We start from the raw sequence: 57,135 nt of genomic DNA, 5'->3' as shown, positions 1-57,135 counted from the left end.
GATGAGCATATGCGACCCGGCACCACGCTGGAAAGCCTCGCCAAGCTCAAGCCCGCCTTCGAAGGGTTCGGCAAGGCCGGGTTCGAAGCGGTCGCGAAGGCCAAATATCCAGAAATCGAAGAGCTGAACTATGTCCATCATGGCGGCAATAGCTCCGGTATCGTCGATGGCGCCGGCCTGGTTCTTGTCGGGTCGAAGGAATTTGGGGAAAAGGCCGGCCTCAAGCCGCGCGGTCGCATCCGGTCCTATGCCAATATCGGGTCTGAGCCGACGATCATGCTGACGGCGCCGGCGGCGGTGTCGCGCAAGGCGCTCAAGGCGGCCGGCATGACCGAGAAGGACATTGATCTCTGGGAACTGAACGAAGCCTTCGCCAGCGTGGTGATGCGCTTCCAGCGGGAGCTGAACGTTCCCGACGACAAGATCAACGTCAATGGCGGGGCGATCGCGATGGGTCATCCGCTTGGCGCGACCGGCGCGATGATCCTGGGCACCGTGCTGGACGAACTGGAGCGGCGCAACGCGGAAACCGGCCTCATCACCTTGTGCGCGGCCAACGGCCTGGGCACGGCTGCCATCATCGAGCGCGTTTGAACGCGCCTACCGAACTATAGAGCGGGACATCCCATGAAGACTATGCGACTGGAAAAAGCCGAGGACGGCTTCGCGATCCTGACCCTCGATGCCGAAGGCTCGATGAACGTCGTCAACGATGCTTTCATCGCCGACATGGAAGCGGCGACGAAGCAGATTGTCGCGGACGAAAGCATCAAGGGCGTCATCCTGACGTCGGCCAAGAAGACGTTCATGGCCGGTGCGGACCTCAAGCAGTTGGTGAATGGGTTCGGCACGCTGACGCCGCAGGAAGCCTATGCTTTTTCGAAGCGCGCCACCGACATGCACCGCGCCATCGAACAATCCGGCAAGCCCTGGGTGGCGGCGATTAACGGCCTGGCGCTGGGCGGCGGTTTCGAGTTGGCGCTGGCTTGCCACCGGCGCATCCTGGTGGATGATGCCAAGGCGCAGGTCGGTTTGCCCGAAGTCAATGTCGGTCTGCTGCCCGGATCGGGCGGCACGGTGCGGTTGGGCATCATCGCGGGAATGAAGATCGCGCTAGACCTGCTGCTGTCGGGCCGCTCGGTGGGGCCGCAGGAAGCGCTCAAGCTCAAGATCGTGGACGAGGTCGTCCCGGCGGACAAGCTGATCGACGCGGCCAAGGCGTGGCTTGCGACCGTGCCTGACCCGGTCAAGCCCTGGGACGTCAAGGGTTGGACGCCGCCGCAGAAGAAGGGCCTAACCGTTCCTGAGGATTCGGCCGCCTACATGATGTATACGGGCGGTCTCGCCAAGGTGGGTTATAATCAACCCGCGCCGGCCGCGATTCTAAACTCGGTGTTCCACGGCTTGCAGTTGCCCTTTGACAAGGCGCTGGCGGTGGAGGGGAAATATTTCGCCAAGCTGCTGACCGATCCGGTCGCGCGCAACATCATCCGCACCACCTTCATTTCGAAGCAGGCGGCCGAAAAGGGCGCGCGTCGTCCCGAAGGCTTCCCGAAGTTTGAAGCGAAGAAAGTGGGTGTGCTGGGCGCGGGCATGATGGGCGCGGGCATTGCGTTCGTGTCCGCCAATGCGGGTATCGACGTCGTTCTCATCGACCGCGACACCGCGACCGCGCAGAAGGGCAAGGACTATTCGGCCAAGGTGCTGGGCAAGCTGGTCGAAAAGGGCAAGCTGACGCAGGACAAGGCGGACGCCGTGCTCGCCCGCATCACCCCGACCGACGACTTCGCGCTGCTCGATGGCTGCGACATGGTGGTCGAAGCGGTGTTCGAGGATACGGCGATCAAGGCCGAAACCACGAAGAAGGCCGAAGCGGTGCTGCCGGCACAGGCCATTTTCGCGTCCAACACCTCGACCCTGCCGATCTCGCAGCTCGCCCAGGCGTCGCGGAGCCCGGATCAGTTCATCGGCCTGCACTTCTTCTCGCCGGTCGACCGCATGGGGCTGGTCGAGGTCATCATGGGCAAGCAGACCAGCAAGGAGACGCTGGCCAAGGGCCTCGACTTCATCGCGCAGTTGCGCAAGACGCCGATCGTCGTCAACGACAGCCGTGGCTTCTACACCAGCCGCGTGTTCCAGATGCTGATCCACGAAGGCGCGGCGATGCTGGCGGAGGGCGTTCCCCCCGCGGTGATCGAAAACGCGGCCAAGGCCGTCGGCATGCCGGTCGGGCCGCTGGCGCTGCTGGACGAACTGACGCTCGACCTGCCGCTCAAGATTGTCGACCAGGCGATCGCCGAGGAAGGCGATAAATATACGCCACCCGCAGGCACTGCCGTCATGCGGCGGATGAAGGACGAGATCGGCCGGTCCGGCCGGAAGACCGGCGGGGCGTTCTATGATTATCCCGAAGGCGGCAAGAAGCATCTGTGGAAGGGCCTGGCCGATCATTTCCCGGTCAAGCAGGACTGGGATGTCGAGGAACTGAAGAAGCGCTATCTCTATGCGCAGGCGATGGAAACCGCCCGCTGCCTGGAGGAAAATGTGCTGGAAACTCCGCAGGACGCCGATCTGGGTGCGATCTACGGCTGGGGTTTCCCGGCCTGGACCGGCGGGACGATCAGCTACATTGACACGATCGGCATTAAGAAGTTCGTTGAGGAATCCGATAGGCTCGCCCAGCTTTATGGCCCGCGCTTCCTGCCGTCCGCATGGCTGCGCGACAAGGCGGCAAAGGGTGAGGATTTCTACACGCCCGCGAGCGAAACCAGGGTCAAGGAGCCAATGCCGGCATGAAGCGCCTGATTTTCGAGCAGGAGCATGAGCAGTTCCGCGACTCCGTCGTCAAGTTCATGACGACGGAGGTGGGCGCTCACGCCCAACGTTTTCGCGAGCAGGGCATGGTCGACCGTGAGCTGTTCCTGAAGGCGGGCGAGCAGGGCTTGCTGTGCACCTGGGCGGACGAGAAATATGGCGGGGCGGGGATCGACGATTTCCGCTTCGAGCAGATCATCATCGAGGAGAATATGCGCCACGGCGACATAGGCTTCTACATCAACCTGCATAATGATCTGGTCGCGCCCTATATCGCCAAGCTCGGCACCGACGAACAGAAGGACCGCTGGATGCCAGGCATCGTCAGCGGCGAGAAGATTCTGGCCGTCGCGATGACGGAACCGTCCACCGGCAGCGACCTGGCGGGTATGCGCACCAGCGCGGTGGACAAGGGCGACCATTGGCTGTTGAACGGCGCCAAGACCTATATTTCCAATGGCATTTTGGCCGATCTGGTCGTCGTGGCCGCGCGGACCGACCCCAATAGCCGCCACGGTCTGGGCCTTATGGTCGTCGAACGCGGCATGGAAGGGTTTGAACGCGGGCGCAAGCTGGCGAAGATGGGGCTCAAGGCGCAGGACACGGCCGAGCTCTTCTTCAACGATGTCAGGGTGCCCAAGGGGAATGTGCTGGGCGATCCGGCCCAAGGCTTCAAATATCTCGCCCGCTTCCTGGCGCAGGAGCGGCTGGTCGCGGCCATCGGCTTCATGGCGACGGCGCAGACCGCATTCGACATCACGCTCGACTATGTGAAGGAACGCCGGGCCTTCGGAAAGCCGATTGGCGCGTTCCAGAATACGCGGTTCAAGATGGCTTCGATGCGGGCCGAACTGGACGCGCTTCAGACCTATGTCGACCAGTGCGTGATGCTGCTCAACGCGGGCGAGTTGACCGCAGAAGACGCGTCGGCGGCCAAACTGCTGACCAGCGAACTGGAAGGCCGGGTGATGGACGAATGCGTCCAGCTTCATGGCGGGGCGGGCTATATGGAAGAATATCGCATCAGCCGCATGTATACTGACGCCCGCATCAGCCGCATCTTCGCCGGAACCTCGGAAATCATGCGCGAAATCATCGGTCGCGGACTGGGCCTGGACGAGCGTAAGCTGTCCTGACCGCAAAACCGGGGGTGGGTCGAATGCTTGATGTCGAACGATTGCGCGGCTTCCGGGTGCCGGAAGCACAGGATGTTTGCGATCCGCGATCCGCTATTCTCTACGCGCTGGGTGTCGGCGCCGGGCTGGGCGCGATCGATGAACGGCATCTGGTCTTCGAACGCGATCAGGCCGTTTTGCCGACCATGGCGCTGGTTCTGGGAACACCCGGCTTCTGGCCGATGGCGCCGGAACTGGGCTGGGATTGGCCGCGCATCCTGCATGGCGAGCAGACGCTGAAACTGGTTCGGCCGCTCGAACTGGGCCAGTTGGTCAACGGCCGGATCGAAATTATCGGTCTCGCGGACAAGGGTTTAGGCAAGTCCGCTCTCGTGCGGGCAAAACGTGTCATAACCACGCCGACGGACCGGCCGATCGCCGAAATGGAGGAAGTGTGGGTCTTGCGAGGCGCGGGCGGTTTTGGCGGGCCGTCGAATCTTGATGGGCCTGCGCCGATTGTCATGCCGGATGCGCCCGCAGGCGCCTGTCTCGACCTGCCGACGGCCGCCAATCAGTCGATGCTCTATCGCCTGACCGGCGACCGTAACCCCCTGCATATCGACCGGGGCACGGCGCAGGCGGCGGGTTTCGATCGGCCGATACTGCATGGCCTTGCCACCATGGGTCTGGTTGGGCGCGCGTTGATCCATCTGTGCTGCGGCGGCGATCCGGGTTTGTTGACCGACATGCGGGTGCGTTTCACCGCGCCGGTCTGGCCGGGTGAAACGGTTCGGACGGAAATCTGGCGCCGGGGCGACGCCGTATCGTTTCGGGCTAGCGTGCCTGACAGGAATAGCATCGTCATCGATGGCGGCGAGGCCCGCATCGGTGGTTTCAAGGAAGAACGGGACGTATTGAAGTGAATATATTGGATGGCAAGGTCGCACTGGTGTCCGGTTCCGGACGGGGCATTGGGAAGGCTATCGCGCTGAAACTGGCAAGCGCCGGCGCCCATGTCGTGGTGAACGACCTGGACGAGGATGTGGCAAAGGCGACGGCGAGTGAAATCGAAAGCCTTGGCGTCCGCGCCGTGGTGTGCGTGGGCGACGTGACGGATGCCGATTTCGGCGACAAATTTGTGGGAGCGGCGGTCGCGCATTTCGGCACGATCGACATCATCGTGAACAATGCGGGCTATGCTTGGGATTCGGTTCTTCAAAAGACGAGCGACGAGCAGTGGATGGCCATGCTCGATGTTCATCTCAATGCCCCTTTCCGTATATTGCGCGCCGCGCAACCGGTGATCGCCGCCGCGGCGAAGAAGGAGACCGCCGAACATGGTCGGGCCACACGCCGGACGGTCATCAATATATCGTCCGTGGCAGGTCTTGGCGGCAATGCCGGTCAGTCGGGCTATGCGGCGGGCAAGGCGGGGATCGTCGGTCTCACCAAGACGGTGATGAAGGAATGGGGGCGACATAATGTCACCGTCAACGCGGTGGCTTTCGGCGCCATCATGACGCGCATGACCGCGGGCGAGGCGGGCAGCACGACCATCAGCGTCAAGGGTCGGGACATCAAGGCCGGCGTCAGCGACGAAATATTGGAAGCCATGGAAAAGGGCATTCCACTGGGCCGCGCCGGCACGCCGGAAGAAGCCGCCGGCGCCGTCTACCTGCTATGCCTGCCCGAAGCCGATTATATCACCGGCGAGGTGATCGTCGCGGGCGGGGGCTGGAAACTCTGACGATATAATGGGCGGGCCTTGGCGCCCGCCCTCGGTCAGGCGGGCCAGCCAGGCGTGCGACCCTGCATGGCCAGAAAGATGGAACGCATGGGATCGGGTACGGATCCGGCGCCGATGCCAGTGCCGAAATTGATCCCCCGCCGCTCATATATCCGCCATCCCTCGGCCGTGCGCCGCAGCCTGTCCTCATAGCCGCCCACGGCGAGAAGGTCGGTGGGGCGCAGCGGATCGGCATCGGGGATATCGAACCACTGCCATGCCATGACGCGGCTGGCTGCGCGCGCTTCGTCGCCGTTCACCTCAATCACCACATTGGTGATGTTATGCGAACAGCCCATTAGAGCGCCCTGATAACCCATGCACTGGGCATGGATGGCCTCCCGCCCCACGGAACGCGCGCTGCCAAAGTCGATCGATCCATCCTCCGTGAACACTTCCTCCGCAATGCGGTGAAACTGCATCGAATCTACCAGATGGGCGTAACGATAGAGGCATTCCTCGATCGCGAGGCGGTCCGCCAGCATGGCGAGGTCGATCATCATGGCGGATATCTTTCTTTACCGGCCGCGAGGGTGGGGGGCTTATTTCAGCCGCAGCCAACGACCCCGCCGTCAACCGGAATCTGTGCGCCGGTGACATAAGCGCCCGCGCGCGAACACAGGAAAATGACGATGCCTGCAATATCGTCCGGCGAACCTAGACGTTGGAGCGGAATATGCGCCAGCAGGGCAGGATCGACCTGATCCTCATCCCGCATATGCGCCGTCATTTTGGTTGGGAAGAAGCCGGGAATGACCGCATTGACGGTGATGTTACGCGCCGCCAAATCGCCGGCCAGATCGCGCGTCATCATATGGACTGCAGCCTTGCTCGCGGCATAGCTGTACGCGCTGAGCCGCTCTGTCTTCATCCCCGCGACCGAACCGATGTTGATCACCCGCGCCGGATCGCCAGCCTTTCCGGACGCGCTGAGTTCGGGGAGGAGTTCCCGGACCATGGTGAACGGCGTCTGGACGTTCACGGCCATCACGCCCGGCCAAGCCTTGTCGGGGAAGCTGTCGATCGGCCCGCCCCAGGTCTTACCCGCGTTGTTGACCAATATATGGCATTCTCCGACCGCTTCGCGATAACGGGCGACGAGGTCGACCGCCGCCTCGGGCGTCGACAGGTCAGCGGGGAGGGGGATGCACGATCCCAGCGTGGCCATCTCCCGGGCGGCATCTTCGCAGATGTCGGCCTTGCGGGATGTGATCGCGACTGTCGCGCCAGCCCGCAGCAGACCTTCGGCGATCATGCGGCCCAGACCTTGCGCGCCGCCGGTGACCAGCGCCTTCTTGCCGGTCAGGCTGAACAGATCGCTCACATCGTCACCACGACTTTGCCGAACTTGTGCTGGTCGCGCAGATGCAGAAGCGCCTCTTTGGCCTGGGCAAGCGGATAGGTCGCCTCGATCACCGGCTTGATTGCATGTTGCTCGGCAAAAGCGAGCATTTCCTTGAAGTCCTGCGGATCGCCGACCTGGCTGCCGACGATGCTGGCGCTCTTGAGGAAGATGTCGGTGGCGTTGAACTTGATCTCGTTGCCGGCGGTAGACCCGTAGATGACGATCCGCGCGCCCGGATTGATGGCGCGGACATAATTGGCGAAGCTGGGCGATGGCGCGCCGTCCAGCACCACGTCGATGCCGCCGGTAAGTTTGCCGACCTGCTTGCGCCAGTCGGGATCGGTGTACAGCAGACCGCCCTTGGCCCCCATTGCCACGGCACGATCGATCACGTCCTGGTTTTCACCGGTGACATAGACATTGGCGCCCTTGGCCACGGCAAAGGCCAGGCCGAACGTGGCCACGCCGCCGCCTACGCCGCTGATGAGCAGCGTCTCTCCCGCTTCCAGCCGTCCCTTGAACATAAGCGCGCGCCACGAGGTCAGCGCCGTCAGCGGCATGGCCCCGGCTTCCTCGAAACTCATGAAGGCCGGCTTGGGCGCCAGATTGTCGACCGGCACGCAGATATATTCGGCGATCGTGCCGGCGAAGGGCATACCGAGCAGGCCGAAATCGGCGGCTGGCGCGTGGCGGTTCGACCCCCAGTTGCGTGCAGGATAGAGCACAACCTCATCGCCCTCGCGGACGCCGGTGACGCCCTCGCCGATCATGTCGACGACGCCCGCACCATCACAGCCCAGCGTGATCGGCACCGTCATGCCGGGATATTGCCCGTGGGTGATGAACAGTTCACGATGGTTTATGGATGCGGCCCGCAGCGCAACACGCACCTCTCCCGGACCGGGCACTGGCGTGTCGACTTCCGCCACCACGACGGATTCAGGGCCGTCGATCCGTTCGAGATAAAGGGCCTTCATGGTCAACCTTTCCTAATATCCTGCTCGCGCCGCGGTCTGTATGGCAACGCTGGCTGCATAACGACCTCGGCTTCCTAGGTGGAAAGCTGGACATTTTTCCATCTCATTGGGAACCTATCTGCCGATAGGAAAAAGGGATTGCGTTATAGATTCATCGCGCAGAATATATTTCGCATAACAAACGAATCGCGCCAACCGCGCTAGGAGAGAAGAGCATGACCGTTGTGCCCACAGCTATCTTGCCGCCGCGTTCGACTCATATGCCGATCCGGCGTGCTGCATTGGTGGCGCTGACGGAAAGAGTGGCGCAGTCGCGCATGACCGTGGTGTCTGCGCCGGCTGGGAGCGGAAAAACCACCGCAATGCTGTTCTGGGCGGATGAACTCAGGGCGCAGGGGCGCCCCGTTTTGTGGCTCGCGGCAAGGGCAGGCATAGAAAGTAAGCGGTCCTTTCTCCAAGCGCTCAAGGCCGCAGGTATTGCCGCGGGTATGCCGTGGGATGCACTGGACAGTGACGCTGCCGACGAAAGCTGGCTATCCGCCCTCGCGACGATGGGCAGCGTAAAGCCGGTTATCATTGTGGATGACGCGCAGTTTCTGGCAAAGCCGATTCTGGAGTTTCTGGCGCAACTATCGTCGAGCGCGCGCGACGCATTGACCATCATCATCGCCGCACGCGGTGCGGTCGGCCTGTCGCTGGCGCGTATGCGTGCGCTCGGATTTCTGGTCGAAGTGGGCGTCGCCGATCTGTCCTTCACCTTGGCGGAAGCGACGGAACTGGTCACGCGGTCTATCGGGACGCCGGTGGATTCGCGCGAACTTCAGGACATTGTGGGCGATACCCAAGGCTGGGTTTCCGGTATCGTTATTGCCTGCGATCTCTATCGCCGCACCAGCGACAGCGCGGCCAAGCTCCGGCTGACTGGCCTGCGCCCAGAATTTGCCGAGTATTTCCATGATGAAGTGTTAAGTTTGCAGCCGGACGACGTCCGCCGCTTCCTCGTCGACACCTCGATCCTCGATGAATTGACGCCCTCCGCTTGCGCTGCGGTAACCGGCGACGAAAATGCGCGCGCGATGCTGGACCATGTCTTTCGTGAAGGCCTGTTTCTGAACGCGATTGATCAGGAACATAGCCGCTATGCCTATCACCGGTTGTTCCGCGAAATGGTGTTGGGCCGGCTGATCGATCGGGCACCGGACCGCGCTGCTGTCATGCATCGACGGGCGAGCGAATATTTTGCCGAAGCCGGCCAGCTTGCCCTGGCGATCGAACATGCGCGGCTGAGCGGGGACAAGGCTTTTCTCGCCGACCAGTTGGATCGCTTGGCGGAGGGACTGACCTATTCGGGCTATCTCTACCGCATCGACGAACTCGGCGCGGAACTGCCCTGGCCGATCCTGGCCGAACGGCCTAATCTGCTCCTGGCGCTGGCCTGGAGACGCATCCGCCAACTGGCCTTTTCCTCGGCTGACAGGCTGATTTCCGCCGCGCGGCAGGCCTGTGAAGCGAAGCGCGAGGCCCAGTCCCTGCCCGCGCACGAAATCGAGCAACTCGACCTGCTGATCCGCCATCGCTTCGTCATGCTTGCGGCGGCGCGAGACGACATGGTCAGGGTCGAGGCCGATTCGGAGCCGCTGCTCGCCGAACTGGCCGACAGCCATGCCTATCTCAGCTGCACCTTGCTGGCGCAGCTCATGTCGGCGCGGCGCGAACTTTATCATTTTCAGGACATGCTCAAGCTGGAGGCGGAAACCAGCCGCGCGCTGTCGCGTCCCGGCTCGGCCTTCGCATCCATCGCCCTGAAGGCCTCGGTCGCGCCGACCATGATGGCGCAGGGCAAGATTCCCTTGGCGCGACGTTTTCTGGAAGAGGCCTTCGCGTTAGCTGTTGAAATCCATGGCGCAGGTTCCGGTCTGGCCGCGCTGCCCGCGTTGCCGTTGGCCGAACTGCTCTATGATGCAGGCGACCTTGAACAGGCGGCGGAACTGGCGGACCAGTATCTGCCAGTCGTGCGGCAATGGGGATTTTCCGATCAGATGGCGTCGGGCTATCTGGTCAGCGCGCGCCTGCGGGCGGCAAGGGGCGATCTGCCCAGCGCGCTGTCGACGCTTAACGATGCCCATCTCGTGGCGATCGAATGTGGGCTTGATCGTCTGCGCTCCTTCATCGTGGCTGAAGAGGTGCGGCTTTTGATCAAGGCGGGGCAGATCGACGAGGCGGAGCAGCATTTCCTGGCGGGCGATCCGCAACTGGACGGCGAACCCATTCCCACCCTGCACCCGACGCGGCGCAATGAGAATATCGCGATTGCCTGGCTCAGGATCGAGATGCAGCGCCATCGGCTGGGCCGAGCGCGCAAGGTCGCCTATCGGTGGCTGGAATTCGTCAAACGCGCGGGAGCGGTCCGGTCCGCCGTGATCTTCGAATTGCTGCTGGCGGAAATCGCGGTGCTTCAGGGCAACCGGTCCGAGGCGCGCAGGGCCGTTCGCGCTGCCGTAGAGATGGCCGAACCGGCCGCCTGGGTGCGGGTCTTCGTCGATGAGGGAGAAGTCATCGCGTCTCTCATCATCGAAGCCTATTCGCAGGGGCCGGAACTGGAAACGCCCGCTGATCGCTTCGCCGTCCGCCTTGTGTCGATGTTGAGGCGGGGACCACAGATCGAAGCGGACGAAGAAGAGGAGGATGATTTCGGCCTGACCGGGCGCCTCGCCAACCGGGAAGTCGACATTTTAACGATGGTGAGCGGAGGCCTGCGCAACCGGGAAATCGGCGACCGTCTCGGCCTGACCGAAGGCACCGTCAAATGGTATATGCAGCAAATCTACGACAAGCTGGGCGTGCGCCGTCGGCCGCAGGCGGTTCTGCGGGCGCGGCAGCTCGGCATCCTGCCCTGAAGCGCACGCCATATCCTATCGAAGGATAGATTGCACCGTTCGCGCAACCTGCGACCGGCGCAATGTGCGCGAAAGGAAATATCATGGCAAAACGCAAGGTCATCATCAGCTGCGCGATTACAGGCGCAATCCACACGCCCTCCATGTCGCCCTATCTGCCCGTGACGGCGGAGGAGATCGCGGCATCGGCGGTCGGCGCGGCGGAGGCGGGCGCCGCCATCATCCATCTCCATGCGCGCAATCCCGTCGATGGGCGGCCGGACCAGAATCCCGACCTGTTCGAACCCTTCCTTAAAGTCATTAAGCAGCGTACCGACGCCGTATTGAACCTGACAACGGGCGGGCACCCCTCCATGACGGTGCAGGAACGGATCCGTCCCGCCCAAACTTTCGCCCCGGAAGTGGCCAGCCTCAATATGGGGACTATGGGCTTTGGTCTGTTCCCGATGCTGGATCGCTACAAGTCGTTCCAGCATGACTGGGAACCCGCCGCGCTCGAAGCATCGCGCGACCTGGTGTTCAAGAACACCTATGCCGACATCGAACATCTACTGACCACATTGTCGCCGCTGGGCACGCGCTTCGAATTCGAATGCTATGACACCAGCCATCTCTATAACCTGAAATATTTTCTCGATCGCGGCCTCGTCAAGGCGCCGCTGTTCATCCAGACCTGCTTCGGCATATTGGGCGGCATCGGCAGCCACCCCGACGATATCATGCATATGAAGCGAACGGCCGACCGGCTGTTCGGCGACCAATATGAATGGTCCGTGCTGGGGGCCGGTGCGCGTCAGATGAGCATTGTCGCCATGGCGGCGTCCATGGGTGGCAATGTCCGTATCGGTCTGGAGGATTCGCTGTGGGGCGGCCCGGGCCGGCTCGCCGAGACCAATGCGGAGCAGGTGAAGACTGCGCGGCAGATCGTCGAAGGCATGGGTCTTGAAATCGCCACGCCCGATGAGGCGCGTGCCATGCTGGACCTCAAGGGCGCGGACCGGACGAATATCTGATGACGAAAAAAAACGGGCCCCTGGCCGGTATTCGCCTGCTGGAGATCGACGCGATCGGCCCCGTACCGCTCGCTGCGATGCTGTTGGCCGATATGGGCGCCGAGATCGTCCGCATCGCCCGGCCGCCATCGGTCGCGGCGGGGGACTGGGATGATGTCGGTGGGGACATCCTGCACCGCAGCCGGGTTGTGACCTATCTCGATCTCAAGCAGGACGCGGATCGGGAACGGTTGCTCGCATTGATCGAGCGGGCGGACGGGCTGATCGAGGGATACAGGCCCGGCGTCATGGAACGCCTCGGCGTTGGCCCCGATGTCTGCCTGGCGCGCAATCCGCGGTTCGTGTTCGGGCGGATGACGGGCTGGGGCCAGTCCGGGCCGCTTGCGCTGCGGGCCGGCCATGACATCAATTATCTGTCGATCACCGGCGCGCTCCACGCGATGGGAGAGCGACAGGGTACGCCGCCAGTACCGCTCAATCTGGTAGGCGATTATGGCGGCGGCGCCATGTTCCTGATCTTCGGACTGTTGAGCGCACTGCTGGCGGCGCAACGGACGGGCCGGGGGCAGGTCGTCGACGCCTGTATCACGGATGGCGTCGCGTCGTTGATGAGCTTATTTTACGCATGGCAGCCCAAGGGTTTGTGGGAAGATGCGCCCGGCTCCAATTTGCTGGATGGTGCGGCGCCCTTCTACCGCTGTTACGAATGCGCCGACGGACGGCACGTCGCGGTAGGATGTCTGGAGCCGAAATTCTTTGCCCAGATGGTGGACGGATTGGGTCTCTCCGACAGATGTTATGACCAGAACGACCGCGAAGGCTGGCCCGCGATGCAGGTTGAATTTGCCGCGGCATTTCTGGCCAAGAGCCGGGATGAGTGGGCCGCTCTATTTGCTGCGAGCGACGCTTGCGTGACGCCGGTTCTGTCAATGGAGGAAGCGCCCCGGCACGCGCATAATGAAGCGCGGGCGACTTTCGTACAGCGTCATGGAGTGGTCCAGCCATCGCCGGCGCCCCGCTTGTCTGTCGACGCGGGTGCCATTGGCGAGCCGTCCGTCGCGTCGGCGGCGGACCTGATCGCGGCTTGGTCTTAAGGCGCGGATCGCGCCAGGACAGCGGCATTCGCCTCCGTAGAAAACGTGCTCGGATCAGGGCGGGGCGTTCGCCGGGTCGCTGGCTATGTCGAACGGCAAGACCGGTGCGCGGCGGCTTGTCGCGCCACTGCGGTGCAAATACCACATCCAGATCAATTACATCCGATCCATAGAAATCCTGTCCAGCGATAGGTGGTAAATCGCGACTAATGTCGATTTTGCCACAGGCGACCAGACCTGCGCCGCACGCAGGTCGCACGGGAAAACTAATTGATTGGGAGGATTTTTATGCGATTGGCCGCACTGAAATTGGCATTGGTTGCGAGTGCCGCAGCGGTGGCATTTCCCTCATGGGCGCAGTCCGTCGCTTCGCCCGCGCCGCAGGCGGATAGTGCGAATGCCGGTGACATAGTTGTCACGGCTCGCCGCCGGGAAGAACGACTGCAGGACGTTTCGGTTTCCATTTCCGCTTTTTCATCAGAGGCGCTGGAGCGCAGCACCGTCCAGACGGTAAGCGACGTTAAAACGATCGCCCCCGGCTTCACCTTCTCCTCCGAAGGGGGCAAGGACAATGTCGCGCTGACCCTGCGCGGCATTGGCCAGTTGCCCCTGGGCGAGGTGACTCCCGGTGTTGTCATCTATCTCAACGACACCCCTTTGCCTTCGGTCGGCTCGAACGTCCCGACCTATGACATTGGCAGCATTCAGGTGCTCAAGGGGCCTCAGGGGACGCTGTTCGGCCGCAACACTTTGGGCGGCGCGGTCGTGATCGGCAGCCAGAAGCCGAGCTACGCCTTCGAAGGCTATGTCGAGGGCACCTATGGACGGTTCGATTATCGCGAACTCGAAGGCGCGGTGAATATCCCGATTATCGAGGATAAGGTCGCTTTCCGCGCTGCAGGCCAGATCCGTCGTCAAGACCCCCGGACGATCGCCTTCGACGGCGGCCCGGGATTCGACAATATCCATCAGGACGCCTACCGGTTCTCGCTGCTGGTCGAGCCGTTCGAGGGCCTCAAGAGCACCACCATCTATGAATATTTCAAAGGCGACGAACTCGCCGGCGGTCTCTATCTGCTGCGCGAGAATTTCCCCTTTGCCGCGCTGGGCCTGGGGGTTGTCGAGCCACAGGTGCAGGCAGCTTTGCAGGCACAGAAAGCCAATCGTCGCGGGTCGTTCGACGGCGGCATCAACGGCGGCGCGGCCTATCGCAAGACCAGGGCGATCACCAATGACACGTCCTTCAGCTTCGGCGATCTGACGCTACGCAACATTTTCGGTTATCGAAAGAACTACAGCTATCAGCTGATCAACACCGGCGGGCTGCCGCAACTGCAAATCCCCACGGGTCTGCCGTCTCCCGCGCCCTCGGCCGTGCCGTTTACCCTTTTCACGGCGTCTTCCGTGCTGGATCGGCAATATCTAACAAATGAAACCCAGTTGCTAGGCGATTTTGGCTCGTTCAACTTCATCGTCGGCGCCTTCTATAATAATGATAAGCCCGATGGTCCCAGTGGATCGCAGTTCACGGCATTTTCGGTGGGCGGCGTCCCGGCGCCTGCGGTGACGGCCCACGTCCGCAACAAGAACTGGGCGGTCTATGGCCAGATCGGGTATGAATTCACCGACAAGCTGAAGCTCAATCTCGGCGCTCGCTACAGCTGGGACAAGGTGTCGGCCTGCGGCGGCACCATCGGCACGACCTATGTCGACGAATCCACCTGCCTCAGCACGGCGGCCCTCAATCTGGCCGACGGCGTCGGCACCGTATCCAACAAGGGCGAGGAGCCGAGCTGGACCATCGGCCTCGACTATAAAGCGACCCCGGACTGGCTGCTCTATATCGTGTCGCGACGGGGCTATCGGGGCGTCAATGTGAACACGCCGCTGTTCGAAACACCCTTTACCACGGGCGGCACGGATCCGGCCTGCGTGGCGACCGGAGGCGTCTGCGCAGACCTTCGTCCCTTCCAGAAGACGGGTGAGGAAACAATCACCGACGTCGAGATCGGCTCCAAATATGACTATCAAGTCGGGTCCGCGCGTGGGCGCCTGAATCTGGCCGCCTATTACAGCAAATATAAGAATGCACTTCAGTTCCTGAACACGCAGACGACCGTTCCGAACGGCACGCCGGATTCGCCGACCAACGGCTCCCTGGCCGCGAATGTCGCCGATCTGCGGATCTGGGGTGTCGAACTGGAGGCGTCCATCAGCCCCGTGCGCAGCCTCACCGTCGGTTTTAATGCCGCCTATACCAATGTGAAGGTGGAAAGCCTGACCGTTCCTGCCGGACTGCCTTCGACCATCGCGCTGGGCGAGGGCCAGATCAACAAATATTCGCCCAGTTTCTCCGGCACGGCCAGCGTGAGTTGGACACTGCCGATCCGCCCGGCAGACGGCGATGTGGTGGTCAACGCCGACCTGTTCATGACCGACGATTTTGGCGGTCAGAATGGCGAAAAGCTGCCGGGTTACCAACTTGCCAACGCGCGTTTGGATTGGCGCGGGATAGGCGGTACGGGCCTTGATCTGGGCATTTATGTGAAGAACCTCTTCAACGAGAAATATGTCTCGGCTTCCAGCGTTCTTCTGCCGTCCTTCCCAACCAGTTCGGTCTATGCCGGCGATCCGCGGACGTGGGGCGTCACGGCTAAATACACGTTCTGACGCGCCCGTGAGAGGGGAGGGGTGAGCGACCTGCCCGCCTTTCCCCCTCTACAAGGACAGGTTTGCAGCGAGACGACAGGTCGTAGGGAGTTCTCGAGAGGATGACCATGAAGCTCGGCATATGCAGCATGTGGGGGGATCTGCTGGACGGATTTCGCGAAGAGGTCCGTCTTGCCTCCGATCTTGGTTTTGAGCTTATCAGCGTGGGCGATTCGCCGGCGGGTTGGCATGAACTCTACGTGTCGCTGACCCTCGCCGCGCTTGACGCGCCGAAAGCGACTTTGGCGCCACTGGTCACCTCGCCTTTCATGCGACATCCGCTGGTGACGGCCTCCGCCCTCAGCACCATCGACGATCTCTCCGGCGGGCGCGTGGCGCTGGGCCTGGCGACGGGCGGTAGCACGGTCATGGCGATCGGCCGCCCGCCCGCCACGCAGCGGGAAATCCGAACGGAACTGGCGGCGCTGCGGGATCTGTTCGCCGGACGGCCAACGCAGATGAACGGCATGCAGATCACACCGCTCCGTTTCGCTCGCCCGATTCCGATCTATTATTCCGCTTTCGGTCCCAAGGCGCTGGCGCTGGCGGGTGAGCAGGCCGACGGCGTCATATTGTTCGCGGGCGAACGCCATCTCGACGCGCTGAAGGACCGGATCGATACCGTCCGGGATGCCGCGCAGGCGGCGGGCCGCGATCCCCTGTCGATCGATATCTGGGTCGTATCCTTCGCCTCGATCCGCCCCACACGGGCCGAGGCCATAGACGATCTCAAGGCGTTCATCGTCGTCAACGGCATGGCCTTCCGAACGCCCGAAACCCTGGCGCGTGTCCCGACGCAGTTTCGCGGCAAGATCGACGCCTTGCACGCGCGTTATGATCCGACCGAGCATGTGGTCGTGGGCGGCAGGAATGTGGCCCTGATGGAGGAATTGGGTTTGACCGAGTTTCTGGCCGACTTCGATACGCTGGCGGGACCAATCGATGCGGCGGTGGACATGCTGCGGCGCATGGAGGCGATGGGTGTCTCGACCTTCATCGCGGCCTTGCCCGGGCACGCCGCGCCGCTAGAAACCATTCGCGGGCTTGCCCGAGCGCGGAGTATGATGTGACACTGGATCTACTGTATCTGAGCGAAGACGAAGCAGTGGGCATCGCGACGGTGCTGCGATCCCGGTCGCTCGGCGACATGATGGAGGCGGCGGAGGCGATGACGGTGGCGGCGCATGGCCGTCGCGTGACCTATTCCCGCAAGGTTTTCATTCCCCTCACCAAATTGTGCCGCGACGTGTGCCACTATTGCACCTTCGCCACCACGCCGGCCCGCGCGGGTGATGCCTATCTTGGCAGAGACGAGGTTCTGGCCATCGCCCGCGCTGGCGCGGCGGCCGGTTGCCGGGAAGCCCTCTTCACGCTCGGCGATCGGCCCGAGGCCCGCTATGCCGCCGCGCGAGAGGCTCTCAGCGGGCTCGGGCATGACTCGACCCTGTCCTATCTGGCCGAAATGGCGGAACTGGTGTTCCGCGAGACGGGCTTGCTGCCGCATCTCAATCCCGGCCTGATGATCGGCGAGGATTATGCGCAGTTGCGGCCTCATGCCGCCTCCATGGGTATCATGCTGGAGAGCAGCTCCGATCGCCTGTGCGCGCGCGGCGGCCCGCATTTCGGATCGCCCGACAAGACGCCTGCCCTGCGCTTGGCCGCCATCGAGCAAGCCGGGCGGGCGCGCGTGCCGTTCACGACCGGCCTGCTGATCGGTATCGGCGAAACGCGCGACGAACAGGTGGAGGCGCTCGTCGCCATTCGCGATCTGAATCGCCGCTACGGGCATATTCAGGAAGTCATCATCCAGAATTTCCGGGCAAAGCCGGGGACGCGCATGGCGGATCATGCCGAACCGTCGCTCGACGATCATCTCTGGTCCATCGCCGCCGCCCGGATCATCTTGGGGCCGCAGATGACGATCCAGGCGCCGCCCAATCTCCATGATCGCGTCGATCTGGCGCCGCTCATCCGGGCCGGCGTCAATGACTGGGGCGGGGTGTCGCCGGTCACTCCTGACCATGTGAACCCGGAGGCGCCCTGGCCGCATCTGGAGATATTGGAGGACGCCACAAAGGCCGCAGGCCGCATATTGATGCAGCGGCTCGCCATCGGCCCGCGTTATGCGCTTGCTGCGCGGGATTGGGCTGCGCCAGCCATTGCCACCCAGATCCTGCGCGCCATCGACGGGCGGGGCTTGCCCAAGGTGGACGAATGGTCCGCGGGGCATGGCGATCCCGCGCCCGACACCATGGTGATGGAGCCGGTTCTCGCTTCCCGATCGATCCTGTCCATCCTTGACGCTGCGGAGGAGGGTGAACGGCTGAGCGAAGCGGACATCGTGACCCTGTTCGATGCCGAGCAGGATGATTTTGCCGCCATCGTCGAGCGGGCCGACCGATTGCGGCGGCAGGCCGTGGGTGACATGCTGACCTATGCGGTCAACCGCAACATCAACTATACCAATATCTGCCTCTATAAATGCGGCTTCTGCGCTTTTTCCAAGGGCAGCACCAAGGCCATGCGCGGTCCGGCCTACAGGCTCGACATGGAAGAGGTCGGACGCCGCGCGGCCGAAGCCTGGGATCGCGGCGCGACCGAAGTCTGCCTGCAGGGCGGGATCCATCCCGATTATGACGGGCATACCTATCTCAATGTCCTTAAGACGGTGCGCGAGGCCGCGCCGGACATCCATATCCATGCCTTTTCGCCGCTCGAAGTGACGCATGGCGCCCGCACGCTTGCCCTGCCGCTGGAGGATTATCTGGCGCGGTTGAAGGAAGCGGGGCTGTCCACGCTGCCCGGTACGGCGGCGGAGATACTGGACCCCGAAGTTCGCGCCATCATCTGCTCGGACAAGGTGACAGCGGACGAATGGATCGAGGTGATGCGCGTGGCCCATGGGGTGGGCCTGCGCAGCACGGCCACGATCATGTTCGGCCATGTCGAGGAATATAAGCATTGGGCGCGCCATCTGCTGCGCATTCGCGGATTGCAGGAGGAGACGGGCGGCTTCACCGAATTCGTTCCGCTGCCCTTCGTCCATATGGAATCGCCGATATGGCGCAAAGGGCTGGCGCGATCGGGGCCCAGCTATCGCGAAGCGGTGTTGATGCACGCCGTGGCACGCATCGCGCTGCATCCGGTGATCCCCAATATCCAGGTGTCCTGGGTGAAGATGGGGCCGGAGGGCGCCGCTGCGATTCTGAAGGCGGGCGCCAATGACATGGGAGGCACGCTGATGGACGAATCGATCACCCGGGCCGCCGGTGGCGTCAATGGGCAGGAATTCGGTCCCAGGGAAATGCAGGCTCTGGCGGCATCCGTCGGGCGCCCGGTGCGCCAGCGCACAACGCTTTATGAGCCGGTGCTGCCGCGTCGCGCCGTATTGGCTGAACCATCGTGACCGACCTGCAACGTCGCTCGCCAGTTTCATTGAAGGAAAATATATGACTCTTCCCGCCATCGCCGTCGTGGGCGGCACCGGTAATCTGGGCGCTGCAATCGCCTGGCGGCTGGCGCGTGCCGGCTATCCTGTTACGATCGGATCGCGCAACGCCGAAAGTGCGGAAAAGGCCGCTGCGGAATTGGGGCATGGCCTGCGGGGCGGCGCCAATGTGGATGTCGTCGCGAATGCGGACATCATCATCGTGACGGTGCCCTTCGCCGCGCAGGAGGCGACACTTCGCGACATCGCACCGCATGTTGTTGGCAAGTTGGTCGTGGATACGACCGTTCCCCTCGTCCCGCCCAAGGTGATGCGGGTCCAGTTGCCCGACGAAGGCTCCGCCGCCCAAAAGGCGCAGGCGGTTTTGGGAGAGGGCGTGACGCTCGTGTCTGCGTTTCACAATGTCGCCGCGCACAAGCTGTCCAAGGACATCGATGTCGGTTGCGACGTGCTGGTCTTTGGCGACGACAAGAATGCCCGAGGTCGCGTCGTTGCCTTGGCAGACGCCATGGGATTGAGAGGGCTTCACGGCGGCGCGCTGGTAAACTCCGCCGCCGCCGAGGCGCTGACGTCGATCCTCATTTTCATGAACAAGACCTATAAGGTTGACGGCGCGGGCATTCGTATCACAGGAGATTTGATCCCGCCCGAAGCTTGAGGTTTAGTCGATGATCGAAATCGTACCTTTGACCGGGATTGGAGAGGTCAGACCGGGCGATGATCTGGCTGACATCCTTCATATGGCTTTGGGCCAGTGCGGTGTCGAACCTCGCGCGGGCGACATCTTGGTCGTGACGCAAAAAATCGTGTCGAAAGCAGAGGGGCGGTTTATATCCCTGGCTGACGTAAAGCCCGGTGAAGAGGCGCAGCGCCTCGCCGATATTACGCGCAAGGATGCTCGGCTCGTGCAACTGGTTCTGGATGAATCCAGCGCCGTCCTGCGCGCCGTACCTCATGTCCTGATTGCGCGCCACCGGCTGGGTCATGTCATGGCCAATGCTGGAATCGATCGTTCCAATATCGGGGCGGGGGAGGGAGATCGCGCCCTGCTCCTTCCAGTCGATCCCGATGGAACGGCTTCGCAATTGCACGCGCGCTTGGGCCTGCCCGTGGTCATCTCTGACAGTTTCGGTCGGCCTTGGCGGATGGGCGTGGTGGCGGTGGCCATCGGCGCCGCCGGATTGCCGGCGTTGCAGGATCGCAGGGGTGAACTGGATCGCGATGGCCGGACGCTGGAAGTTACCCAGGTTGCCTTGGCCGATATTGTCGCGACGGCCGCTTGCCTCGCTACCGGAGAAGGCGCGGAGGGCATACCGGCAGCTCTGGTGCGAGGTTACCCGCTGACCGGCACGGCTCGCCCTGCCGCCGATCTTGTGCGCCCCGTTCATGAAGACCTGTTTGCATGAAGCGCGTCGTTGTTTTGACCGGCGGCGTCGGCGGCGCAAAGCTGGTTCTGGGTCTGTCGCGCATCACGGCCAGTGATGCGTTGACGGCGATTGTAAATACTGGGGATGATTTCCAGCATCTGGGACTGCATATATCGCCCGATATCGACACCTTGCTCTATACCTTGTCAGGCAAGGCAAACAGTGCGCAGGGTTGGGGCAGAGAAGGCGAAAGCTGGAGTTTCATGGCGGCCCTTCGCGAATTGGGGGGAGAGGATTGGTTTCAACTGGGTGATGGCGACCTGGCCCTGCATGTGGCGCGGACCCATGCCCTGACGCAAGGGCAGAGCCTGTCGCAGATCACGGCGCGATTTGCCGCCCAGTGGGGCATCGCCACCCGGATACTGCCCATGAGCGACCAGGCGCTCGCGACGATATTGGTTACGGACCAGGGACGGCTTGAGTTTCAACGCTATTTCGTCGAACAGCGTTGCGCGCCGGCCGTGCGACACATCATGTTCGAGGGCGCCACGCACGCCGTTCCAGCCCCGGGCGTCATCGAGGCGATCCAGTCGGCCGACGCTGTATTGCTGGCCCCATCAAACCCATTTCTGAGTATCGATCCGTTACTGGCGGTGCCCGGCATAGGCTCCGCGATCAAACAGACCAAGGCGCCCGTCATCGCCGTGTCTCCACTTGTCGGCGGCACGGCGGTCAAGGGCCCGACCGCCAAGCTGATGCAGGAATTGAGCATGGCGGTCGATAATGACAGCATCGCCCGGCATTATGCCGGGCTGATCGACGCCATCTTGATCGATAACGGAGACCGTTGCGAGGCGCCGGACATTGTCGTTGGGCGTTGTGCGACCCTGATGACGACTCCGGATGACAAGATTCGCGTGGCGCAGGCGGCGCTCGATCTCGCGATCAGCTTTCGTTCGTGACGGACTGGGCTGCCCTCGTCCCCTTGAAACAGGGTGTGGAAAGTAAGTCGCGACTTCGGGAAGCGCTGGAACCGGCCGAACGCATGGCGCTGGCGTCGGCGATGGCCGCGCGGGTCATGACCTGTCTGTCCAATGTGAATGCGATCAATTCCCTATACCTTCTTGCGCCGACGGAAGTATCCGAATGGCCGTCGCATTGGTTGCCCGACAGCGGCAGAGGCCTCAATCCAGAGTTGGAGAGCGCGCGGGCGCAATTGGGCAATCGCCCCTTGCTCGTGATCCATGCCGATTTGCCGCATCTGACGGTGCAAGACGTCCAGGCCTTGCTGACTGCCGCTGACGATCGCGGCTGTGCCTTCGCGCCGGATCGGCACGGCCGCGGCACAAATGCGGTGGCACTCCGGGACGCCAACCCCTTCCGCTTCGCCTTCGGACGGGACAGCCTTACGCCCCACAGGCAGCAGCGTCCGGGGGCCGCGATCGTGGAACGGGCCGCTCTTGGCTTCGATATCGACACGCCCGCCGATTTGGCTGAACTGCATGATATGTGCGCGGCAAGACTGAAATCTTGACCGGCGCTATCCTTCCCAAGGGAAGGTGTGGTCGAACCGATCCCGGCCATTCTACCTGCCGATCTGGAAATCAGGGAGGATCGGTCGATGAAACTGAACGTGGGCGTGCCCAACAGCATGCATGTCGCGGCAATGACGCAAGCTTGGGAATACAGCCTGACCGGGGACGACATCGGACAGGCGATGGCGACGGCCGATCGACTGGGCTTCAACAAGTGCATGTTGGGCGAACATTTCATCATTCCGCAAGATCATATTGGCCTGTCAGGCGACCATTATGTCCATGGCACGGTTGCCCTCTCCTTCCTGGCCGGCCGCACCAAGACGATGAAATTAAGCTCCTCGGTGTCAATCCTGCCGCTGCAGAGTCCGATCGTTCAGGCCAAGGCCTGGTCGACCCTCGACTGGCTGAGCGGCGGGCGGGCCACGGCCCTGTTCGGCGTCGGCTGGCTGAAGGAAGAGTTCGACATGCTGAATGTCGATTTCCGCCAGCGCGGACGCATGGCCGACGAGTATATCGCCGCGATCATCGAATTGTGGACGTCGGAAAAGCCCGAATTTGAAGGCGAATTCGTTCGGTTCAGGAATGTCGGTTTCGCGCCCAAGCCGGTGCAGCAGCCGCGCTTGCCGATCTGGCTCGGGGGCGACGCCGAACCGGTGCTCAGGCGGGTGGCGAAATTCGGCGATGGCTGGTCGCCCTTCCGTACGCCACCGGAAAAATTCCCCGAATGCCTCGATTTCATCCGTTCGCAGCCGGAATATGACGGGCGGCCGATCGATCTGTTCTTTGCACTGGAAATGCTCAACGTCGGCGCCCATCACGAGATCATGGATGACCCGCGCGCGCCCGGAACGCGGGATGCGCAGAAGGTCATCGATCAGGTGGGCTGGTTGAAGGGATTGGGGGTCAATGAAACCATCGTTCCTCTGCCGCCGGGGATATCCGGGCTGACCGAATATCTCGATCGGCTCCAATGGGTGGCCGAGGAAATCATGCCCAAAATCTGAAAACCTGCCGGGGGAAAGGCGCGGAAGGCTGCGCTTTTCCCTCTTGGTTCTCGAAAGAAGGATCGGGAGGACTTGATGGCCGAATATGATGTTGTGGTGGTGGGATCGGGCGCGGCCGGCATGACGGCAGCGATCAGGGCCGCGTCTGCCGGGCTGTCGGTTCTGGTGTTGGAAAAGGCCGCACATTTCGGTGGCACGACTGCGGTTTCGGGCGGCGGCATCTGGATCCCCGACAGTCCGCAGGCCAGGGCGGCCGGTGTCGAGGACAGCCGCGCCGTGGCGCGCCAATATGTGCTGGACGTCATCGGACCGACGGCCGATCCCGCGCTGATCGACGCCTATCTCGATGCCGGTCCGGAAATGGTGGAATGGCTGGACCAGAACAGCCAGGTGCATTTCCTGCTCTCGCCGCCCAGTAGTGACTGGTATCCGGAAGTCCCCGGTGCGGCCGATCATGGCCGCCTGCTGTCGCCGCAGGAATATGACGGTAAGAAACTGGGCGATCATTTCGCCGATCTTCGTCCCGCGCGCGAGGAGTTCAATGCGCCGGGCGGCTTCATGATCGATCTGTTCGATCTACCCTATCTGGCGGGAATGCCCTCGCCCAAGTCGCTGTTCCATTTCGGCAAGCTGGCCGCGAAGTTCGGCCTGGATAAGGTTCGTCGCTATCCGCGCGGTACGCGGCTGACCATGGGCAACGCGCTGGCGGCGCGGCTGATCCGATCGGCGATCGATACCGGCGTCACGCTCCGCAAGGACGCCGCCGTCGATCGGTTGCTGGTGAAGGCCGGCCGCGTGACCGGTGTGCGCGTTAATGGCGAGGATATCGCGGCGCGGGTCGGCGTGCTTCTGGCGTCGGGCGGCTTTTCCGCCAGCGAGCAGTTGCGCAAGGCTTACATCCCTTATGCCGAGGAGCATGTCTCGATCCTCCCCTATGAAAATACCGGCGACGGGATGAATATGGGGCTGGATGCCGGCGCTTCGCTGGACGGCGACAATCTTGTCAATGCGGTTTGGGCCGTGGTGTCGAAGATGACGCGGCCGGACGGCTATGTCGCGCGCTATGCCCATCTGATCGACATGTCGAAGCCCGGCTGCATCGCGGTCGATGCCAAGGGCGAGCGGTTCGGGAACGAGGCTTCGGTCCATTTCGTGGAGGCCATGCACAAGAGCGGCACCGTGCCCGCCCACATCATCGGCGACGCCGCCTTCATCAAGAAATATGGCATGGGCATGGTCTATCCCGGCGGTGGCGGCCTGAAAAAGTTGATCGCGGCGGGCTATGTCACGGAAGCGCCCAGCCTGCGCGAACTGGCCGGCAAGATCGGGGTGGACGTCGATGGCCTGATGGCGACGGTCGCGAAGATGAACCGCTATGCCGAGACCGGCAAGGATCCGGATTTCGGCAAGGGCGACACGCAGATCGACATCGAGATCGGCGATCCCAAGCATAAGCCCAACCCGTGCCTGGGCCGGGTGGAAACCGCGCCCTTCTATGCCATCAAAATCCATCCGGGCGACGGGTCGACGACCGTGGGCCTCAAGATCGACGCGCAGTGCCGCGTGATCGGCACCGATGGCGCGCCGGTGGAGGGATTGTTCGCCGCAGGACTCGACGCCAATTCCATTTGGCGCGGCAAGTCGCCGGCCCATGGCTGCAATGTCGGCCCGGCCATGGTGACCGGCTTCATCGCGGGCAAAGCCATGGCCGAGACACTGGTGCTGGCATGATCCTTTTCGGGCGGGTTAACGGCAAAAGCCGGGATAAGGAATATCCCGATCCCGGCTTCTGCCGTTTCAACTTCTGAGAGGGCCGCAGGCTGCTACGCCGGTTCGGCAACCATGCCCGCGCGCGCTCGGGCGGTCGCCACCAGCTTGAACAGGCCCGCATTATAGTCGGTCAACTGCTCCATGGTCAGGTCCCGATAGGGCGTCATCGGGCAAAGCGAATCCACAACATCCCAGAACGGCTCGATCTTTTCGAGCACTTCGTCCACCGGCCCGCAGGTCACGAAGGCTTCGACCATATCGTCGGAAACATTGCCGATGACCTTGCCGATATCGCCATGCTCGCCCAGGCTGAGCTGGCAGGCGCGGGCCTGATCGCCGAAGCCGATCGCCTCGAAGAAGGGCTCATATTCCTTGTAGCCCGAATAGGCCGCAACGGTGGCGCGGCTGTCGTCGATCGCCCTCTGCTTGTCGTCATTGACCGCAATCCACGGCCAGGCGTTGATTTCGATATCCCCGCGCTTGCGGCCATATTGGGCCAGCGTGTCGGTGATGAAAGGCAGGCGGCTCTTGGTATAGGCTGCCGACCAGAGGGCATGGACCATCAGGCCGTCGCCGACCTCCAGCGCCAGCGCGGTCATCTTGTCCTGCAGTGCTGCGATCCAGATCGGGATTTCCTCCCGCACCGGCGGGGCGGTCAGCATCATTTCCTCGAAATCGGCGGAGAAATATTCCCCTGCGACCGGATCGAGCCCCTTATGCGCGTTGGCGATGACGTAGCGGATGACCTTGACGCTTTCGCGCAGGTGCGACAGCAGCTTGCGTTCCGGCTCCCCATACATGCCCGTGACGCAGCTCTTGATGCTGGAGCCCAGCCCCAGCACGAAACGGCCATTGGAAATGCGATCGACGTCCATCGCCGCATAAGCGGTCTCCACCGGACTGCGCGTTCCCGCGATGGCGACGCCCGTGCCGACCTTCAGGCTGTCGGTCAGCGCGGCGGTAGCGGCCATCGGCACGAAGGGCGGCCCGTAAATCTGCAGCGAAAAGCAGCCTTCGAAACCCGCCTGTTCCATTTGCTGGCCGATGCCCGCCATGGCGGGGGCGGGCAGGGTAGGCATGACGGCCCACCAGCGGCGTTGACCGCCGACGGCATTGACGAGCGTGGACATGGCGTCTCCGAAAAGAAAAAAGAGCGGACGCTGCCGTCCGCCCATGGGGAGAGATCAGATCAGAACTGGAACAGTTCCTTGCGCAGGCCAATGATGTCGCTGCAATCGGCGCTGACATTGTCACGATAGGCGAAATCGCCATTCGCCTGCCGGTCCGCAAGCTCCATCATCGCCATGCGATAGCGCTGCCCGGCCTGGTCGAACTTGCTGTGCAGGTCCTTGCGGTCGGTATGGCGCATGTAGCGCGGGCTTTGCGGGGACGTCATATAGCTGTCCTGCCGCGACACCTTGTAGCCTGCCTTGGGCATGACATGACGGAACATCAGTCCCGCGTTGGACGTGTTCATGACCATTTCCATCCGCGTGCGGTCCCGTGTTTCGGGCGTGCAAGGGTGGAACAGAGGCACATCGTCGCCGGGGCTAAAGCGGCCATAGGCAATCGCGCAGTGAGAGCGCAGATAGATGCGGATCACCTGCCGCACATTCTGGGTCGGCTGCTTGATGCCGCTGAAGAACTTCATCACCGGCGCGACCGACTTGTTGACGCAGGTGCGGACCATCGTGACGGTCTCGCTGTCGTAGAAGGTTTCCACTGTCTCGCTGTCCGACCGTTCGTCGCCGACGACATCGGCGTGCAGGAAGTCGGCATGGGTGAGGTCGATCAGGTTTTCCAGGCTGATCGGCGCTGAGCTTTCGAAACGGACGGTCGCGGTCATGTGGCGCGGCAGGCCCCCCTTGGGCGGGAGGAAGGGCAGGCTGGGCAAATGGCGGGGATCGGCGGCCAGCGGATTGCCGAACCATACCCAGACGACGCCATAATGCTCCATTACCGGATAGCGGCCCTGGGCGTTGGTGAACTCGCTCTTGTCGCGGGCGATCCGCTCATTGGGATGGAACTCGCTCGCCACGGCGACGCCATTGTCGCGCCACAGGAAGATGGGGTGTGAATAGACGGCGCGACGGACGGGCTTGCCGGTCACGGAATAATCATGCGCTACCGGAAACCAGCTGTCGCGCATCACCAGATTATGCGGCACCCAGCGGTTGATGGCATTCAGCGCGATCGGGCTGCCACCCGATGGCGCGGCGGAATTGTCGTCGTGCGAGACGGGACGATCGGCGGTTTCGAGCATCTTCAAATCCTCCTTCAGGCCGCTACGGTCTGATCATGGGTCGCTGGCGTGGTTTCCAGCATCACCTTGCGCAAATCCTCGCCATGCAGCGAGACGGTGGGCTTGGTGGCGCGCAATTTCGATCCGTCAACCGACGCGAGAACCGACAACGGATTGATCCCGCGCAGCACGGCGCCCCGCACACCTGGATGGCGCACGCCCAGTTCGGCGCGCCAGCGTACCGCCGTCACGCCCCGCGCCGAAGGCACGGGCGAGAGGACGGCATGGAGCAGATCGTTAAACTGGTCGTCACGCAGCGTCAGTTGCGTTTCGCCGGTCAGCGGATGGGTGCGCGTCAGCAGGGTGAGCGGAAATTCGGCCACGAAGTGCGACGGCCAATGCAGCGGATGCCACTGGCAGTTGCGCTCCATCACCAGCAGGCCGTTTTCCTCGTGCAGTTCCGACATCAGATAGGGGCTGAAGCGGACACCACGGATCGACAGGATCAGGCTGGGGTCATCATAGAGAGCGTTGAGATATTCCTGATGGCTGCAACTGACGTTGACGGTGCCGACATAGGTATATTTCGGGTCGGCGCTGAGCGGCGCCTGCGCCTTGGGGTTGAGGCAGACCCGCACGAAGCCGGCCTGTTCGGTCACCGCAAAGGCATTGGCCTTGTAGATCGGCGGGAATTTCTGCTGATCCTTCATGTTCGGGATTTCTTTGAGCCGCCCCGTCTCGCCGTCATAGCTCCAGCCATGATAGCCGCACTGGATCTGGCCATTGTCCCGGATGCAGCCGAGCGACAGAGGCGCGCGACGATGCGGGCAGCGATCCTCCAGCGCGCGGGCGATACCCTGATTGTCGCGCCACAACACGACCGGCTGATCGCCGATGTCGACGGACAGGGGCTTTTGAGAGGTCACTTCCTCGGACCGTGCGACAGCCCACCAAAGATCAGAATCGAGACTCATAGCGCTATCCACTCTCCTTTCGATTAAATTGACGGATGACAATTTATATGTCAACGTCTTTTCGCTATGGATTTGCTGATGCTCGATCGCCCCCAGCGCACACGCGGTCGCCCCGCGCTCAATGCCGCCCAGGCCGTGGACGAGGACAAGCTACTGGGTCTGGCCTTCGCGACCTTCGCGGAACGCGGCTATGAGGGCACGACGCTGCGTGATCTGTCGAAGCGGCTTGGGGTCAGTCACAATCTCCTGAATGTCCGATTTGGCCGGAAGGAAGATTTGTGGGTACGCGCGGTCGACTGGCGGATGGCGCAGGCCTCGCCCTTCGTCGAAGCCGCCTTTGATGAACCGGCCGATCCGGAGGTTCGGCTGCGCCATCTGATCCAGCGCTTCTGCCTTTGGGCGACGAACAATGGCGACATCGTTTCGCTGACCAATGTGGAAGGTTGCCGTTCGACTTGGCGGCTGGATCATATCGTCGAACATTTCGTGCTGCCGTTCCAGCGGCGGCTCGACGGCCTGCTTGACGCGGTACGGCTCCAGCGGCCGGTGCACGGTCTGTCGACTGCGGCGCTTATGGCGCTGCTGGTCCAGGGGGTCGGCTATTATTTCTGCGCCGTGCCGATGCAGCAGCGGCTGGGGGCGGGGCAGGAGGTCGATGACGTCCACGCGGTCGAACATGCCGACAGGCTGGCCACGTTCCTGCTCGCTGCCCTGCTGCCGCCGGTCGCCTAACCGAAGCGGAAGAAGGGCAGCGGCGCAGTCGCTTACTTGTAGGGATCGACCGGCTGGGGCACTTCCACCACGCCAATGTCCTTCAACATGGTCAACACGTCGGAAATGCTGAAGATGCTGACGATCTTGTCGTCCTTGAACTTGACGATGGAGAACCAGTTGACCTGAAACTCGTTGCCGGTCGGCTGTACGCCCATATAGGGTCCGCCGACATGCTTGCAGTAGTGGGTCGCGTAGATCCAGATTTCGTCGTCACCCTTACCGACCGCGTCGATGGTCTTGTAGGCGGCAGGGAAAAAGGTCTTATAGAGTGCGACCGGCGAGGTCTTCCACTGTTCATAGGTGCCCAGGTCGGGGCGGTTGGGGTTGCCATAGCGGAAATCGGGATGGAAAAACCGGTCCATGGCGTCAAAATCGCCGGCGTTCAGGGTTTCCTGAAGATCGGTCCAATGCTTGACCATCTTCTTCTGCTTGTCGGTCAGTACGGTCGAACCCGACACGTCCAGCTGTTCACGAATTTCTTCTTTCCAGGCCACGATAATCCTCTCTCATTGATTCAGGATTGGGGTTATGCTCAGTCTTCAGGTGCGATGGTGACCGTAAGTCCCGACAGGGCTTCCGTCATCATGACCTGACAGGACAGGCGCGAATAGTCGTTGCGGTGGGGCGATCCGTCCAACAGATCGCTTTCGTCTTCCGATACCGGGGGTAGGGCCTGCGCGAAGGCCGGATCGACATAGACATGACATGTCGCGCAGGAGCAGCATCCGCCACAAAGCGCCAGCAGCTCATCAAAGCCCGCGTCGCGGATGGCTTCCATCACCGAGCTGTCGGCGGATGCGTCGATCGTCTGCTGTGCGCCGTCACGGGTGATGACATTCAATTCCGGCATGGCATTCCTTTGGTGCAATCGAAGGCGATGCCCCGTCCTAGTGAGCGCGCGCAGCTTTCCGTCCTGTCGAAAGACAGGTATTGAGACAGGCTATTTCACTTCGACCTCTACTGGGAACCTATCAAAATAGAATGCAAAGGGGCGGCGCAATTCCTCCCCGGTGACATGGAAATCACGCTCCAGATCGTAGACGATCTTGCCCTTGGCCTGCTCGCCATGCTCGGCCAGATAGGCGTGCAGATCGGCCAGCGCCTCGTCGGTCAGTGGGATATCGGCAATGCGATAGATTTCCTTCAGGATCGGATCGGGATTTTTGATCCAGTCGTGAAAATAGACGTCGATTGTCTGTTTGGGGGGCAGGATGTCGCGATCGCGCACGCAGGCGCGAAGCAGCTTTTCATAGCGGTCGGGCCAGTAGCCCAGAGGCTCCTGAATATCGACCGATTTGCGCAACATGCGCGCCGCATAGCTGTACATGGTGAGCTGCGACCGGATCGACCCGACCGGATCGCGATGGGTCAGGACGAAAGTGGCATCGGGAAAAGTCTTATAGAGAGCAGGCAACTGCTCCATATGTTGCGGGCATTTGATGACCCATCGGTTCGGTCCTTTCAGGAAGGTCAGGATCTGGAGCCCTTTTTTCAGATAGGCATAGGTGCCAGACTGGTCGTGGTTCAGATAATAATCGCGCCAGCGCGGCACATGCGCCAGCCACTCGATCAGATAGGAGGAGAAATCGACCGCCTGCAATTCGATATCCTCGCTGATATGATCGGGCGAAAATTCGTGCATGATCGCCATATAGGGCAGGATCGATTCCATCGTTCGCCAGCCCTGTTCCGCCTTGGTCCAGCGCGGATTGCTGTCCTCTTCCGTCGGGGTTTCGTCGGGCGCGGGGACAGGCGCGATGGCTTCCCACCATGGCAGCGACCGGAAACGGCGGTCAGCCGACAGCAGGCCCAGCAGATGCGTGGTGCCCGATCGCGGCAGGCCCGCGACGATGATCGGCCGGTCAATCTGGATGTCCAAGATCTCCGGGTGGCGTCTGACCAAGTCTTCTATCCGCAGCCGAGTCGCGGCAAGGCGGATCATCATCTGGAACAGGTTGGCCCGCGTGACCGCCGAAGCGTTCGCATCTTCGTCCACTGCCTGGCACCAGACGGCCAGACGTTCGCGAAAATCGTCCGCGCCGAAATCCGACAGCCCTGTCTGCGCCTGCGCCGCAGCCAATATGACCTCGGGCTTCAGGATGATCTGATCTGCCGCAGCCTCTGCCCCCGCCAATACCTGCTTCTGGACATCGGTCAGCGCAGGGTGGTGCAGGTCGGTGATGTCGATGATGTTACGGCGCGTGGCCTCTTCCTGCACGGCACTGCCCATCTTTCTCTCCTTTTTTCGATGCGACATCTAAATGCGCCCGCCCTCTCTTTCGCAAGGTGCCCAGCCATCGCCGTCGCGCCAAATATCCGGCAAAAGCGCCATGCTGCGCGGCGAATATGTCGCAGAGCGCGAAACTGTCCGGAGGGGTTGGATGAACGCTGTTTCCCAGGTCTACGACGTGCCCGTAACGCCGACGATGGACTGCACGGTCCGGGGTCGGATCGCGCTGCCCGGCGTGGTGATGGAATTGCATCATTACCGATTTCGCGGCCAGCAGGGCGGGGTCTTTTCATCGCCGCGCAGTTTTCTCGATCTGGCGCTGTCCCCCCGGCCCGGTCGCCCCTGGGGCGGTTATGGCGGTATCCAGCAGGGCGGGGCCTGCGCCTTGGGCGACATATTGTTCGTCCCGGCGCGAAACGAATTGCATACCGAATGGGGAGAGGGCGAACAGACGTCGATATGCTGCGGCTTCGACGGCATGGGGTTCGACCATGACGGGCCGGACCTGTCGAGCGACGCGTTGCAGGCTTCGCTCGACGTGCGCAGTCCGACTGTGCGCGAGGCGCTGCGGCGTATCGCCGGCGAGATTGCGCAACCCGGCTTTTGCAGCGAGATGCTAACGCAGGCGATATGGCTTCAGGCTGCGATCGAATTGCAGCGCTATCTGCGTGGTTCGGCGCGCGATGGCGGAACGGGAGGAGGCGGCATGTCCCGAACCCAGCTTCAACGCATCGAGGATCGCGTCGAACAGCCGGGGAAACCCCCGTCCGTCGCCGAACTGGCGGCCGAATGCGGCCTTTCCACCCGCCATTTCTTCCGCCAGTTCAAGATCGCCACTGGGCAGACGCTCACGCGCTACGTCGCCGACCGCAAGATCGACCGGGCGAAGCAGTTGCTGCGTCGGGCCGGTCCGGCGATCAAGGTCATCGCCTGGGATTGCGGCTTCGACAGCGCGGCCGCCTTTTCGGCGGCCTTCCGCAAGGCGACCGGACTGACGCCGCGGCAATTCCGAGAGGGCGTGATGCATTGAAGCCAGGGCCGTTTCGCGATGGCATTGGCACGATCGCGAAACTGGGGCCGCTTGTTCATCGGCCCGGTCGCCAGCAATGTTGCGCCAAAGCGCCGCCGCCGTTCGAGCGGCCATCGGGAGAATGGACGTGCCGGAAAATCTGTTCGATCTGAGCGGCAAGGTGGCGCTGGTCACGGGCGCCAATTCGGGGCTGGGTTTCGGCTTTGCCCGCGGTCTTGCCCGTGCCGGCAGCGACGTCGTCCTCTGGGGGCGGCGCGCCGACAGGAATGAAGAGGCGGCGGCCGCATTGCGCGCGCATGGGGTGCGGGTCTTCGCCGATGTCGTCGATGTGTCCAGCGAGCCCGCGATCGTCGCCGGCTTCGCCCGCGCGCTCGATGCAATGGGCCGGGTCGACACGGTGGTCGCCAATGCCGGCGTCGCCAGCCGGGTGCCGTTCACCGACATGGACGTCGCCACCTATCGCAAGCTGATCGACGTCAATCTCGATGGCGCCGTCTTCACCCTGCGGGAGGGTGCGCGGCACATGAAGGCGCGCGCGGAAGCCGGCGACCCGGGCGGTTCGTTGATCATCTGCGGCAGCGGCTCGATCTTCCAGGGTGTGCCGACCATGGCCCATTACGGCATTGCCAAGGGCGCGCTCAACGCCCTTGGCAAGGCGCTGGCGGCCGAACTCGGTCCGATCGGCGTGCGCTGCAACGTCATCGCGCCGGGTTTCATCGAAACCGAAATGACATTTGCCGATCCGGAGGTCGGCAGGATGATCGCAGACGTGGTCGCAGCGAAGGCCCCGCTCGGGCGGGCGGGCAAGCCGTCCGATCTGGAAGGCGCGGTCGTCTATCTCGCGAGCGATATGGCGGCCTACCACACCGGCGACACGCTGGTCGTGGACGGCGGCAAGATGTCCGCCAACTGACCGAGCGGCAGGTGCCGCGCCGGGCTTTTACGGCCTGATTGTCGATATTAGCAGGAGATATCCATGTTCGCCCGGCCCAACAGCCAGCATTGCCAGGTCGCCTATGTCACCAACGATCTCGACGCGGCGATGGCCGCGCTCAAGGACGCTTATGGCACGCCTGGCTTCTTCGAATTATCGAACATCCAGCCCGGCGAAGATCCGACCGGCAAGCCGGTGCTCAAGATCGCGCTAGCAGTGGTCGGCGGCGTCGAGGTCGAACTGATCGAGCCGGTGGGTGACACGGCCCCCTTGTTCAGCGATTTTCTGCCCGAGGGCGATGATCTGGCCATTCGCTTTCATCATGTCGCGACCCGGATTGACGGACCGCTTGCCCATTGGGACGCCCATGTCGCTTCGCTCGACCTCACGCGGCACCCGGTCGTGTTCGAAGGCGCGCTGGGCGACTCGCTGCGCTATATCTACACCGACGAGCGCGCGACGCTGGGCCATTATGTCGAGCATGTCTGGATGGCGCCCGACCTTCTGGCGCAGATGCGTGCCGTCGTCCCTACCTATCCGCCTGTGAAGGACTGACTGCATGACCATCGCCCTGTCCCGCCTCAATTTCCGCGACATAGGCGGTCTGCCGACTGCGGGTGGAGGGCAGGTCCGGTCCGGCATCCTGTTCCGCTCCGAAGGGCCGGCGAGTTTCTTCGAGGATCATCATGCGGAGCTATCGGACCTGGGCTTCCGCTCGGTGGCGGACCTCCGATCGACGATCGAAAGGGACGCGGCGCCGCATGGCTGGTGCGGCCCGGATTGCCGGATTCTCGACCTCGACATGAACACCGACCTGCGCGCGCAGGGGGAGGACATGTGGCTGTCGCTCGGTCGCGAGCCGACCGCCGCGCACGCCGTCGAGGTGATGTCGCATAATTACGGCCTCATGCCGCAGGCCTTTCTGCCGCACCTGTCGCGGATGGTCGATGCGCTGCTGGCGCAGGACACGCCGATGCTGGTCCATTGCACCGCCGGCAAGGATCGAACCGGCGTCGTCGTCGCCCTGTTCCTGGAGCTGCTCACAGTGCCGCGTCCCGTGATCATGGAGGATTATCGCAAATCCGATATATTCGGCCAGAATCTGCGCGTGTCGGGTCATCTCAAGGGCGATCTGCAAAAAACCTTCGGCTTTGTGCCGCCCGACGACATGGTGGCCATCCTGATCGGCGTACAGGATGATTTCCTCCTGAGCGCGCTCGACATGGTCGCGACGCGATGGGGCGGGATTGAAGGGTATTTCGAGGCGGCAGGCGTCGACGCGGAGCGGCGTACTGCGCTGAGGCAATTGCTTGCCACAGACTAGGCGGGAAATCTGCGCGGGCGTGCCAGCCGTCCTCGCCGGGCTTCTGCTGCCGGGCGGGATCGCCCGGGCGTCGGCCGTCAACCGGAAGAATATGGTGGAGAATGAGATGAGCGACAACGGCATTTTCGAATGGGAAGATCTGCTCGACCAGCTTCGTCCGCTGGGCCAGTTGATGCGCGATCGTATCCCGGAAAGGCTGCGCAGCGATCCCCGCGTCATGCAGGAATCGGTGCGGCTGTTGCTGTCGGGCGTGCTGCGCACGACCAATGACGCGATCATGCATGATCGCAGTCACCCGATCTTCGTGCCCGAACTTAACATCTGTCAGAATATCTTTCAGCCCAATGCGGACACTATCTACAAGGCGGCGCTGATCGAAAGGGGCGGGACCTATCGCATCCGGGGGGATCGCGGCACTACGCGGATGATGATCCTGGCACAGCTCGGCCCGGACACGCTGCGCACCGGGCAGCATCATCCCGCGCAGGACGCAAATGATTTCGACGACCTGCACATCGGTGCTGACGGAACCTTCGATGCCATCCTCTCGCCGACCCGGCCTACCGGCTATGAAGGCGACTGGTGGGAACTGAAACCCGCGACCGAGAAGCTGATGGTGCGGATCGTCGCCTGCGACTGGGGCGTCGAGCGCGAGCCACGCTTCGGCATCGTACGTTTGGACACAGATCACGCCGCTAAGGGGCGCCCCACGCTGGCGCAACTGGCGCACCGTTTCGCCGAGATTCCGGCCACCGCGACCGTCTGCGCGCTGGCGTTCCCCGACAAGGTGCAGAAGCTGCGCGACGAAGGGCTGATCAATACGCTGAAAGTCGTCGACTTCTCGCAGATGACCGGTCTTGCCCGGCAGTCCTATTATGAGGGCGCCTACGAGCTGGCTGATGACGAGGCGTTGATTACCGAGGTGCAGATCCCGAAGGAAGTCGACTACTGGTCACTGATCCTGACCAACGAACTTTATGAGACGACCGACTGGTATCATAACCAGTCCAGTCTCAACGCGGCGCAGGCCGTGCTCGACGGCGACGGCTATTTCCGCGCCGTCATTTCCGCGCGCGACCCGGGCGTCCACAACTGGCTCGACACGTCGGGCTATGCCAGCGGCGCGGTGCAGGGGCGCTGGTTCAACACCGACGAGCGGCCCACGCCGACGACGAAGAAGGTCAAGCTGGCCGACGTGCGCAGCCATCTACCCGCTGACACCGTGCTGGTGACACCGGATGCGCGCGCGCAAGCGATCCGCGAACGTACGCTCCGCGCGCACACGCGTATCATCTGGTGATGGAGGATTAAATGAGCGACGATCTGGCCAGGCTGCTCGACTATGAGGCGATCCGCAACGTGAAGGCGCGCTATTGCCGCTTTCTCGACACGAAGGACTGGGACGGCTTTCTCTCCCTGTTCACGCCCGATGCGGTGCTGGATGTCGAGGAGGATACCGGCAACCCGCCGATGAGCGGACATGCCGCCATATTGGAGCAGGTGCGCTCTGCGGTCATCGATGCGCGGTCGGCGCATCAGATCCACTCGTCGGAGATCGACCTGCGCGGCGATGAGGCGGACATGATCACGGCGATGCAGGACCGGGTGGTCTGGGCGCCGGGCAAATGCCCTATCCCCGGCGGCCAGTCGATCACCGGTTTCGGCCATTATACCGAACGCTATGTGCGTCGGGACGGACAGTGGAAAATCGCGGCGCTCAAGCTCGCCCGCCTCTATGTCGAGGTGCATCCCGGACCTGCCGTTTGACAGGTTGCCAATGCTCCTCCCAACGGCAATGCAGTGGCATATATTTGAGAGGACAAGGGAATGACGGAAGCGGTGGAACCGGGCGCACGGGCACTTTTCGATAAGTTCGGCACCTATATCCTGCCCGGCCGCGTGAACGATCCGCGTCGCGGCATCGACGAAGCGAAGGAAGCGGAGCGCATCGGCCTTGGTTGCGTGTGGATTTCCGAACGCTATGCGCTCAAGGAGCCGGCGGTGCTGGCGGGCGCGGTGGCCGAGGCCACGTCGAAGATTCGCATCACCGGCACCATGTATGCGACGATGCGCCATCCGCTCGTCACCGCCAGCGTTGCCGACATGATGCAGGCGATGAGCGGGGATCGGTTCCGCCTGATGTTCGCGCGGGCCGTGCCGGCCTATATGAAAATGCTCGGTTCGCCGCCGATCACCATGGAACGGCTGGCCGATCTGATCTCGATCTGTCGGCGTCTCTGGGCGGGCGAGAAGATCAATTATGAGGGCGTGCTGGGCAAATTCCCCGCCATCAGCCTCACCGATCGTCATGGCGGCACGCCGCCGCCGATCATCTTTACCGCGATCGGTCCCAAGAGCCTGGAATTTGCCGGCGAACATTGCGACGGCGTGCTGCTGCATCCCTTCGTGTCGGCGCAGGGGGTGAAGAACAGCGCGAAGATTGTCCGCGACGCGGCCGAAAAGGCCGGCCGTGATCCCATGTCCGTGCGCATCTATCACAATATCATCGTCGCCCCGGACCTGCCCAAGGAGGAGGAGGAGGCCGTCGTCGGCGGCCGCGCCATCACTTATTTCGAACTGCCCGGCTTTGGCGACCTGATCGTCGACATCAATGGATGGGACACGAAGGTGCTGGAGGATATCCGCGCCCATCCCAAAATCGCCGGCCTCAACGGCAAGCCGGCGGATCAGGCCTATACACGGCAGGAACTGGTCGATGTCAGTCGTCTCATTCCGCAGCAATGGCTGGATGAAGGCGCTGCCGTGGGGACCGCAGCCCAGTGCGCCGACCAGCTAATGGCCTTTCTGGACGCGGGCGCCGATGAAATCCTGCTGCACGGCTCGTCGCCCAAGGATATGGGGCCGCTCACCACAGAACTGAAGCGCGCGCTGGCGGGGAAGGGGCTGTAATCATGGAATTGCTGACCCCCGATCGTCTCACCGTCCAGTTACAAGACTGGCTGGCGGGCGAAAAGCCCGAATGGCACGACATTCGCGTTCGCCCGCTCGATGTGACGCTGGGCGCAGGCTTTTCGGCGGACATCTTTTTCGTCGACGTCGACTATGTCGATCCGGCCGGTCCCCAGAGCCAGACGCTCGTGGTTCGCCGTCAACCGATGGACCTGGAAGTGGTGTTCGGCAGCAGCCTGGCGCTACAGGGCAAGATGATGGCGGCGCTCGATGCGCGGGGCGACCTGCCCGTCCCGCCCTGGATCGGCATGCATCTCGACCCCGATATTCTCGGCCTGCCTTTCCTCGTTATGGGCAAGGTGGAAGGGGAATGCGCCAAGCAGAAGCCCAACTATAATTTGGAGGGCTGGCTGGTCGAGATGAGCCCGGCGCAGCGACGGCAAAGCTTCACGAACGCCATCAACGCCTTTGCCAGCCTGGCGAAGATCGACTGGCGCGATGGCTTTGAATTTCTCGCCCAGCCTGAAAATGGGCAGCCAGGGCTTGATCAATATGTCGGCGCGCTCGAAGCGTGGCACAAGGCGGCCGGCCGAGGCCGCGCCATGCCCATCGTGGATGCAGCCATGGCCTATGTGCGCGCCAACATGCCGGCCGTTGCGGGGGTGAATGTGCTGTGGGGCGATCCCACGCCATCGAACGTGATGTTTTCCGCCGATGGTCAGGTCAACGCGCTGATCGACTGGGAACTCGCGGCGCTGGGACCGGCCGAGCTTGACCTCGCCTGGTGGCTCTATTTCGACGATCTGTTCGGCCGTCGCTTCGGCATCACTCGGCTGGAAGGCCTGCCGACCAGGGACGAGACGATCGCCATCTGGGAAGCGGCAAGCGGCCAGAAGGCCGGGCATCTCGATTACTATGACATCGTTGCGGCGCTCCGTATGGCGCTGGTCGCCGTGGGCGCCTTCGACCGGCAGGTCGGCATCGGCAATATCCCCGCGACCAACAAATCGCTTAACGACAATTTCATGACCCTGTATCTGGCTGAAAAGCTGGGGCTGCCTATCCCCGAACTCGGACCGGATTTCGTAGCCTTCATGAAGAATCTAACGCCGGTGGAAGACAAGGCGGCCTGAAAACGGGCCGCTGCGTGTAAAAGCGAATTGCCCGCTTGACCGATGCCCCAATCAATAAATATACAGTGTGGAATAATAAAATGGAGAGGTGAGTCATGCGGCAGCGGCCGGTCGAAGGGCATTCATGAAAAGCGCTGTCGCAGAGCGCGCGCCGCTTTCCGCCGATGCACTGATCGCGGAAGCGCGCGCCGTGACCGGACTGTCGGACTTTGGATCGGACCTGTCCTTCATGACCGGCTTTCGTCGGCTGGTCGATGCAGTCGAGGCGATGGACCCGTCCGCCCAGTTACGCGAGACCGCGCATCACAAAATCGTCGGCCTGCTCGCGACCCGACTGCGCTTCGCCGAAGACGAACGGCTGCATCCTGACATCGTGGCGCAGGATGTGGGCGACCCGCTGATCGTCTGCGGCCTGCCGCGCACCGGGACGACGATCACATACGACCTGCTTTGCCTCGATCCGGCGGCCCGGGCGCCGCGCGAATGGGAATGGTATATCCCCTGGCCGGCGCCGGAAATATCCAGTTTCGACAGCGATCCGCGCATAGCGCAGGTGCAGGCCATCTATGAAAACTGGCTGAAGCACGCGCCGCAACTGGCCGACATCCAGCGGATGGATTGCACCCAGCCGGGCGAGTGCAACCATGGCATGATGCTGCATTTCGCCAGCACCAATTTCCCGGCCGAACTGGGCGTGCCCGCCTTTGCCCGATGGCTGCAGGACGTCGTGCCAGAAGGGCAATATCGCACCCACAAGCGGATTCTCCAGCACTTCCAGTGGAAAGGGCCAAGGGGCCGTTGGACGCTGAAATCGCCGCAGCATCTCATGGACCTGCCGGGCCTGGTGGAAACCTATCCGGGCGCGATGCTGGTGTGGACGCATCGCGATCCGGTGCTGACCCTTTCTTCGCTGTCGAGCATGATCGCCGGCTTCTTGGCCGCGGTCGGCGGCGCCAATGATCTTCAGGCGATCGGCCGCTCGGTCGTCGATACCTGGTGCGCGGGGTTGGCGCGAGCGACGCAGGCCCGTGCCAACGATGCAGCGATCGAGGGCCGCATCCTGGACCTCGCCCACCGCGATATCGTCGCTGACCCGATGGCGACCATTGAGCGCATCTACGACCGGTTCGGCCTGCCATTCACCGACCCCCATCGTGACCGCATCGTGGAGTTCCTGACGAACAATCCTGCCGCCAGCCGCCTCGGTAAGCACAGGCACAGCCCCGACCAGTTCGGCATCGATCCGGGCGAGGTGCATGGACGGCTCGCCGACTATTATGCGCGCTACGGCCATCTGTTCGACCGCGCCTGACCCCCTATCTTCTGGAGTATCCAGCATGAGTGTTCTCGACCGTTTCCGCCTCGACGGGCGCACGGCCATCCTGACCGGGGTCGGGCCGGGCGTCGGCGAACATGTCGCCAAGGCCTATGCCGAATTGGGCGCCAACGTGGTTCTCTCGGCCCGCTCGCAGGACCGGCTCGACCGGATTGCGGCAGAGATCAACGCTCGCGACGGCGGCCGGGCGATCGCCATCGCCGCCGACGCGGGCGAGAAGGGCGATCTTGAACGGCTGGTGGCGGGCGCGCGCGCCGCCTTCGGTCCCATCCATATCGTGTTCAACAATGCGGCGGCGGGCGTCGTCTATGCCGCAGATGGCGGGCTCTGGGCGAACACGGATGAAGTCTGGAAGACAGCGATGGACGTCAACGTCATGGCGACCTGGCGTCTGACCGAACTGACGGAGGCCGATATGAAGGCGCATGGCAAGGGCAGCATCATTTCGGTCCAGAGCTGCGGCGGCTTCACGCCGATCCCGCCCGCCGTCGCCTATGGCGTGTCGAAGGCGGCGCTGCTTTTCCTGGTGCGCGAGTTGGCTAAGACGCAGGCGCCGCACACCAGGATCAATTGCCTGTGCGTCGGATCGATGAGCCCGGACGGGCAAGAGGCCGCGATCCACAAAGGGCTGGGCCTTGCCGAGCGCAACGCGATCAAGCGTTTCGGCGCGGCGGACGAGGCGGTCGGCGCAGCGATCTTGCTGGCGGGGGATGGTTCCAGCTACACGACCGGCAGCACCATCTTCACCGAAGGCGGCCGGGTGGGGACCATTTCATGACCGCGAACCCTCTCTGGACCGACGATCAGGCAGCGGCGGAAAAGCTGGCGCTGCGCCTCATCGAACGGCCTGACATCCGTGCCGCGCGCGAAGAAGCGCGCCTCATGCTGCTCGCGGACCCGCTCGCAGGCGCGCTCGACGGACGGTTGGGGCTGGATCGGGCGCTTGATCAGTGGGTGCTGGGACTGGCCATGCGCGAAGCCAATGGCGATCCCGCCGATCCCAGGGTCGTGTGGAATATCAGCAATGCCCCGCGGCGCTGGTTCGGCCATATCTATCCGGGCGCGGCGGTGGCGATCGACAATCCCGACAATTTCAACCGCGAGATTCCAATCGACGGCGACGGGCGCTATGCCGTCGACATCCGCTTTTCCGCCGATCCACCGCAGTTCAGCATCGTGGCCGAGGTCGAACCGGCGCATCATGCGGGACTGGGACGCAATCTGGGCGCGCTGACGCTCCAGCAACTCAAGCCCTTCTGCGATGCCGACGGGCAGGTGACTGTGACGGTCGGCCCGCAGGAGGGCGGCGCGACTCATTTACGGACCGAGCCGGGCGCACGAATCCAGGTCTATACTCGCGACAGTCAGCGCGACTGGCGGCAGGTGCCGGCGCAGGTCAGCGTCCGTCGCCTCGATCCGCCAGCCGACATGCGTCCGCGCGACGAGGAGGAGATCGCCCGGACCGTCGTCGCCGACCTGCCAGCCTGGGTCGCCTTCTGGTCGGGGTTCAAGAATGATTTTCTCGGTCATCCCGAACCCAACCGGCTGATCGGACCCAATGGCCGCGACGGGGGCTGGGGCTATCTGGCTGGCGGGCGTTTCGCCCTTGGGGAAGGGCAGGGGTTGCTGGTGACGATCGATCCGGCGGGCAGCTATTATACCGGCATCCAGATTGCCGATCCGTGGACCATCTCCCCCGATCCGATGCTGCGCCTGGTCAGCCTCAACAGCGCTCAGGTCACGCCAGCGACCGATGGCATGATCAGCTATGTGGTGGCGGGCGTCGATCCAGGCATCGCCAACTGGATCGATACGGCAGGCCTTGAAGAAGGTTGGGTGCTTCTGCGCTGGCAGGGCGTACCCGACGGCGCCGATCCCGCCCGCTTCATCCGCGACGTGCGCGTCATCGATCTTGTGGCCATTGATCGCGACTTGGACGCAAGGGTGCCCCGGGTCGACATCGCCGCGCGGGGACAGCAGTTGCGGGACCGCGCGCGCCAGCATGGCCTGCGAACCCATGGCGCGAGCTGGGGAGATGCATGATGCAGCCCAAGGGCTCTATACTGGAATTGTGCCAGGTGGTGCGCGACATGGAGCTTGCCTTGGATCACTGGACGCGGGTCATGGGCGCGGGGCCGTTTTTCGTGTTCGACGTGCCCGTGCTGCCGGGCCAGATCTATCGCGGCGCGCCAACGCAGGTGGCGATGAAGGTCGCGTTCGGCTTTTCCGGCGGATTGCTGATCGAACTGCTCCAGCAGACCAATGACGGACCTTCGGTCTTCACCGAAATGCTCGACCGTTATGGTGAGGGCTATCATCATGTCATGCTGCGCATTCCCTATGACGACGGCGTGGCGCGGCTGTCCGGCGAGGGCTATGCCATGGCCTTCAGCGGCCGGATGCCGTCGGGCGAGCGTTTCGCGTTGTTCGATACCCGCGAAGGCAATGGCGGCTATGTCGAACTGATGGAGATTTCTACCGCAATGGAGGCATCGCTCGACCGGATGCACGCCGCTCATTGCGCGTGGGACGGGATCGATCGCCCCGTCCGGTCCATCGCCGACCTCGGCTGAATCTGGGGCTGAATCTGGGGCTGGAGCTCAGGCTGCTCCCGCGACGGTACGGATCGCGGTGAGCAGCATGTCGGTCGCGCGGGTGAGGGCGGCTTCCACGACATTGCGCTGCATCGCCAGCCGGTCGTCATTGTCATCCAGGCTTTCCGACACGACGACGTTCCCCAGCACGATGACGGAGAAGATCACCAGCATCTCGTCGCTTTGCTGTTGCGTCAGCCCGGCCTCGGCCAGCGCCTCGAATATGGCGCGGCGGATCGTCAGCGCATTGGGCTGCTCCAGCCGGTTCGCGCTGCGTGACAGGATGAAGGCGGCGGAGCCCGGAAAATCCCGATAGGCCATGTGCACCGCACGGGCGATGCTGCGCAGGCGGCTTTCCCAGTCGGGCGCCGACAGGTCAGGCATCCGGCCGCGCAATATCTCGTCTGTCAGCAGGGCGAGCATCGCCTCCTTGTCGCGGACATGATGGTAGAGCAGGCGCGGGGACACACCCAGCCGCTGCGCGACAGGTCGGATGTTGAGCGCCTCGATCCCGTCGGACCGCGCCATATCCAGCAGCGTTGCGATCAGCCGCGCGCGGTCAAGCGCGGGGCCTTCGGATCGTGGTGGCCGACCCCGCCGTGAAGTCCGTGCAGGCTGTTGCTGGTTTGCGCTCATGCCTCCGCTTTAAGCGGAGGCGCGTCTTGGGTCCATGCCCCGCGGCCCGTCAAGACCGCAGGGAAAGGAGTCACAGCTTCTTCAGCTCGGCATTCGACAGGCTGGTCGTCACGCCCTTCTCGCCTGCGGTCAATGTGGTGGCGGGGATCGAGATGAACTTGCCACGATAGATGACGCGAACGGCGGATACGGCGCCGTCGGCAGCCGTCAGCACGCGATCCACCTTGCCGATTTTGGTGCCGTCGGCGGAGTAGATCGCTTCGTTGCGATTCACCGCAGGCGCTTGGGCAAATGCAGGGGCGGTCAGGCCCAGGCCGGCCAGCGCAATGATGATCGTCTTCATATGCTGAAACTCCCTTATCGAAGATGGCGATCTGTTGGCGCAGTACCACTATGGTTTCAAGAGAAAACCGATACATATCGAAAAGAATCTGTTCTATCTGTCCCACATATGGAATGAAAGCCGCCAGATGCGAGGGAGAGAGAATGAAGGACGCAGGCGGGTTTCGGCCGCACGACAGATGGTTCCTGCTGCTGCTGGGCGCGATCTACATGTTCAATTTCATCGATCGCACGATCATCGCCGTGGTCGGCGAATCGATTCGCCACGACCTGCGCCTGAGCGATCTTCAGCTTGGCATGCTGGGTGGGCTGGCCTTCTCCATCTTCTATGCCGTGCTCGGCATCCCGCTGGCGCGGCTGGCCGAACGCTACAGCCGGGTTCGGATCATTGCCGTGGTGACCATGCTCTGGTCGCTGATGACCGCGTTGTCCGGCGCGGCGGGGAGCTATGTCCAGCTGCTGCTCTGCCGCATGGGCGTCGGCATAGGCGAAGCGGGCTTCACGCCAGCGCTCGTTTCCATGATTTCCGACCGGTTCGATGCCGGGCGCCGCGCGGTCGTCTTTTCGCTGATCGCGATAGGCGTACCACTGGGCGGCGCCGTCGCCGCGATCGCGGGCGGCGCAGTGGCGCAGGCGTTCGGCTGGCGTCTTGCGCTCGTGGCGGTTGGTGCGCCCGGCCTGCTGCTGGCGCTGCTACTGGTTGCGACCATTCCCGAACCTGAACGGAAGGATGCCGGGCAGAGTGCGGATACGCCCCCCTTCGCCATGGTGCTTCGGCGGCTCGCCCGTTCGCCTGCCTTCCTGCACCTGACCTTTGGCAGCGGCTTCGTCGGGCTGGTGGGGTTCGGCACCAATCTGTTCCTAATCCCCTTGCTGGTTCGCCGGTTCGATCTCCCGCTGGCGCATGCGGGCCTCGTGTTCGCGCTGTCGTTCAGTTTGGCGACGATGGTCGGACAGGTCAGTGGCGGCTATCTGATCGGACGGCTTATCCAGCGGGACATACGCTGGGGCGGGTGGGCGCCTGCCATCGCGGTGGGGCTGGCCCTGCCCTTCTATCTGCTGGCGATCCATCAATCGGACTGGCGGTTGCTGGTCGCCTTTCTCTTTGTCGCCACCACCCTGCTTTACGCCTTCACGCCTGCGATCATGACCATCACCCAATCGCTGGTCGAACCGCGCATGCGGGCGTCGGCTGCGGCGCTTCATGCCTTCGGCCAGACCGTCGCCGGGCTGGGGTTGGGATCGGTGGTGTTGGGCTATCTCAGCGATCGCCTCGCTGTCTTTCTCTATAAGGGCAATTATGCCGCCGACTGCCTCGTTTCGGGCAAGGCATCGCTGCCACCCGCCTGTCTCTCGGCATCGGCAAGCGGCCTGCAACTGAGTATGCAATTGTCGGCATCCGTGCTCCTGATCGCGGTTCTCCATTATTGCCTGGCCGCAAAAAATCTGCCGCTGGAAACAAATGCGTCGTGAAAGACGGTGAATCTGTCGAGGTTCGGCCACGCAGCAGTTGACGGGATGACGGCGCATCCCCGGCTATGCCACCCTTGCGGTCTGGATATGACAGGACCGCGAACCAAGCGGCGGAAAGGATCGTGAGGATGGAAGAAAGAGCAGGCGTTATCGGCTTGGGGCAGATCGGCGCGGGCGTCGCCATATGCCTTGCGCGGACGCAGCAGTTGGCTGCGGTTTACGACATTCGCGCGGACGCTGCCGACATGCTGGAAGGCGTGCCGTCCGTCGTCGCCAGTCCAGCGGAACTGGCCGCGCAGTCCGATGTCGTAATCATCGCCGTCGTCAACGCAAAGCAGACGATTGATGTGCTGTCAGGCCCCGACGGCGTGCTGTCGCGCGCGCGACCGGGCATGATCGTGGTGCTGGTCGCGACCGTCTCGATCGAGGATCTGGACGCCATTCGCGCCCTGACCGACGCGGCAGGCGTGGAACTGGTCGATTGCGGCGTGACGGGCGGCCCTAAATCCCGCGAGCATGGCCTCGTTTGCCTCGTCGGCGGTACGGATGAAACAATCGCAAAGGTGCGTCCGGTGCTGGACGGCTTTGCCAAGCTGGTGGCGCATATGGGTGGCCCCGGCGCGGGCATGGCCGCGAAGATCGCCCGCAACGTCATCGTCTTCGGCTGCCTTCGCGCCGGTTATGAAGCGTCCGTCCTGTGTCGCAATGCCGGTGTGGATATCCGCCAGCTCGCGGAAGTGATCGACGCCAGTTCGGACAGCGTCGGCGGACCGTTGATGTTGGCGGTGCGCGACGATCCGTCGTCCAGCGAGCAGGAAGCGGCAGTGCGCGAATATACCCGCAGCCTGATGGTCAAGGATCTGGATGCCGCCATCGATCTGGCGCGCAGCTACGGCATCGCGCTGCCCTTGGTCGAATTGACGCGCCGAACCGATCAGACGGTCGTGGGCTTGGAAAATGTAATGGGAGAAAAGGCATGAGCATCGACGAAGCGCAGTGGCAGAAGGGGCTGGAAGTCTTCGACAAGGTCTACGGACCGGGATCGTCGGAAATGACGCTCCCGTATCGGGAATCGTCCTTCAACCAGGAAATCGTCGGTAATCAGTTCGCCAATCTGTGGGCGAGCGACATTTTCTCGATGCGAGAGAAGCGCTTGCTGGTGCTGGGCGCCACGGCCATGCTGGGCCGCGCCGATCTGGTCGAGATCCAGATGAACGGCGCCCTCATCAACGAAGAATTCACCGATGAGGAGCTGGATTTCCTGCCGCTCTTCGTGCTCTTCTATGCCGGGGCGGGCAATACGACCACCGTATTCCGGGGGATCGAAGCCGCCAAGGCACGGCGCAAGGAACGCAACGCCGCGAAGTGATGGGACGTGCAGGATGAAGGGCGGCCTGGTTGAAAGATCAGGCCGCCCTTTTCTTATGCGTCGCCGCTAGCCTTGGCGCGGCGGATCGCGCGCGACGCCAGCAGCAGCATTATGCCCCCGGCGAATGTGAACAGCATGGCGGTGCCGATTCCCCAGGCGACACCGGCCGTTCCCCCGACAAAGTCGCTGACCGCGCCGATCAGATAGGTGCCCGCGCCCACGCCGATCAGGTTCGCGCCCAACTGCACCAGCGATACCGCAAGGCCCCGCAGGCGCGGTCCGGCGATTGTCACGATGACGGCGTAGATCGGACCATTATAGGACGCGCTGAGGAAGCCGCAGGCCATCAGCAGCGCCAGCATTAGATCGACGTCGTGGAACAGGACCGTACCGACCCCGGTCACGGCCGTCAGCAAGGGTATCACCGCGCCGAACAGGGATGTCCTTGCCGGATCGAAGCCACCCCGCCGCCGATTGACGCGGTCGATCACCCAGCCCGCGAGGAATCCGCCCAGCGAACCGAGACCGCCATAGGCAATGGCGATGAGGATGCCCGCCTTCGCAATGGGCATGCCATGGACCCGGATCAGGAAAGTGGTGAGCCATGTGCTCATGCCGTAGATGCCGGCCGCGATCAGGACGATGGCAAAGATGCAGTACAGCAGTCCCGGCCGCGCCGCGAGCAAGCGGATGCGTTGCACCAGCCTCAGCGTTTCCTCCTGCTGCGGGGCCGGCCCGTCATGTGCCCCGCGCACGGGTTCCCTGACCGTGAGCAGCAGCAGCGGCGCCAGCACCAGTCCCGGCACGCCGGCGGCCACAAACGCCCAGCGCCATCCGGCGCTCTGCACGATTGCGCCGCCCACGATGAAGGCGATGGCGAGCCCGATTCCCGAACTCAGATACCAGATGCCGATGGCGGTTGCGCGCCGGTCTTCGCCGAAATAATCGCTCAGCAGCGACATGCCGGTCGGCGATCCCCCCGCTTCGGCGGTCCCTACCGCGGCCCGGCCGATGAGCAACGTCCAGAATCCTGTCGCGAGGCTGCACAAGGCGGTCGCGCCGCTCCACAATGTCAGCGCCGCGGTCATCAGGTTGCGCCGGTTCCAGCTATCCACGGCCACGCCGAAGGGCAGGGCGGCGAGCGCGAAGAATATGCCATAGGCGAAACCCGCCAATATCCCCAACTGTCCGTCGGAGAGCGCAAATTCATGTCCGACCGGCGCCAACACCAGCCCGATGATGGCGCGGTCTATGCCATGGCAGGTCTGTGCCAGCGTCAATATGCCCAGTACATACCAGGGATAATGGCTGGCGGCGGCAGGTTTGTCCGATGGCGCTCTCATGGCGTCCGCTGCTGCAAGAGCGGTGCGATGGACATTGAGCGCCTCCTGTTTGAACATAGAAACGGGGGCACGACAAGTATATCGCCCATGCTCCCATGCCGCGCCTCGATCGGGCACGCGCCATGGATGTGCCTGTAGGCGGGGTCTTGACCACCTATCCGAAGATAGAGGTAAAAAGCGGGTGGCGCGCCTATCTGGCTCGCAGACAAATATAAAATGGCAGAGGTAGAGATGTTTCGTCCGGAGAGCGATTGGACCGGCCAAGGAAGGCTTGGCGTCCAGAATTTCTACATCGAAGCGGCGGCCACCGTTCGCGACGCACATGTGGACGTGCGGCATTTCGACTGGGTCCAGCCCAGCAGCGGCGTTTTCAGTCCCGAGAAACACTATCTCGACTATTCGCTCGATGGTCAGCCGCGGCGCAGCATGGTCAGCATGGTCAGCATGGGCCGCCCGGACCGGCGCGCCGCGTCGGGGGACATCCTCTACATGCCGCCGCATCGCCAATATTTCGGCGAGCCTGCGCTCCAGGAGCGCCATCTCGTCTGCGTGGCGCTCGGAGACGAATTTTTGGAGGAGTTGTTCGACGGAGAGCAGCCGCTGAACAAGGTGGAGCCTTGCGCCGACGTCCAGAATATTTCCATGCGCCGGCTCTTTGCGGGACTGGCTGCGGAACTGCGGACGCCCGGATTTGCCAGCCAGACGCTCGTCGAATCGATGCTGATGGGTCTTGCGGTCGAACTCACCCGGCACATGGGCCCTTGCGAACGGCGCGGCCTGCACTCGCGCAGCACGCGACAGGTCCAGAACATCATTGATTATGTGATGGAGAATCTCTCCGCGCCGCTCGGCGTCGCCGATATCGCACGCGACTGCAACATGAGCGTGCGGCATGTCGCACGCGTCTTCAAGGAGGGAACGGGCTGCAGCCTGGGTGAATTCGTCGCGCGCAGCCGGATCGCCCTGGCAAAGGAATTGCTACGCAGCGACAACTCCCGCATAAAGGAAATCAGCTGGCGATGTGGCTTCAACAGCACGTCCGCCTTCTCCGCCGCCTTCCGATCAGCGACCGGCCAGACGCCGAAGGATTTCCGTTGCCATCCGACGCAGGTCCACTGACCGCGGCAGCAGGAAACTGTCGGTGAGCGGCCAAATTCTATCGCCGCGCAGTCAATCCGGGCTCGGCCACTATGGCGCAAATCGGCTCCAAGCTAAACATATTCCATACGTCAAATCGACATATGATTAAATCTAGGGGAGGAAGACATGGATAAGGCCGTCACCATGGGCGCGATCGGCATGGGCGCGCTCGTCGTCGCTCTGGCGCAGCCCGCTTTTGCGCAGCAGGCGCAATCGGGTGCAAGCGAAGGCATTCAGGATATTGTCGTCACTGCGCGCCGCACTGAAGAAAGTCTTCAGACGACCCCGATCGCTGTCACGGCGCTCACGCCCGAAGCATTGGCGACGGCCAAGGTGGAAAATGTCGTCGATCTTCAGCGCACCGCGCCGGGCCTGGTCATCGGCCGCGGTTCGGCGGGGGGCGACGGCATCGTCTTCGTGGCCATTCGTGGCCAGGGCAATCTCCAGCCGATCCTTGCCAACGATCCGGCCGTGGCCACCTATATTGACGGGATATATATCCCTCGTCCCTCAACGGGCATGACCGATATTCAGGACGTTCAGCGGCTGGAGGTTCTGCGCGGGCCGCAGGGTACGCTCTTTGGTCGCAACACGACCGGTGGCGCGATCAACATCGTCACCAACGATCCGAACGACGAGCTCAGCGGCACCTTCAAGGCGGAGTTTGGCAATTACAGCACGTTGGGTGCGCAGGCCAATATCAATGTACCGCTCGCAGAGGGGCTCGCGATCCGCCTGAGCGGCGCGATCAACGAGCGGGACGGCTATGGCGACAATCTCGCCACCAATCGCGACTTTTCCGATAACAACAGCAAATTCTTACGCGGCAAGCTCAAATATGAAGGCAATGGCTGGGACCTGACGCTTTCGGCCGACTGGAACCGCCAGTCCAACCATGGTCAGCAGATCGCGCTCTGGGCCTTCAATCCGGCGATCGTCCCCGCCGCCTTCCAGCCGGGCCTCACGGCCGGTCTGCTGACCAAGGATCATTGGTGGGGCAACACCGCGACCGGGACATCGACCCCGGCCACGATCGGTGCGCTGACCCCGGAAGCGCAGGCTCTCTACGGTGTGAAGCCATTCAATACGCTCGAAGTATATGGGTTTTCCGGTACGCTCAACGTCGAACTGGGTGGCCTGAACTTCAAGTCGATCACGGGCTATCGCCATTCGATGAACTATGGCCAGAATGATACGGACGGTACGGCCGTCCCGTTGCTGGCGACTTTTGCAGGGTCTGGATCCTATTATATTTCTCAGGAATTCCAGCTTTCCGGCAATATTACCGACAGCCTCAGCTTCATCACGGGCGCTTATGCCGGCAAGGAAAGCGGCTATGAATTCAGCCGCTCGCAGATTTTTGGCGGACTCATCCGCGATTCCAACGCCGACGTCACCAACAAGACCTTCGGTTTGTTCGCGCAGGCCTATTATGAACTGACCCCGAAGCTGCGTGCGGTCGGCGGCTTCCGTTATACATGGGACACCCGCGACAGCGTGCTGCATAATGCGCAGGTATATGGTTTGCCCTATAACGTCGCCGTGGCGGGTACGCCGACTGGCATCAACTGCACCGTGACGCCAACCAGCCCCGTGACGGCGACCACCTGCAATCAGGAGCAGAATGCCAAATTCAATTATCCGGCCTGGAACCTGGGCATCGACTGGCAGGCTAGCGACAATATCTTCCTCTATGCTGCGACCCGCGGCGCGGCGAAGGCCGGCGGCTGGAACCTGCGTGCAGGCGGCCTGCCTGCCTTCTCTCCTGAAAAGGTGAAGGATGTGGAGGCCGGTCTGAAGGTCGATCTCTTCGACCGACGCCTGCGCTTCAACTCGGCGGTCTTCCATACCTGGAAGGATGACAATCAGGCGATCGTCAACAGCTTCGTGACCGGTATCGGTGTTACCCAATATATCCAGAACAACGGCAAGGTCCGCATCTGGGGCATAGAAAATGAAATCACCGCCGTGCCCTGGGAAGGCATGACGCTCAGCGTCAACGGCTCGCTGCAGGATGGCAAATATGCGAAGGGCAGCTTCAGCGAAATCCAGGTGGTGGCCGGCAGCGGCTGCACCAACAGCGCCGGGGTCGCCAACGGCTGCGTCGTCGATCTGAGCGGCTTGCCGCTGCTGCAATTGCCCAAGAAGCAGCTTAACGTCAGCGCCACGCAGAAGATTCCTGTCGGCGGCGGCACGCTCGCCGTCACTGGCGCCTATTCCTATGTCGGGGGTCAGCATTTCGATGCGGTCCGGGCGGCGGATCAGGCGTCGGCGGCGACAAAGGCGGCCTACGAGACGGAAAACCGCCTCGGCTTCGTACCTGGCTATGGCATTTTCAACGGGCGTATCGCGTTCCAGCTTGAAAATCCCAATGTCGAAGTGGCGGTCTATGGCCGCAACATCACAAACAAGAAATATCTGCTGCGCCGCTTCCCCGATCTCTATCGGACATTGGGAATTGCAGCCGCCTATGTTGGCCAGCCGGCTACCTATGGCGTTGAAACAACGTTTAAATTCTGATCGGATAAGTGGCTGGCGGGACAATCTGCAATCGATGCAGCTTTCTCTCGCCAGCCATCACCGGGGACGGGCGCATGATGACGAGGTTGGTAGACAGGGTAGGGATCGTCACGGGCGGCGGCGGCGGTATCGGTACCGCGGTCGCCCGACGTCTGGTCGCGGAGGGCGCGCGCGTCGTGATCGCCGACCTGTTCGAGGCTGCCGCCGTTTGCGCGGCGGAACCGCTGGGCGACAACGCACTGCCGGTACAGTTCGATGCTGCCGATCCGCAATCGGTAAAGGCGATGGTCGATCGCACCGTAGACCATTTCGGCAGGCTGGACATATTGCACAACAACGCGGCAATGACCGATCCGGACAAAAGCCCGCAGGATACCACAGCCGTCGATATCCCGATCGGCATCTGGCGCGAAATTCTCGACGTCAATCTCACCGGCTATCTGCTCGGATGCAAATATGCCATCCCGCATATGGTCGCGGGCGGCGGCGGTTCGATCATCAACACCGCATCCAATTCGGGCAGTGCAGGGGATCTGGCGCGCATCGCCTATGGTTCGTCCAAGGCGGCGATCATCGGGCTCACCAAATATGTGGCGACCCAGCATGGGCGGGAGAATATCCGCTGCAATAGTATCGCGCCGGGTGTCGTGCTGACCGAAGCCCTTGAAAAGACCGTGCCGGGGCTGAAGGAAATCATCCATCGGCACATATTGACGCCGGAATTCGGAACGCCGGATGATATCGCGGCGCTGGTCGCGTTCCTGGCTTCGGACGAAGCGCGCTACATCACGGGCGAGAATATCTCGATTTCGGGCGGCGGCCTCGTCCACCAACCCCATTATGCCGACCTGCTGGCCTTCATGCAGGCGAAGGACTGAGCCGTGTCCAGCGCCTGCACGTCGGAACATGCAAGGTTAATGACCGGTTCGATGAAAATAGCGGATCGTCAGCCGGCCATCGGCGACCTTGTAGGTTTCGAGGCTGGGCAGAGTGACAATGCCATCTTTGGTTTGCAGGCGGTTGGCAACATAAGCGGCGCCCTCGGCGCCGTTGACGATCACTTCGAGCGGTTCCGTCGTGCATTTTCCGCCATATTCCGCCCACATGTCGGCCATCGCGGCGTCGCCGTCCACGGCGGGCGATCCGACATATTCGATCGTAAACCCCTCTGGCCCCAACGCCCGGAAAAGGCGATCGAGTTCGTCGCGCTTCCCTTCGTTCCACAGCCGGTAATTGTCCCGGATCGCCTGTTCCAGATCCAGCACGTCTGCCTCACTCATGTGCATCGCCTCCTGTCATTGCGGATCGTCCGCATGCTCACCAGTCACAGACGGACGCCAACGATCGCACCTGTCTTTGGCAGGGGTGGAATTTATCTCTTTTTGCTTCGGAGACTATGATGACCCAAGTCGCACAACAGCCCCTGCCGGATCACGTGCCGCCCGAACTGGCGATGGCGCTGCCGCTCTTTTCGCGGACGGTGATCTATGACAACCCACAGGAAGTGCTGATCCCCGCGATGCATGCGGAGCTGCCGCCGATCACCTATGTCACCAACATCTTCCCGGGCGATCAACCTGGCTGGCTGCTCAAAAATGCCGAGGATGTACAGGCGATGCTGCGCGATGCCGACAATTTCACCAAGAATGGCATGGGCAAATGGGCGCAGAATATCGGCGAGAACTGGCTGGTCATTCCAACCGAGGCCGACCCGCCAATCCACACCGGCTATCGCAAGGCGCTGAACAGTCATTTCGCACCCCAGAAGATGTTCGCGATGAAGGAACAGGTGCGCGAGCGAGCGCAGGCCTTGATCGATGCCTTCAAGGATCGCGGACAATGCGATTTCATCGATGAGTTTTCGGAAAAATTCCCGATCTTCATCGTCCTCGATCTGCTGGGCCTTCCGCAGGAAAGAATGACGCAATTCCTTAAATGGGAAAAGGAAATGCTCCATTCCAACGACTGGCAAGTGCGCGGTAACGCCGTACGCTGCGTGAAGGATTATCTGCTGGAAGAGATTGAGGCACGTCGCCAGCAGCCGCGCGACGACTATATCAGCAAGGTGCTGACCTTCGAGGTCGATGGCCGTTTGTGGAATGATGACGAGGTGTTCGGCCATTGCTTCAATCTGTACATTGGTGGCCTCGACACGGTTACGTCCCTGCTCGGCAACATCTTCAACTATCTGGCGTCGCATCCGGACAAACAGAACGAGCTGCGCGCTGATCCATCGCTGATCGTCCTGGCAGTCGAAGAATTCCTGCGCGCCTTCGCGCCGGTTACGGCCTTCCGTATCGCAACCAAGGTCATCGAGATTCATGGGCAGAAAATAATGCCCGGCGATTATGTGGCGTTTAGTTCCCCCGTGGTGGGACGCGACCCGGCTTTCTATGAAGATCCCCAAGCGATCCGCTTCGATCGCAAGGCGCCGCACATGTCGCTGGGCAGTGGCATCCACAAATGCCTGGGGATGCACCTGGCACGGCTGGAACTGCAGATCGCGGTCGAGGAATTCGTCAAGGCCATACCGGAATTCCGGATCAAAGACGGTTTCCGGGTGCCATATTATGTGGGCAATATCCTGCATGTGCCGGACCTCCACCTGCAATGGGGCTGAATATTCCCAAGGCTCTCACGCCCACCGATATGGGGAGTGAGCGCCTGAAACGGCAATCTGGAGCGGGGTCGATGGCGTCGGCCCCTGCTCTGGTGCGGTCTAGCTGTATAGTATATCCTTCCGGAATGCCCCTGGGCTGAGGCCTGTCGCCTTCCGGAAGGCGGCACTGAAGGCTGCAGCGCTTTGGAAGCCGCAATTGCCCGCGATGACCTTGATGAGAGCGCCATCCTGCATCAATTCCCGTTTGGCCCGCGCAATCCGCGCATCGGCAATGTAGCTGCCGAGCGTCTTTCCGACCATGTTCTTGAAGATCCGCGCCAGATGCCGTGAGCTGACACCGCATTCTATCGCAAGGTCGACGACCGACAATGGTCCCGCCAGTTCCGCCTCGATCCGTTCCTGAAGACGGCGCAGGCGCCAGTCCGCCATGCGTTGATCGGTTTCAACATCGGATTTGTGTGGAATTTGAAGGTGTCGACAGAGGTCGATGACCAGTGACAACGCAATGGTCTCGACCATGATGGCGGGAGCGAAGCCGGGATGGCGCACCTCGTGTGCAAGCCGGGACATACCGTTCAGTATCCACGGTGCCTTCACATCGAAACAGGGGGGCAATGAGGAAGGTAGCGTGTCATTCTCGAAGAGTTGATCTGCTGCGTGGCTTTCAAACGTCAAACAGAAAATGCGATATTCGCTGGGTTCGCAGCGCGCCGCAAATTGGCTCCCCTTGGGCAGATAGGACACCTCGCCAAAGGGCGGCGCATGACGACGGCCGTCGGGGAACAGGCGTGAGCCGCGCGCGCGTGGGCCAAGCGAATAGTCGAGATAGTGACTGTTCGGCTCGAATATGGCGTCACAACTGCGATCCCAGGCAAAATGTCGGATGTCGGCCCGAATGCCGTTGGCAATGATGCTGTCCTCGACGTGGAAATAGGCGGTTGTGAGCGGTTGGCATGGGAGAATGGTGCCAGTCGGCTGAATTTTGGATCGTTCGCTCGCCATCGCCATTGGGTCCGCTCCCCCTTTTCAAAGCCTACTGTCGACCCTTTTTATAAGCGATGTTATGGGGCCTCATCCAAAACAGGTCGATGCTCAATCATATTGCGCAAACCGGACATCCCATCGCGAAACCGTCATCATGTTCATGGCCCGACGGTCGAAAAATTCCAAAGCATCGCGAAGCGGACATTGGTTTGATCGCAGACAGGACATGGCGCGGAAGCCGGTTTTCCGGGCTCCTTGCCAATGCTAGCCGTCGATGGGGATGGGTAGAGATAGAAAAACGTCCTGCCCGTATGCAATGGCTCTGGGAGGGGATAATATGGCTTCAGAGAAATGGTTTCGGACAAGCGCCTTGGCGAGCTTGTCGGTTTTTGTCACGGCCGCTGCGCCGGCGGTGGCGGCGGATCAGATCGGTTCTGTGGGAATAGAGGACATCGTGGTCACCGCCCGGCGGACCGAGGAAAATATCCAGACGACGCCGGTCGCCGTCACCGCTCTTTCGACTGAAATGATCAAACAGGCGCAGGTCGGCGATGTGGCTGGTCTGCAGCGCACCGCGCCCAGCCTGTCGATCGCGACCGGCGCCCCGGGCGGTTCGGGTTTCGTCTATATCTCCATTCGCGGCATGCCGGCATTGAACCCGGGCGTCGCCAACGACCCTTCGGTCGCGACCTATGTTGACGGGGTTTATATTCCGCGTCCTTCGCAGGGTTCGGCCGATCTCATCGACCTCCAGCGGGTCGAGGTCCTGCGCGGCCCCCAGGGCACGTTGTTCGGTCGCAACACCACCGGCGGCGCGCTCAACATCGTCACGGTCAATCCTACGGGCGATTTCGAAGGACAGTTCCGCATTCAAGGCGGCAACTATGATTATCGCAATATCGACGCGGTGCTCAACGTACCATTGGTGGGCGATGAATTGGCGGCGCGCTTCGTCTATGATTTCGTGGATCACGACGGCTACGCCCGCAATGTGACCTCGAACAGCGAATTGAAGGACCGTAACAGCCATTATGCCCGTGCTAAATTGCGTTGGGCGCCCGCCGGCAGCAACTGGTCCGCGACGCTCAGCGGCGACTACAATATCATCAAGGATCATGGTCAGTTCGTCGGCCTCGCAGCGGTCAATCCGGGCGCCAGCGCGGCAATCGGCGCGATCAACGCCGCAACCCCTCTTGCGGCATATCTGCACAACAAAGCCTATTGGTATAATGCCTATGGCATTCCATTCAGCACCAATCCGCCGGTCGGGTCCAATTATGGGTTTCTGACCGCGGGCAGCCGGAGTGCCTATAACAGGCTGGAAGCTTATGGCGGCAATCTCACGATAGATGGCGAAATCGGTTCTGTTACGGTGAAATCCATCTCTGCCTATCGCTACAGCAACGCAATAGGTCTGAACGAACTCGATGGTACGCCTGCTCAGATTCTGGCGGCCGAAAGTGCCTACAAGTCCGATCAATACTCCCAGGAACTTCAGTTGTCCGGAGAGCTTGGCGATCGGTTCAGTTATATTCTCGGCAGCTATTATTCGACAGAAAGCGGCCGTGAATCGTCGGTGGCGCAGACGTTCGGCTCCTTTACCCCCGCAGCCCCGGCACCCAATTTCGGTTTCAGCCTGAATTACGGCAAAGTGAAGAATATCTCGGTCGGCCTGTTCGGCCAGGGCTATTACCGTCTGACCGATACGATCCGTCTTACAGGAGGCGTCCGTTGGACATGGGATAAGCGAGAGGTTGTTCTGCTGAACAGAACGAATCTGGCCGCTAATAGCTGCGCGCCTGAACTGCTCTCAAATCCGGATTTCATTGCGCCTTGCAGCCTACCGCGTTCGGTCAAATATGATTATCCCGCCTGGACGGCAGGCATCGATGTGGAGATCACCGACGGCCTGTTTGCTTATGTGAAAACGAGCGCCGCATCGAAGGCCGGCGGCTTCAACATGCGTAATGGTTCGGCCGCGACGCCGCCGTTCAAGCCGGAGAAGGTCAGGGACGTTGAACTCGGCGTCAAGTTCAGTACATCGGATAACCGTTTGCGTATCAATGCCGCGGCTTTCCATTCCTGGCAGTCTGAGGTGCAGCGCAATGCTTCCGATTGCATCACTCCACCGGGCGCGCTCGCTTGTACAACCACGCAATTCCTCCGCAACTCGGGTAACGCGCGTGTCTATGGCGGCGAACTCGAAATAAGCGCTGTTCCTTGGGGAGGAATGCTGGTCTCCGGCAATCTTGCCTTGCTCGACGGCAAATATGTCGCCGGTACCTTCGTTGAGCAGCAGCAGTTCGTCCCCGTCGCCGGCGCCAATGTGTCCGATTGCGTCGCTGGCACC

52 protein-coding genes (2 of these 52 running past the window's edge) are annotated in these 57,135 nt (G+C 62.3%); 38 read left to right on the top strand and 14 right to left on the bottom strand.

Annotated elements, in window-relative coordinates; translation table 11 throughout:
• The 5 genes in view from SAB01S_RS01540 to SAB01S_RS01520 are tightly spaced (at most 33 nt apart) and all read left to right on the top strand, a layout consistent with a single transcriptional unit that may run on beyond the window.
• Positions 1-594 carry the end of an acetyl-CoA C-acetyltransferase gene (locus tag SAB01S_RS01540; RefSeq protein ID WP_062731390.1) on the top strand. Its footprint begins 609 nt before the window's first position, so only the last 594 of its 1,203 coding nucleotides appear in the window; its start codon lies beyond the left edge, outside the window; it ends in the stop codon at positions 592-594.
• Between the two features lie 33 nt (positions 595-627).
• Positions 628-2,796 carry a 3-hydroxyacyl-CoA dehydrogenase NAD-binding domain-containing protein gene (locus SAB01S_RS01535; RefSeq protein WP_062731389.1) on the top strand — a complete coding sequence of 723 codons (2,169 nt, stop codon included), beginning with the start codon at positions 628-630 and terminating at the stop codon, positions 2,794-2,796.
• Positions 2,793-3,950 carry an acyl-CoA dehydrogenase family protein gene (locus SAB01S_RS01530; protein WP_062731388.1) on the top strand — a complete coding sequence of 386 codons (1,158 nt, stop codon included), beginning with the start codon at positions 2,793-2,795 and terminating at the stop codon, positions 3,948-3,950. The genes SAB01S_RS01535 and SAB01S_RS01530 overlap by 4 nt, the downstream gene beginning before the upstream one ends.
• Before the next feature lie 23 nt (positions 3,951-3,973).
• Positions 3,974-4,852: a MaoC/PaaZ C-terminal domain-containing protein gene (locus SAB01S_RS01525; protein ID WP_062731387.1), complete on the top strand. Its 879-nt coding sequence runs from the start codon at positions 3,974-3,976 to the stop codon at positions 4,850-4,852.
• Positions 4,849-5,676 carry an SDR family NAD(P)-dependent oxidoreductase gene (locus SAB01S_RS01520; protein WP_062731386.1) on the top strand — a complete coding sequence of 276 codons (828 nt, stop codon included), beginning with the start codon at positions 4,849-4,851 and terminating at the stop codon, positions 5,674-5,676. Before SAB01S_RS01525 ends, SAB01S_RS01520 begins: the two co-directional genes overlap by 4 nt.
• Positions 5,677-5,711: 35 nt before the next feature.
• On the opposite strand, the gene SAB01S_RS01515 is transcribed toward SAB01S_RS01520, so the two are convergent.
• The 3 genes from SAB01S_RS01515 to SAB01S_RS01505 are packed head-to-tail and all read right to left on the bottom strand — an operon-like array spanning position 5,712 to position 8,037.
• Positions 5,712-6,218 carry a nuclear transport factor 2 family protein gene (locus SAB01S_RS01515; RefSeq protein WP_009823741.1) on the bottom strand — a complete coding sequence of 169 codons (507 nt, stop codon included), beginning with the start codon at positions 6,216-6,218 and terminating at the stop codon, positions 5,712-5,714.
• A gap of 44 nt (positions 6,219-6,262) precedes the next feature.
• Positions 6,263-7,039, bottom strand: a complete 777-nt coding sequence (locus SAB01S_RS01510; RefSeq protein WP_009823740.1) for an SDR family oxidoreductase — start codon at positions 7,037-7,039, stop codon at positions 6,263-6,265.
• Positions 7,036-8,037: a quinone oxidoreductase family protein gene (locus SAB01S_RS01505; protein ID WP_009823739.1), complete on the bottom strand. Its 1,002-nt coding sequence runs from the start codon at positions 8,035-8,037 to the stop codon at positions 7,036-7,038. The genes SAB01S_RS01510 and SAB01S_RS01505 overlap by 4 nt, the downstream gene beginning before the upstream one ends.
• A 215-nt stretch (positions 8,038-8,252) precedes the next feature.
• On the opposite strand from SAB01S_RS01505, the gene SAB01S_RS01500 reads away from it, so the two are divergent.
• From SAB01S_RS01500 to SAB01S_RS01445, 12 genes are all read left to right on the top strand, one after another.
• Positions 8,253-10,934 carry a winged helix-turn-helix domain-containing protein gene (locus SAB01S_RS01500; protein ID WP_228227161.1) on the top strand — a complete coding sequence of 894 codons (2,682 nt, stop codon included), beginning with the start codon at positions 8,253-8,255 and terminating at the stop codon, positions 10,932-10,934.
• A gap of 83 nt (positions 10,935-11,017) precedes the next feature.
• Positions 11,018-11,947: a 3,5-dioxohexanoate:acetyl-CoA acetone transferase gene (kce, locus tag SAB01S_RS01495; RefSeq protein ID WP_062731510.1), complete on the top strand. Its 930-nt coding sequence runs from the start codon at positions 11,018-11,020 to the stop codon at positions 11,945-11,947.
• Positions 11,947-13,041: a CaiB/BaiF CoA transferase family protein gene (locus tag SAB01S_RS01490; RefSeq protein ID WP_062731385.1), complete on the top strand. Its 1,095-nt coding sequence runs from the start codon at positions 11,947-11,949 to the stop codon at positions 13,039-13,041. Before kce ends, SAB01S_RS01490 begins: the two co-directional genes overlap by 1 nt.
• A 288-nt stretch (positions 13,042-13,329) precedes the next feature.
• Entirely contained in the window at positions 13,330-15,711 is a 2,382-nt protein-coding gene (locus SAB01S_RS01485) for a TonB-dependent receptor (protein WP_062731384.1), read from the top strand.
• Between the two features lie 101 nt (positions 15,712-15,812).
• Positions 15,813-16,820: an LLM class flavin-dependent oxidoreductase gene (locus SAB01S_RS01480; RefSeq protein ID WP_062731383.1), complete on the top strand. Its 1,008-nt coding sequence runs from the start codon at positions 15,813-15,815 to the stop codon at positions 16,818-16,820.
• Positions 16,817-19,156, top strand: a complete 2,340-nt coding sequence (cofH, locus tag SAB01S_RS01475) for a 5-amino-6-(D-ribitylamino)uracil--L-tyrosine 4-hydroxyphenyl transferase CofH (RefSeq protein WP_062731382.1) — start codon at positions 16,817-16,819, stop codon at positions 19,154-19,156. The genes SAB01S_RS01480 and cofH overlap by 4 nt, the downstream gene beginning before the upstream one ends.
• A 43-nt stretch (positions 19,157-19,199) precedes the next feature.
• A complete protein-coding gene (gene npdG, locus SAB01S_RS01470) occupies positions 19,200-19,856 on the top strand; it encodes an NADPH-dependent F420 reductase (protein WP_062731381.1) in 657 nt (218 codons plus the stop codon).
• Positions 19,857-19,866: 10 nt separating this feature from the next.
• Positions 19,867-20,604 carry a coenzyme F420-0:L-glutamate ligase gene (cofE, locus tag SAB01S_RS01465; protein ID WP_062731380.1) on the top strand — a complete coding sequence of 246 codons (738 nt, stop codon included), beginning with the start codon at positions 19,867-19,869 and terminating at the stop codon, positions 20,602-20,604.
• Entirely contained in the window at positions 20,601-21,527 is a 927-nt protein-coding gene (cofD, locus tag SAB01S_RS01460) for a 2-phospho-L-lactate transferase (RefSeq protein WP_062731379.1), read from the top strand. Before cofE ends, cofD begins: the two co-directional genes overlap by 4 nt.
• Entirely contained in the window at positions 21,524-22,099 is a 576-nt protein-coding gene (gene cofC / locus SAB01S_RS01455) for a 2-phospho-L-lactate guanylyltransferase (RefSeq protein WP_082733356.1), read from the top strand. The genes cofD and cofC overlap by 4 nt, the downstream gene beginning before the upstream one ends.
• Before the next feature lie 27 nt (positions 22,100-22,126).
• Positions 22,127-23,107, top strand: coding sequence for a TIGR03619 family F420-dependent LLM class oxidoreductase (locus tag SAB01S_RS01450; protein ID WP_083951075.1), 981 nt, complete (start codon positions 22,127-22,129; stop codon positions 23,105-23,107).
• A 75-nt stretch (positions 23,108-23,182) separates the two neighbouring features.
• Positions 23,183-24,838 (top strand): FAD-dependent oxidoreductase, encoded by a 1,656-nt coding sequence (locus tag SAB01S_RS01445; RefSeq protein WP_062731508.1) that lies wholly within the window; start codon positions 23,183-23,185, stop codon positions 24,836-24,838.
• A gap of 92 nt (positions 24,839-24,930) precedes the next feature.
• On the opposite strand, the gene SAB01S_RS01440 is transcribed toward SAB01S_RS01445, so the two are convergent.
• The 3 genes from SAB01S_RS01440 to SAB01S_RS01430 are packed head-to-tail and all read right to left on the bottom strand — an operon-like array spanning position 24,931 to position 28,093.
• Positions 24,931-26,007: an LLM class flavin-dependent oxidoreductase gene (locus SAB01S_RS01440; protein WP_062731507.1), complete on the bottom strand. Its 1,077-nt coding sequence runs from the start codon at positions 26,005-26,007 to the stop codon at positions 24,931-24,933.
• Positions 26,008-26,066: 59 nt separating this feature from the next.
• Positions 26,067-27,140 carry an aromatic ring-hydroxylating oxygenase subunit alpha gene (locus SAB01S_RS01435; RefSeq protein WP_062731378.1) on the bottom strand — a complete coding sequence of 358 codons (1,074 nt, stop codon included), beginning with the start codon at positions 27,138-27,140 and terminating at the stop codon, positions 26,067-26,069.
• Between the two features lie 14 nt (positions 27,141-27,154).
• Positions 27,155-28,093: a Rieske 2Fe-2S domain-containing protein gene (locus tag SAB01S_RS01430; protein ID WP_009823724.1), complete on the bottom strand. Its 939-nt coding sequence runs from the start codon at positions 28,091-28,093 to the stop codon at positions 27,155-27,157.
• A gap of 78 nt (positions 28,094-28,171) precedes the next feature.
• Here SAB01S_RS01430 and SAB01S_RS01425 point away from each other — a divergent pair, with 78 nt between their 5' ends.
• Positions 28,172-28,825, top strand: coding sequence for a TetR/AcrR family transcriptional regulator (locus tag SAB01S_RS01425; RefSeq protein ID WP_228227162.1), 654 nt, complete (start codon positions 28,172-28,174; stop codon positions 28,823-28,825).
• Between the two features lie 32 nt (positions 28,826-28,857).
• Here the strand turns inward: SAB01S_RS01425 and SAB01S_RS01420 are convergent, their stop codons facing one another.
• The 3 genes from SAB01S_RS01420 to SAB01S_RS01410 all read right to left on the bottom strand — a co-directional run bounded on the left by SAB01S_RS01420 (position 28,858) and on the right by SAB01S_RS01410 (position 31,097).
• A complete protein-coding gene (locus tag SAB01S_RS01420; protein ID WP_062731376.1) occupies positions 28,858-29,361 on the bottom strand; it encodes an ester cyclase in 504 nt (167 codons plus the stop codon).
• A gap of 38 nt (positions 29,362-29,399) precedes the next feature.
• A complete protein-coding gene (locus SAB01S_RS01415) occupies positions 29,400-29,717 on the bottom strand; it encodes a 2Fe-2S iron-sulfur cluster-binding protein (RefSeq protein WP_062731375.1) in 318 nt (105 codons plus the stop codon).
• Positions 29,718-29,807: 90 nt separating this feature from the next.
• Complete coding sequence (locus SAB01S_RS01410; RefSeq protein WP_062731374.1) at positions 29,808-31,097, bottom strand: sulfotransferase family protein; 1,290 nt, start codon at positions 31,095-31,097, stop codon at positions 29,808-29,810.
• A 151-nt stretch (positions 31,098-31,248) separates the two neighbouring features.
• On the opposite strand from SAB01S_RS01410, the gene SAB01S_RS01405 reads away from it, so the two are divergent.
• The 12 genes from SAB01S_RS01405 to SAB01S_RS01350 all read left to right on the top strand — a co-directional run bounded on the left by SAB01S_RS01405 (position 31,249) and on the right by SAB01S_RS01350 (position 42,337).
• Positions 31,249-32,127 carry a helix-turn-helix domain-containing protein gene (locus SAB01S_RS01405; RefSeq protein ID WP_062731506.1) on the top strand — a complete coding sequence of 293 codons (879 nt, stop codon included), beginning with the start codon at positions 31,249-31,251 and terminating at the stop codon, positions 32,125-32,127.
• Between the two features lie 121 nt (positions 32,128-32,248).
• Positions 32,249-33,040, top strand: a complete 792-nt coding sequence (locus SAB01S_RS01400) for an SDR family NAD(P)-dependent oxidoreductase (protein ID WP_062731373.1) — start codon at positions 32,249-32,251, stop codon at positions 33,038-33,040.
• 63 nt (positions 33,041-33,103) lie between these two features.
• Complete coding sequence (locus tag SAB01S_RS01395) at positions 33,104-33,616, top strand: VOC family protein (RefSeq protein ID WP_062731372.1); 513 nt, start codon at positions 33,104-33,106, stop codon at positions 33,614-33,616.
• Between the two features lie 4 nt (positions 33,617-33,620).
• Positions 33,621-34,385, top strand: a complete 765-nt coding sequence (locus SAB01S_RS01390) for a tyrosine-protein phosphatase (protein WP_062731371.1) — start codon at positions 33,621-33,623, stop codon at positions 34,383-34,385.
• Positions 34,372-35,685 (top strand): DUF1214 domain-containing protein, encoded by a 1,314-nt coding sequence (locus SAB01S_RS01385; RefSeq protein WP_245646380.1) that lies wholly within the window; start codon positions 34,372-34,374, stop codon positions 35,683-35,685. The genes SAB01S_RS01390 and SAB01S_RS01385 overlap by 14 nt, the downstream gene beginning before the upstream one ends.
• A gap of 11 nt (positions 35,686-35,696) precedes the next feature.
• Positions 35,697-36,152, top strand: a complete 456-nt coding sequence (locus SAB01S_RS01380; RefSeq protein ID WP_062731370.1) for a nuclear transport factor 2 family protein — start codon at positions 35,697-35,699, stop codon at positions 36,150-36,152.
• 60 nt (positions 36,153-36,212) lie between these two features.
• Positions 36,213-37,295, top strand: coding sequence for a TIGR03857 family LLM class F420-dependent oxidoreductase (locus SAB01S_RS01375; RefSeq protein WP_009823713.1), 1,083 nt, complete (start codon positions 36,213-36,215; stop codon positions 37,293-37,295).
• 2 nt (positions 37,296-37,297) lie between these two features.
• Positions 37,298-38,428 carry a phosphotransferase family protein gene (locus tag SAB01S_RS01370; protein ID WP_062731369.1) on the top strand — a complete coding sequence of 377 codons (1,131 nt, stop codon included), beginning with the start codon at positions 37,298-37,300 and terminating at the stop codon, positions 38,426-38,428.
• 124 nt (positions 38,429-38,552) lie between these two features.
• On the top strand, positions 38,553-39,740 hold the full coding sequence (locus tag SAB01S_RS01365; RefSeq protein WP_062731368.1) for a sulfotransferase family protein: 1,188 nt from the start codon (positions 38,553-38,555) through the stop codon (positions 39,738-39,740).
• 25 nt (positions 39,741-39,765) lie between these two features.
• A complete protein-coding gene (locus SAB01S_RS01360; protein WP_009823710.1) occupies positions 39,766-40,542 on the top strand; it encodes an SDR family NAD(P)-dependent oxidoreductase in 777 nt (258 codons plus the stop codon).
• Entirely contained in the window at positions 40,539-41,807 is a 1,269-nt protein-coding gene (locus SAB01S_RS01355; RefSeq protein WP_062731367.1) for a hypothetical protein, read from the top strand. Before SAB01S_RS01360 ends, SAB01S_RS01355 begins: the two co-directional genes overlap by 4 nt.
• Positions 41,804-42,337 (top strand): VOC family protein, encoded by a 534-nt coding sequence (locus SAB01S_RS01350; protein WP_062731366.1) that lies wholly within the window; start codon positions 41,804-41,806, stop codon positions 42,335-42,337. Before SAB01S_RS01355 ends, SAB01S_RS01350 begins: the two co-directional genes overlap by 4 nt.
• Before the next feature lie 27 nt (positions 42,338-42,364).
• Here SAB01S_RS01350 and SAB01S_RS01345 read toward each other — a convergent pair whose 3' ends face one another.
• Entirely contained in the window at positions 42,365-42,994 is a 630-nt protein-coding gene (locus tag SAB01S_RS01345; protein WP_037543843.1) for a TetR/AcrR family transcriptional regulator, read from the bottom strand.
• 70 nt (positions 42,995-43,064) lie between these two features.
• A complete protein-coding gene (locus SAB01S_RS01340) occupies positions 43,065-43,337 on the bottom strand; it encodes a PRC-barrel domain-containing protein (protein WP_062731365.1) in 273 nt (90 codons plus the stop codon).
• Positions 43,338-43,480: 143 nt separating this feature from the next.
• Between SAB01S_RS01340 and SAB01S_RS01335 the strand changes: the two genes are divergently transcribed.
• The 3 genes from SAB01S_RS01335 to SAB01S_RS01325 all read left to right on the top strand — a co-directional run bounded on the left by SAB01S_RS01335 (position 43,481) and on the right by SAB01S_RS01325 (position 46,178).
• Complete coding sequence (locus SAB01S_RS01335; RefSeq protein WP_009823705.1) at positions 43,481-44,809, top strand: spinster family MFS transporter; 1,329 nt, start codon at positions 43,481-43,483, stop codon at positions 44,807-44,809.
• A 128-nt stretch (positions 44,810-44,937) separates the two neighbouring features.
• Positions 44,938-45,789, top strand: a complete 852-nt coding sequence (locus SAB01S_RS01330; RefSeq protein WP_062731364.1) for an NAD(P)-dependent oxidoreductase — start codon at positions 44,938-44,940, stop codon at positions 45,787-45,789.
• Positions 45,786-46,178, top strand: coding sequence for a carboxymuconolactone decarboxylase family protein (locus SAB01S_RS01325; protein WP_009823703.1), 393 nt, complete (start codon positions 45,786-45,788; stop codon positions 46,176-46,178). The genes SAB01S_RS01330 and SAB01S_RS01325 overlap by 4 nt, the downstream gene beginning before the upstream one ends.
• A gap of 53 nt (positions 46,179-46,231) precedes the next feature.
• Here SAB01S_RS01325 and SAB01S_RS01320 read toward each other — a convergent pair whose 3' ends face one another.
• A complete protein-coding gene (locus tag SAB01S_RS01320) occupies positions 46,232-47,578 on the bottom strand; it encodes an MFS transporter (RefSeq protein ID WP_009823702.1) in 1,347 nt (448 codons plus the stop codon).
• A 174-nt stretch (positions 47,579-47,752) separates the two neighbouring features.
• On the opposite strand from SAB01S_RS01320, the gene SAB01S_RS01315 reads away from it, so the two are divergent.
• From SAB01S_RS01315 to SAB01S_RS01305, 3 genes are all read left to right on the top strand, one after another.
• Positions 47,753-48,640, top strand: coding sequence for a helix-turn-helix domain-containing protein (locus SAB01S_RS01315; RefSeq protein WP_062731363.1), 888 nt, complete (start codon positions 47,753-47,755; stop codon positions 48,638-48,640).
• Between the two features lie 147 nt (positions 48,641-48,787).
• Positions 48,788-51,181, top strand: coding sequence for a TonB-dependent receptor (locus SAB01S_RS01310; protein ID WP_062731362.1), 2,394 nt, complete (start codon positions 48,788-48,790; stop codon positions 51,179-51,181).
• Positions 51,182-51,255: 74 nt separating this feature from the next.
• Complete coding sequence (locus tag SAB01S_RS01305) at positions 51,256-52,059, top strand: SDR family NAD(P)-dependent oxidoreductase (protein WP_083951073.1); 804 nt, start codon at positions 51,256-51,258, stop codon at positions 52,057-52,059.
• A gap of 36 nt (positions 52,060-52,095) precedes the next feature.
• Here the strand turns inward: SAB01S_RS01305 and SAB01S_RS01300 are convergent, their stop codons facing one another.
• Positions 52,096-52,461 carry a hypothetical protein gene (locus SAB01S_RS01300; protein ID WP_009823698.1) on the bottom strand — a complete coding sequence of 122 codons (366 nt, stop codon included), beginning with the start codon at positions 52,459-52,461 and terminating at the stop codon, positions 52,096-52,098.
• 116 nt (positions 52,462-52,577) lie between these two features.
• Here SAB01S_RS01300 and SAB01S_RS01295 point away from each other — a divergent pair, with 116 nt between their 5' ends.
• Positions 52,578-53,801: a cytochrome P450 gene (locus SAB01S_RS01295; protein WP_009823697.1), complete on the top strand. Its 1,224-nt coding sequence runs from the start codon at positions 52,578-52,580 to the stop codon at positions 53,799-53,801.
• 99 nt (positions 53,802-53,900) lie between these two features.
• On the opposite strand, the gene SAB01S_RS01290 is transcribed toward SAB01S_RS01295, so the two are convergent.
• Positions 53,901-54,809, bottom strand: coding sequence for a helix-turn-helix domain-containing protein (locus tag SAB01S_RS01290; protein WP_062731361.1), 909 nt, complete (start codon positions 54,807-54,809; stop codon positions 53,901-53,903).
• 313 nt (positions 54,810-55,122) lie between these two features.
• Between SAB01S_RS01290 and SAB01S_RS01285 the strand changes: the two genes are divergently transcribed.
• Positions 55,123-57,135, top strand: partial view of a TonB-dependent receptor gene (locus tag SAB01S_RS01285; protein WP_062731360.1) — the 5' portion only. It continues 450 nt past the right edge of the window; 2,013 of the gene's 2,463 nt are visible here — the first part of the coding sequence; the start codon lies at positions 55,123-55,125; the stop codon falls past the right edge of the window.

Origin of the sequence: Sphingobium abikonense NBRC 16140, from assembly GCF_001598335.1 — a bacterium.
In the GTDB taxonomy this organism is placed as follows: domain Bacteria; phylum Pseudomonadota; class Alphaproteobacteria; order Sphingomonadales; family Sphingomonadaceae; genus Sphingobium; species Sphingobium abikonense.
The sequence above is the reverse complement of the archived record's forward strand: the minus strand, read 5'-3'. Positions and strand labels throughout refer to the sequence as shown.

What these genes read in the sequence shown, in the direction of transcription:
- npdG (WP_062731381.1), top strand. Translation starts at nt 19,200, where the DNA reads ATGACTCTTCCCGCCATCGCCGTCGTGGGCGGCACCGGTAATCTGGGC.
- SAB01S_RS01435 (WP_062731378.1), bottom strand. Translation starts at nt 27,140, where the DNA reads ATGCTCGAAACCGCCGATCGTCCCGTCTCGCACGACGACAATTCCGCC.
- SAB01S_RS01445 (WP_062731508.1), top strand. Translation starts at nt 23,183, where the DNA reads ATGGCCGAATATGATGTTGTGGTGGTGGGATCGGGCGCGGCCGGCATG.
- SAB01S_RS01530 (WP_062731388.1), top strand. Translation starts at nt 2,793, where the DNA reads ATGAAGCGCCTGATTTTCGAGCAGGAGCATGAGCAGTTCCGCGACTCC.
- SAB01S_RS01490 (WP_062731385.1), top strand. Translation starts at nt 11,947, where the DNA reads ATGACGAAAAAAAACGGGCCCCTGGCCGGTATTCGCCTGCTGGAGATC.
- SAB01S_RS01335 (WP_009823705.1), top strand. Translation starts at nt 43,481, where the DNA reads ATGAAGGACGCAGGCGGGTTTCGGCCGCACGACAGATGGTTCCTGCTG.
- SAB01S_RS01425 (WP_228227162.1), top strand. Translation starts at nt 28,172, where the DNA reads ATGCTCGATCGCCCCCAGCGCACACGCGGTCGCCCCGCGCTCAATGCC.
- SAB01S_RS01300 (WP_009823698.1), bottom strand. Translation starts at nt 52,461, where the DNA reads ATGAGTGAGGCAGACGTGCTGGATCTGGAACAGGCGATCCGGGACAAT.
- cofE (WP_062731380.1), top strand. Translation starts at nt 19,867, where the DNA reads ATGATCGAAATCGTACCTTTGACCGGGATTGGAGAGGTCAGACCGGGC.
- kce (WP_062731510.1), top strand. Translation starts at nt 11,018, where the DNA reads ATGGCAAAACGCAAGGTCATCATCAGCTGCGCGATTACAGGCGCAATC.
- SAB01S_RS01405 (WP_062731506.1), top strand. Translation starts at nt 31,249, where the DNA reads ATGAACGCTGTTTCCCAGGTCTACGACGTGCCCGTAACGCCGACGATG.
- SAB01S_RS01380 (WP_062731370.1), top strand. Translation starts at nt 35,697, where the DNA reads ATGAGCGACGATCTGGCCAGGCTGCTCGACTATGAGGCGATCCGCAAC.
- SAB01S_RS01320 (WP_009823702.1), bottom strand. Translation starts at nt 47,578, where the DNA reads ATGTTCAAACAGGAGGCGCTCAATGTCCATCGCACCGCTCTTGCAGCA.
- SAB01S_RS01310 (WP_062731362.1), top strand. Translation starts at nt 48,788, where the DNA reads ATGGATAAGGCCGTCACCATGGGCGCGATCGGCATGGGCGCGCTCGTC.
- SAB01S_RS01515 (WP_009823741.1), bottom strand. Translation starts at nt 6,218, where the DNA reads ATGATGATCGACCTCGCCATGCTGGCGGACCGCCTCGCGATCGAGGAA.
- SAB01S_RS01410 (WP_062731374.1), bottom strand. Translation starts at nt 31,097, where the DNA reads ATGGGCAGTGCCGTGCAGGAAGAGGCCACGCGCCGTAACATCATCGAC.
- SAB01S_RS01485 (WP_062731384.1), top strand. Translation starts at nt 13,330, where the DNA reads ATGCGATTGGCCGCACTGAAATTGGCATTGGTTGCGAGTGCCGCAGCG.
- cofD (WP_062731379.1), top strand. Translation starts at nt 20,601, where the DNA reads ATGAAGCGCGTCGTTGTTTTGACCGGCGGCGTCGGCGGCGCAAAGCTG.
- SAB01S_RS01365 (WP_062731368.1), top strand. Translation starts at nt 38,553, where the DNA reads ATGAAAAGCGCTGTCGCAGAGCGCGCGCCGCTTTCCGCCGATGCACTG.
- SAB01S_RS01415 (WP_062731375.1), bottom strand. Translation starts at nt 29,717, where the DNA reads ATGCCGGAATTGAATGTCATCACCCGTGACGGCGCACAGCAGACGATC.
- SAB01S_RS01345 (WP_037543843.1), bottom strand. Translation starts at nt 42,994, where the DNA reads ATGAGCGCAAACCAGCAACAGCCTGCACGGACTTCACGGCGGGGTCGG.
- SAB01S_RS01430 (WP_009823724.1), bottom strand. Translation starts at nt 28,093, where the DNA reads ATGAGTCTCGATTCTGATCTTTGGTGGGCTGTCGCACGGTCCGAGGAA.
- SAB01S_RS01535 (WP_062731389.1), top strand. Translation starts at nt 628, where the DNA reads ATGAAGACTATGCGACTGGAAAAAGCCGAGGACGGCTTCGCGATCCTG.
- SAB01S_RS01350 (WP_062731366.1), top strand. Translation starts at nt 41,804, where the DNA reads ATGATGCAGCCCAAGGGCTCTATACTGGAATTGTGCCAGGTGGTGCGC.
- SAB01S_RS01500 (WP_228227161.1), top strand. Translation starts at nt 8,253, where the DNA reads ATGACCGTTGTGCCCACAGCTATCTTGCCGCCGCGTTCGACTCATATG.
- SAB01S_RS01440 (WP_062731507.1), bottom strand. Translation starts at nt 26,007, where the DNA reads ATGTCCACGCTCGTCAATGCCGTCGGCGGTCAACGCCGCTGGTGGGCC.
- SAB01S_RS01480 (WP_062731383.1), top strand. Translation starts at nt 15,813, where the DNA reads ATGACCATGAAGCTCGGCATATGCAGCATGTGGGGGGATCTGCTGGAC.
- SAB01S_RS01290 (WP_062731361.1), bottom strand. Translation starts at nt 54,809, where the DNA reads ATGGCGATGGCGAGCGAACGATCCAAAATTCAGCCGACTGGCACCATT.
- SAB01S_RS01525 (WP_062731387.1), top strand. Translation starts at nt 3,974, where the DNA reads ATGCTTGATGTCGAACGATTGCGCGGCTTCCGGGTGCCGGAAGCACAG.
- SAB01S_RS01330 (WP_062731364.1), top strand. Translation starts at nt 44,938, where the DNA reads ATGGAAGAAAGAGCAGGCGTTATCGGCTTGGGGCAGATCGGCGCGGGC.
- SAB01S_RS01325 (WP_009823703.1), top strand. Translation starts at nt 45,786, where the DNA reads ATGAGCATCGACGAAGCGCAGTGGCAGAAGGGGCTGGAAGTCTTCGAC.
- SAB01S_RS01370 (WP_062731369.1), top strand. Translation starts at nt 37,298, where the DNA reads ATGGAATTGCTGACCCCCGATCGTCTCACCGTCCAGTTACAAGACTGG.
- SAB01S_RS01360 (WP_009823710.1), top strand. Translation starts at nt 39,766, where the DNA reads ATGAGTGTTCTCGACCGTTTCCGCCTCGACGGGCGCACGGCCATCCTG.
- SAB01S_RS01390 (WP_062731371.1), top strand. Translation starts at nt 33,621, where the DNA reads ATGACCATCGCCCTGTCCCGCCTCAATTTCCGCGACATAGGCGGTCTG.
- SAB01S_RS01375 (WP_009823713.1), top strand. Translation starts at nt 36,213, where the DNA reads ATGACGGAAGCGGTGGAACCGGGCGCACGGGCACTTTTCGATAAGTTC.
- SAB01S_RS01340 (WP_062731365.1), bottom strand. Translation starts at nt 43,337, where the DNA reads ATGAAGACGATCATCATTGCGCTGGCCGGCCTGGGCCTGACCGCCCCT.
- SAB01S_RS01315 (WP_062731363.1), top strand. Translation starts at nt 47,753, where the DNA reads ATGTTTCGTCCGGAGAGCGATTGGACCGGCCAAGGAAGGCTTGGCGTC.
- SAB01S_RS01395 (WP_062731372.1), top strand. Translation starts at nt 33,104, where the DNA reads ATGTTCGCCCGGCCCAACAGCCAGCATTGCCAGGTCGCCTATGTCACC.
- SAB01S_RS01505 (WP_009823739.1), bottom strand. Translation starts at nt 8,037, where the DNA reads ATGAAGGCCCTTTATCTCGAACGGATCGACGGCCCTGAATCCGTCGTG.
- SAB01S_RS01305 (WP_083951073.1), top strand. Translation starts at nt 51,256, where the DNA reads ATGATGACGAGGTTGGTAGACAGGGTAGGGATCGTCACGGGCGGCGGC.
- SAB01S_RS01295 (WP_009823697.1), top strand. Translation starts at nt 52,578, where the DNA reads ATGATGACCCAAGTCGCACAACAGCCCCTGCCGGATCACGTGCCGCCC.
- SAB01S_RS01400 (WP_062731373.1), top strand. Translation starts at nt 32,249, where the DNA reads ATGGACGTGCCGGAAAATCTGTTCGATCTGAGCGGCAAGGTGGCGCTG.
- SAB01S_RS01355 (WP_062731367.1), top strand. Translation starts at nt 40,539, where the DNA reads ATGACCGCGAACCCTCTCTGGACCGACGATCAGGCAGCGGCGGAAAAG.